The organism is Streptomyces sp. NPDC104307 (assembly GCF_055584045.1).
Genome location: NZ_JBVJMU010000014.1, coordinates 57,672 through 113,557 on the forward strand (window position 1 = coordinate 57,672; position 55,886 = coordinate 113,557).

At 70.5% G+C, this 55,886-nt stretch carries 53 protein-coding genes and 1 riboswitch (2 of these 54 cut by a window edge); of the genes, 31 read left to right on the forward strand and 22 right to left on the reverse strand.

The window, feature by feature from the left end; all coding sequences use genetic code 11:
* Positions 1–1,182, reverse strand: the 5' portion of a protein-coding gene (locus tag ACZ601_RS28625) for an ABC transporter family substrate-binding protein (RefSeq protein WP_469543279.1). The gene continues 507 nt to the left of window position 1, outside the view; 1,182 of the gene's 1,689 nt are visible here — the first part of the coding sequence; its start codon is at positions 1,180–1,182; the stop codon falls past the left edge of the window.
* A 237-nt stretch (positions 1,183–1,419) separates the two neighbouring features.
* On the opposite strand from ACZ601_RS28625, the gene ACZ601_RS28630 reads away from it, so the two are divergent.
* The 3 genes from ACZ601_RS28630 to ACZ601_RS28640 are packed head-to-tail and all read left to right on the forward strand — an operon-like array spanning position 1,420 to position 5,448.
* Positions 1,420–2,403 carry an ABC transporter permease gene (locus tag ACZ601_RS28630; protein ID WP_469543282.1) on the forward strand — a complete coding sequence of 328 codons (984 nt, stop codon included), beginning with the start codon at positions 1,420–1,422 and terminating at the stop codon, positions 2,401–2,403.
* Positions 2,404–2,443: 40 nt separating this feature from the next.
* Positions 2,444–3,400: an ABC transporter permease gene (locus ACZ601_RS28635; protein ID WP_440576938.1), complete on the forward strand. Its 957-nt coding sequence runs from the start codon at positions 2,444–2,446 to the stop codon at positions 3,398–3,400.
* Entirely contained in the window at positions 3,397–5,448 is a 2,052-nt protein-coding gene (locus ACZ601_RS28640; protein WP_469543284.1) for an ABC transporter ATP-binding protein, read from the forward strand. Before ACZ601_RS28635 ends, ACZ601_RS28640 begins: the two co-directional genes overlap by 4 nt.
* A 65-nt stretch (positions 5,449–5,513) precedes the next feature.
* On the opposite strand, the gene ACZ601_RS28645 is transcribed toward ACZ601_RS28640, so the two are convergent.
* The 4 genes from ACZ601_RS28645 to ACZ601_RS28660 all read right to left on the reverse strand — a co-directional run bounded on the left by ACZ601_RS28645 (position 5,514) and on the right by ACZ601_RS28660 (position 9,109).
* Positions 5,514–5,837 carry a DMT family transporter gene (locus ACZ601_RS28645; RefSeq protein ID WP_384130565.1) on the reverse strand — a complete coding sequence of 108 codons (324 nt, stop codon included), beginning with the start codon at positions 5,835–5,837 and terminating at the stop codon, positions 5,514–5,516.
* Positions 5,838–5,944: 107 nt separating this feature from the next.
* On the reverse strand, positions 5,945–6,961 hold the full coding sequence (gene rsgA, locus ACZ601_RS28650) for a ribosome small subunit-dependent GTPase A (RefSeq protein WP_440576940.1): 1,017 nt from the start codon (positions 6,959–6,961) through the stop codon (positions 5,945–5,947).
* A 3-nt stretch (positions 6,962–6,964) separates the two neighbouring features.
* On the reverse strand, positions 6,965–8,305 hold the full coding sequence (gene aroA, locus ACZ601_RS28655) for a 3-phosphoshikimate 1-carboxyvinyltransferase (RefSeq protein ID WP_440576941.1): 1,341 nt from the start codon (positions 8,303–8,305) through the stop codon (positions 6,965–6,967).
* Between the two features lie 90 nt (positions 8,306–8,395).
* Positions 8,396–9,109 carry a M50 family metallopeptidase gene (locus ACZ601_RS28660; protein ID WP_440576942.1) on the reverse strand — a complete coding sequence of 238 codons (714 nt, stop codon included), beginning with the start codon at positions 9,107–9,109 and terminating at the stop codon, positions 8,396–8,398.
* Between the two features lie 65 nt (positions 9,110–9,174).
* On the opposite strand from ACZ601_RS28660, the gene ACZ601_RS28665 reads away from it, so the two are divergent.
* From ACZ601_RS28665 to ACZ601_RS28705, 9 genes are all read left to right on the forward strand, one after another.
* The gene (locus ACZ601_RS28665; RefSeq protein ID WP_469543287.1) at positions 9,175–9,990 is read left to right on the forward strand and encodes an SOS response-associated peptidase; all 816 of its coding nucleotides are present in this window, start codon (positions 9,175–9,177) and stop codon (positions 9,988–9,990) included.
* Between the two features lie 111 nt (positions 9,991–10,101).
* Positions 10,102–10,752 carry an alpha/beta hydrolase family protein gene (locus ACZ601_RS28670; protein WP_440576944.1) on the forward strand — a complete coding sequence of 217 codons (651 nt, stop codon included), beginning with the start codon at positions 10,102–10,104 and terminating at the stop codon, positions 10,750–10,752.
* A gap of 273 nt (positions 10,753–11,025) precedes the next feature.
* Positions 11,026–11,682, forward strand: a complete 657-nt coding sequence (locus ACZ601_RS28675) for a sigma-70 family RNA polymerase sigma factor (RefSeq protein ID WP_018105559.1) — start codon at positions 11,026–11,028, stop codon at positions 11,680–11,682.
* On the forward strand, positions 11,679–11,999 hold the full coding sequence (gene rsrA / locus ACZ601_RS28680) for a mycothiol system anti-sigma-R factor (protein ID WP_440576945.1): 321 nt from the start codon (positions 11,679–11,681) through the stop codon (positions 11,997–11,999). The genes ACZ601_RS28675 and rsrA overlap by 4 nt, the downstream gene beginning before the upstream one ends.
* Positions 12,000–12,145: 146 nt before the next feature.
* On the forward strand, positions 12,146–13,558 hold the full coding sequence (locus ACZ601_RS28685; RefSeq protein ID WP_469543292.1) for an HD-GYP domain-containing protein: 1,413 nt from the start codon (positions 12,146–12,148) through the stop codon (positions 13,556–13,558).
* Positions 13,559–13,572: 14 nt separating this feature from the next.
* Complete coding sequence (locus tag ACZ601_RS28690) at positions 13,573–14,790, forward strand: HD-GYP domain-containing protein (protein WP_469543540.1); 1,218 nt, start codon at positions 13,573–13,575, stop codon at positions 14,788–14,790.
* A gap of 90 nt (positions 14,791–14,880) precedes the next feature.
* Entirely contained in the window at positions 14,881–15,873 is a 993-nt protein-coding gene (locus tag ACZ601_RS28695; RefSeq protein ID WP_328695642.1) for a tetratricopeptide repeat protein, read from the forward strand.
* Positions 15,874–15,979: 106 nt separating this feature from the next.
* Positions 15,980–16,627, forward strand: a complete 648-nt coding sequence (gene def, locus ACZ601_RS28700; RefSeq protein WP_469543295.1) for a peptide deformylase — start codon at positions 15,980–15,982, stop codon at positions 16,625–16,627.
* A 162-nt stretch (positions 16,628–16,789) separates the two neighbouring features.
* Positions 16,790–17,521, forward strand: coding sequence for a D-Ala-D-Ala carboxypeptidase family metallohydrolase (locus ACZ601_RS28705; protein WP_440573740.1), 732 nt, complete (start codon positions 16,790–16,792; stop codon positions 17,519–17,521).
* Between the two features lie 76 nt (positions 17,522–17,597).
* Here ACZ601_RS28705 and ACZ601_RS28710 read toward each other — a convergent pair whose 3' ends face one another.
* Positions 17,598–19,514: a family 20 glycosylhydrolase gene (locus ACZ601_RS28710; RefSeq protein ID WP_469543298.1), complete on the reverse strand. Its 1,917-nt coding sequence runs from the start codon at positions 19,512–19,514 to the stop codon at positions 17,598–17,600.
* Between the two features lie 89 nt (positions 19,515–19,603).
* Positions 19,604–20,578, reverse strand: a complete 975-nt coding sequence (locus ACZ601_RS28715) for a helix-turn-helix domain-containing protein (RefSeq protein ID WP_469543300.1) — start codon at positions 20,576–20,578, stop codon at positions 19,604–19,606.
* Positions 20,579–20,659: 81 nt separating this feature from the next.
* Here ACZ601_RS28715 and ACZ601_RS28720 point away from each other — a divergent pair, with 81 nt between their 5' ends.
* Positions 20,660–20,872, forward strand: coding sequence for a hypothetical protein (locus tag ACZ601_RS28720; RefSeq protein WP_469543304.1), 213 nt, complete (start codon positions 20,660–20,662; stop codon positions 20,870–20,872).
* A gap of 5 nt (positions 20,873–20,877) precedes the next feature.
* Here the strand turns inward: ACZ601_RS28720 and ACZ601_RS28725 are convergent, their stop codons facing one another.
* The 6 genes from ACZ601_RS28725 to ACZ601_RS28750 all read right to left on the reverse strand — a co-directional run bounded on the left by ACZ601_RS28725 (position 20,878) and on the right by ACZ601_RS28750 (position 28,150).
* Positions 20,878–21,894, reverse strand: a complete 1,017-nt coding sequence (locus ACZ601_RS28725; protein ID WP_469543306.1) for a ribonucleotide-diphosphate reductase subunit beta — start codon at positions 21,892–21,894, stop codon at positions 20,878–20,880.
* Positions 21,894–24,290 (reverse strand): ribonucleoside-diphosphate reductase subunit alpha, encoded by a 2,397-nt coding sequence (locus tag ACZ601_RS28730; RefSeq protein ID WP_469543309.1) that lies wholly within the window; start codon positions 24,288–24,290, stop codon positions 21,894–21,896. The genes ACZ601_RS28725 and ACZ601_RS28730 overlap by 1 nt, the downstream gene beginning before the upstream one ends.
* A 140-nt stretch (positions 24,291–24,430) precedes the next feature.
* A riboswitch (cobalamin riboswitch) is annotated at positions 24,431–24,553 on the reverse strand.
* Positions 24,554–24,607: 54 nt separating this feature from the next.
* Entirely contained in the window at positions 24,608–25,120 is a 513-nt protein-coding gene (locus ACZ601_RS28735; RefSeq protein WP_469543312.1) for a GNAT family N-acetyltransferase, read from the reverse strand.
* Positions 25,121–25,232: 112 nt separating this feature from the next.
* Positions 25,233–26,861 (reverse strand): monocarboxylate uptake permease MctP, encoded by a 1,629-nt coding sequence (mctP, locus tag ACZ601_RS28740; RefSeq protein WP_469543315.1) that lies wholly within the window; start codon positions 26,859–26,861, stop codon positions 25,233–25,235.
* Positions 26,858–27,133, reverse strand: coding sequence for a DUF3311 domain-containing protein (locus ACZ601_RS28745; RefSeq protein ID WP_440573748.1), 276 nt, complete (start codon positions 27,131–27,133; stop codon positions 26,858–26,860). The genes mctP and ACZ601_RS28745 overlap by 4 nt, the downstream gene beginning before the upstream one ends.
* A 246-nt stretch (positions 27,134–27,379) precedes the next feature.
* Positions 27,380–28,150, reverse strand: coding sequence for a GntR family transcriptional regulator (locus ACZ601_RS28750; RefSeq protein WP_440573768.1), 771 nt, complete (start codon positions 28,148–28,150; stop codon positions 27,380–27,382).
* Positions 28,151–28,431: 281 nt separating this feature from the next.
* Here ACZ601_RS28750 and ACZ601_RS28755 point away from each other — a divergent pair, with 281 nt between their 5' ends.
* The 4 genes from ACZ601_RS28755 (at position 28,432) to ACZ601_RS28770 (ending at position 33,177) form a co-directional block, all read left to right on the forward strand.
* Positions 28,432–29,715, forward strand: coding sequence for an extracellular solute-binding protein (locus ACZ601_RS28755; protein WP_469543318.1), 1,284 nt, complete (start codon positions 28,432–28,434; stop codon positions 29,713–29,715).
* A 98-nt stretch (positions 29,716–29,813) separates the two neighbouring features.
* Positions 29,814–30,806: a carbohydrate ABC transporter permease gene (locus tag ACZ601_RS28760; protein ID WP_469543321.1), complete on the forward strand. Its 993-nt coding sequence runs from the start codon at positions 29,814–29,816 to the stop codon at positions 30,804–30,806.
* A complete protein-coding gene (locus ACZ601_RS28765; RefSeq protein WP_469543324.1) occupies positions 30,803–31,633 on the forward strand; it encodes a carbohydrate ABC transporter permease in 831 nt (276 codons plus the stop codon). Before ACZ601_RS28760 ends, ACZ601_RS28765 begins: the two co-directional genes overlap by 4 nt.
* An 8-nt stretch (positions 31,634–31,641) precedes the next feature.
* Complete coding sequence (locus ACZ601_RS28770; RefSeq protein WP_469543326.1) at positions 31,642–33,177, forward strand: glycoside hydrolase family 3 protein; 1,536 nt, start codon at positions 31,642–31,644, stop codon at positions 33,175–33,177.
* A 199-nt stretch (positions 33,178–33,376) separates the two neighbouring features.
* Here ACZ601_RS28770 and nagB read toward each other — a convergent pair whose 3' ends face one another.
* The gene (nagB, locus tag ACZ601_RS28775) at positions 33,377–34,162 is read right to left on the reverse strand and encodes a glucosamine-6-phosphate deaminase (protein ID WP_327338949.1); all 786 of its coding nucleotides are present in this window, start codon (positions 34,160–34,162) and stop codon (positions 33,377–33,379) included.
* 226 nt (positions 34,163–34,388) lie between these two features.
* Between nagB and ACZ601_RS28780 the strand changes: the two genes are divergently transcribed.
* Both ACZ601_RS28780 and ACZ601_RS28785 read left to right on the forward strand, forming a co-directional pair.
* Positions 34,389–35,459: an SIS domain-containing protein gene (locus ACZ601_RS28780; RefSeq protein ID WP_440573754.1), complete on the forward strand. Its 1,071-nt coding sequence runs from the start codon at positions 34,389–34,391 to the stop codon at positions 35,457–35,459.
* 352 nt (positions 35,460–35,811) lie between these two features.
* Complete coding sequence (locus tag ACZ601_RS28785; RefSeq protein WP_440573769.1) at positions 35,812–37,278, forward strand: sensor histidine kinase; 1,467 nt, start codon at positions 35,812–35,814, stop codon at positions 37,276–37,278.
* Positions 37,279–37,476: 198 nt separating this feature from the next.
* Here ACZ601_RS28785 and ACZ601_RS28790 read toward each other — a convergent pair whose 3' ends face one another.
* The gene (locus ACZ601_RS28790; protein WP_003953983.1) at positions 37,477–37,734 is read right to left on the reverse strand and encodes a WhiB family transcriptional regulator; all 258 of its coding nucleotides are present in this window, start codon (positions 37,732–37,734) and stop codon (positions 37,477–37,479) included.
* Positions 37,735–38,052: 318 nt separating this feature from the next.
* Positions 38,053–39,021 carry a diacylglycerol/lipid kinase family protein gene (locus ACZ601_RS28795; RefSeq protein ID WP_469543331.1) on the reverse strand — a complete coding sequence of 323 codons (969 nt, stop codon included), beginning with the start codon at positions 39,019–39,021 and terminating at the stop codon, positions 38,053–38,055.
* Positions 39,022–39,256: 235 nt separating this feature from the next.
* Between ACZ601_RS28795 and ACZ601_RS28800 the strand changes: the two genes are divergently transcribed.
* Entirely contained in the window at positions 39,257–39,658 is a 402-nt protein-coding gene (locus ACZ601_RS28800) for a hypothetical protein (protein ID WP_469543543.1), read from the forward strand.
* Positions 39,659–39,715: 57 nt separating this feature from the next.
* Here the strand turns inward: ACZ601_RS28800 and ACZ601_RS28805 are convergent, their stop codons facing one another.
* The 3 genes from ACZ601_RS28805 to ACZ601_RS28815 form a co-directional block, all read right to left on the reverse strand.
* Positions 39,716–40,696: an RNA polymerase sigma factor SigF gene (locus ACZ601_RS28805; protein ID WP_469543332.1), complete on the reverse strand. Its 981-nt coding sequence runs from the start codon at positions 40,694–40,696 to the stop codon at positions 39,716–39,718.
* Entirely contained in the window at positions 40,693–41,106 is a 414-nt protein-coding gene (locus ACZ601_RS28810; protein WP_014048265.1) for an ATP-binding protein, read from the reverse strand. The genes ACZ601_RS28805 and ACZ601_RS28810 overlap by 4 nt, the downstream gene beginning before the upstream one ends.
* A gap of 232 nt (positions 41,107–41,338) precedes the next feature.
* Positions 41,339–41,599, reverse strand: a complete 261-nt coding sequence (locus ACZ601_RS28815; protein WP_440573756.1) for a UBP-type zinc finger domain-containing protein — start codon at positions 41,597–41,599, stop codon at positions 41,339–41,341.
* A 35-nt stretch (positions 41,600–41,634) separates the two neighbouring features.
* Between ACZ601_RS28815 and ACZ601_RS28820 the strand changes: the two genes are divergently transcribed.
* Entirely contained in the window at positions 41,635–43,233 is a 1,599-nt protein-coding gene (locus tag ACZ601_RS28820) for a Na+/H+ antiporter (protein WP_440573757.1), read from the forward strand.
* Here the strand turns inward: ACZ601_RS28820 and ACZ601_RS28825 are convergent.
* Entirely contained in the window at positions 43,212–44,168 is a 957-nt protein-coding gene (locus ACZ601_RS28825; RefSeq protein WP_469543337.1) for a 1-aminocyclopropane-1-carboxylate deaminase/D-cysteine desulfhydrase, read from the reverse strand. The genes ACZ601_RS28820 and ACZ601_RS28825 overlap by 22 nt on opposite strands.
* A gap of 87 nt (positions 44,169–44,255) precedes the next feature.
* Complete coding sequence (locus ACZ601_RS28830) at positions 44,256–44,846, reverse strand: N-acetylmuramoyl-L-alanine amidase (protein ID WP_469543339.1); 591 nt, start codon at positions 44,844–44,846, stop codon at positions 44,256–44,258.
* A 327-nt stretch (positions 44,847–45,173) separates the two neighbouring features.
* Between ACZ601_RS28830 and ACZ601_RS28835 the strand changes: the two genes are divergently transcribed.
* The 5 genes from ACZ601_RS28835 to ACZ601_RS28855 all read left to right on the forward strand — a co-directional run bounded on the left by ACZ601_RS28835 (position 45,174) and on the right by ACZ601_RS28855 (position 50,093).
* Complete coding sequence (locus ACZ601_RS28835; protein WP_440573760.1) at positions 45,174–46,580, forward strand: family 2B encapsulin nanocompartment shell protein; 1,407 nt, start codon at positions 45,174–45,176, stop codon at positions 46,578–46,580.
* 153 nt (positions 46,581–46,733) lie between these two features.
* Complete coding sequence (locus ACZ601_RS28840; protein WP_440573761.1) at positions 46,734–47,777, forward strand: family 2 encapsulin nanocompartment cargo protein polyprenyl transferase; 1,044 nt, start codon at positions 46,734–46,736, stop codon at positions 47,775–47,777.
* Positions 47,778–47,921: 144 nt separating this feature from the next.
* Positions 47,922–48,590 carry a DUF6304 family protein gene (locus ACZ601_RS28845; RefSeq protein WP_469543344.1) on the forward strand — a complete coding sequence of 223 codons (669 nt, stop codon included), beginning with the start codon at positions 47,922–47,924 and terminating at the stop codon, positions 48,588–48,590.
* Positions 48,591–48,750: 160 nt separating this feature from the next.
* Positions 48,751–49,734: a DUF1648 domain-containing protein gene (locus ACZ601_RS28850; protein WP_469543347.1), complete on the forward strand. Its 984-nt coding sequence runs from the start codon at positions 48,751–48,753 to the stop codon at positions 49,732–49,734.
* A 2-nt stretch (positions 49,735–49,736) separates the two neighbouring features.
* Positions 49,737–50,093: a GntR family transcriptional regulator gene (locus tag ACZ601_RS28855; protein WP_440573771.1), complete on the forward strand. Its 357-nt coding sequence runs from the start codon at positions 49,737–49,739 to the stop codon at positions 50,091–50,093.
* 135 nt (positions 50,094–50,228) lie between these two features.
* Here ACZ601_RS28855 and snpA read toward each other — a convergent pair whose 3' ends face one another.
* Positions 50,229–50,900 (reverse strand): snapalysin, encoded by a 672-nt coding sequence (gene snpA, locus ACZ601_RS28860; RefSeq protein ID WP_469543349.1) that lies wholly within the window; start codon positions 50,898–50,900, stop codon positions 50,229–50,231.
* A 278-nt stretch (positions 50,901–51,178) separates the two neighbouring features.
* Here snpA and ACZ601_RS28865 point away from each other — a divergent pair, with 278 nt between their 5' ends.
* The 5 genes from ACZ601_RS28865 to ACZ601_RS28885 form a co-directional block, all read left to right on the forward strand.
* Positions 51,179–52,132, forward strand: coding sequence for a LysR family transcriptional regulator (locus tag ACZ601_RS28865; protein ID WP_469543352.1), 954 nt, complete (start codon positions 51,179–51,181; stop codon positions 52,130–52,132).
* 133 nt (positions 52,133–52,265) lie between these two features.
* Positions 52,266–53,279 carry an NAD-dependent epimerase/dehydratase family protein gene (locus ACZ601_RS28870; protein WP_469543355.1) on the forward strand — a complete coding sequence of 338 codons (1,014 nt, stop codon included), beginning with the start codon at positions 52,266–52,268 and terminating at the stop codon, positions 53,277–53,279.
* Positions 53,280–53,452: 173 nt separating this feature from the next.
* The gene (locus tag ACZ601_RS28875) at positions 53,453–54,871 is read left to right on the forward strand and encodes a choice-of-anchor A family protein (protein ID WP_469543357.1); all 1,419 of its coding nucleotides are present in this window, start codon (positions 53,453–53,455) and stop codon (positions 54,869–54,871) included.
* A gap of 30 nt (positions 54,872–54,901) precedes the next feature.
* Positions 54,902–55,258, forward strand: coding sequence for a DUF952 domain-containing protein (locus tag ACZ601_RS28880; protein WP_440575074.1), 357 nt, complete (start codon positions 54,902–54,904; stop codon positions 55,256–55,258).
* Positions 55,255–55,886: the 5' portion of an SDR family oxidoreductase gene (locus ACZ601_RS28885; RefSeq protein ID WP_469543360.1), read on the forward strand. It continues 310 nt past the right edge of the window; 632 of the gene's 942 nt are visible here — the first part of the coding sequence; it begins with the start codon at positions 55,255–55,257; the stop codon falls past the right edge of the window. The genes ACZ601_RS28880 and ACZ601_RS28885 overlap by 4 nt, the downstream gene beginning before the upstream one ends.

A 55,886-nucleotide genomic window follows, 5' to 3' on the forward strand; every position in this document is an offset into this window, starting at 1 on the left:
GCGCGGCTTGCCCTCTCCCTGGTCCTTCCAGCCCGCCGCGTCCAGCAGCTTCTTCGCCTTCTCGGGGTCGTACGTGTCGAACTCGCTGGAGTTGTCCTGGTACCCCTCCTGGTTCGGCATGAAGAAGTGGTTGTTCAGCGGCTTCAGTTCGAAGGAGAGGTCCTTGCTGAAGCTCTCGTTGACGCCGTCGCGGTTGATCGCCGCCTGAATGGCGTGGCGTACCCCTACGTCCTTCAGCGGACCGCGGCCGCCGTTGAGGGTGATGTGCACCTCGTCCCAGCGCGCCCCTCGCCTGATGTCGGTGTCCGGGGCCTTGACCAGGCGCTTGTAGTCCTCGGGGAGCAGCGCGGGTGCCTGGTCGATCTCCTTGTTGAGGTACGCCTCGGTCTCCGCCGCGGAGTCGATGACCCGGTACACGACCGAATCCAGCTTCGGCTTGTCCCCCCACCACTTGGGGTCCGGGACGAGGGTGATGGTCTGCGCGGTCTTGTCGTACGTGCCGACCTTGAAGGAGCTGCCGGTCACCAGGGCCTTCTGCGACCAGCCCTTGTTGAACTTCTCCGGGGTGTCGATGTACGACGCCGGGTACAGCGGGTCGAAGAGGCGCTGCCAGTCGGCGTACGGCGAGGAGAAGGTGATCTTCACGCCATGTGCGCCGGAGCCCTGCTCGACCTTGGAGATCTGCTCGTAGCCCGAGGTGTCGACGGCTTCGAAGGCCTCGTCCGAGCCGTTCAGCGCCTTCCACTGGGCCCGGAAGTCCTTCCAGCTCAGCGGCTTCCCGTCGGACCACTTGGCCTCCGGGTTGAGCTGGTACTCCACCACCTGGGGGCTGGTCGAGGTGACCTTCGCCGAGGCGAGGAAGTTCGGGTTGGAGTGGATCGCGCCCTTGGCGTCGGAGTCGAACAGGTCGGGGAGCACGGCCGTGATGATGTCCTGGGCGTCGCCCTGCTGGCCGTCGACCTGGTTGATGTTGTACTGCGTGATCCACTGGTCGATGCCGAACCGCAGTGACCCGCCCTGCTTCAGGTCGCTCACCGGGTGGACGTTGATGCTCTGCCCGTCGGCCTTGGGCGCCGCCTGCTTCCTGGGCGCCTTTCCGTCTCCGTCGGAGGAGTCGCAGCCACTCACCGCCAGGGTGGCCGACACGGCTGCGGCGATGGCGATCAGGGTGGTTCTGCGCATCGGATTTCATTCCTCCGGTTCGGTGCGGCCCGATCGGGGCCACAGGCTCCGCAGACCGTAGAGCCATCCGCGGGCCCGGCGGGAGGGCAGCCGGGGTGCTTTCATATTTTCTTTGCATGGCCGCAACAATCAACCGGCAAGCTGGTCCCGCACCCCGACCACCTGCATCGATGGAGCCTGCCGCGGTGGCGATCCCCTCGCCCGACTCCTGAACGCCCCAGCAAAGGACCAACACCAGTGGCCGCGTTCCTGGCCAAGCGACTCGCCTACTACGTAGTCCTGTTGCTGGCCGCCGTCTGTCTCTCGTACCTGCTGGCCTCACTGGCGCTCGATCCGCGCGCGTACTACGAGGGGCGGCAACCGCCCCTGTCGCAGGTCTCCGTCGACCACCACCTCACCGCACTCGGGGTCAACGACCACCAGCCGGTGCTCTCCCGCTTCACCACCTGGGCCGGGCAGGTGGCCCACGGGGACCTCGGGCGGACGATCGACGGCACCTCGGTGGGGGAGGAGTTCGGGCGCCGGATCGGGGTCAGCCTGCGGCTGCTGCTGCTCGGCACCGTGTTCGGGACCGTGATCGGCGTGCTCGCGGGCGCCTGGACGGCCATCCGTCAGTACCGGCTCTCCGACCGGCTGACCACCGTGGTCTCGTTCGTCCTCCTGTCGACGCCCGTGTTCCTGCTGGCCGTTCTGCTGAAGATCGGGGCCATCTGGTTCAACCAGCGCACCGGCACCGACGTCATCAAGTTCACCGGCGAGAAGAGCCCCGGAGTGGACTCCGGGTTCTGGACCGTGCTCAAGGACCGGTCGGTGCACCTGCTGCTGCCGACCGTCTCCATCGCACTCGGCACCATCGCGAGCTACAGCCGCTACCAGCGCTCCACCATGCTCGACGTCCTCGGCTCCGACTATCTGCGCACCGCCCAGGCCAAGGGACTCACCCGCAACGCCGCCCTGTTCAAGCACGGCCTGCGCACCGCCCTCATCCCCATGTCGACGTACTTCAGCTACGGATTCCTGGCCCTGTTCACCGGCGCCACCTTCACCGAGACGATCTTCGGCTGGCACGGGATGGGCGAATGGTTCGTCTCGTCCGTCGGCAAGAACGACGTCAACTCCGTCGTCGCCGTCAATGTGTTCGCCGCCGTGATGGTCCTGCTGTCCGGCTTCCTCGCGGATGTTCTGCACGCCGCGCTCGACCCGCGCATCCGGAACGCCTGAACACCCTCCCGAGGAGTACGAACAGAGGAGTACGACCGTCATGACCGCTGTCATAGAGACCGCCGCCGACGCCGCCGCCGGGGGCGTCGAGCCGCCGCGCCCGGCCGGACGGGCCGGCGTGGTGCTGCGCCGTTTCGTACACAACCGAGGGGCGCTCGCCGGAGGCGCCGTACTGCTGCTGCTCTTCGTGCTCGCCTTCGCCGGACCGCTGATCAGCCACTGGGACTACAGCCACATCGACTACACCGCGCTGCGCGAAGGACCGGACGGCCGGCACTGGTGGGGGACCAACCGGATCGGCCAGGACGTCTTCGCCCAGACGGTCCGCGGACTCCAGAAGTCGCTGCTGATCGGCCTGATGGTGGCGTTGTTCTCGACCGTGCTGGCCTCCCTGGCCGGTGCCTGCGCGGGCTACTTCGGCGGCTGGACGGACCGGCTGCTGATGTTCGGCATCGACCTGCTGCTGGTCTTCCCGGCCTTCCTGATCATCGCGATCATCTCGCCCCGGCTGCGAGGCGGTGGCTGGATCGCCTTCGTCGGGCTGCTCGCCGTCTTCGGCTGGATGATCACCGCACGGGTGGTGCGCTCGATGACGCTCTCCCTCAAGGAACGCGAATTCGTCCAGGCGGCCCGGTACATGGGCGTCGGTCCCTTCCGCGTCATCTGGCGGCACATCCTGCCGAACGTCGCCTCCTTCCTCATCATCGACGCGACCATCGCGGTGGGCGGAGCGGTGATGAGCGAGACGGCGCTCTCCTACTTCGGCTTCGGGGTGCAGTCGCCCGATGTGTCGCTCGGCACCCTGATCGCCTCCACGACCGGCGGCGCGGTGACGTACCCGTGGATGTTCTTCTTCCCCGCCGGGCTGCTCATCGTCTTCGTCCTCGCCGTGAATCTGGCCGGCGACGGACTGCGCGACGCGCTCGACCCGACCAGCGGACACGGCGCCACCCCCACCGCGAAGAAGAAGAGCAAGAAAGAGGAGAAGGGCCGATGAGCACGACCGACGTACTGGAAGTGACCGACCTCGCCGTCGACTTCGGCGGTGTGGCGGCCGTGCGCGGTGTCGGCTTCACCCTGCGCCGGGGCGAAGTACTCGGCCTGGTGGGGGAGTCGGGCTCGGGGAAGTCGGCCACCGCGCTGGCCGTGATGGGGCTGCTGCCGTCCGGCGCGGGCGTACGGGGATCCGTCCGGCTCACGGCCGGCGGCGACGGGAGCGGGACGACCGAGCTCATCGGTGCCGACGACCGCGTGCTCTCTTCGGTACGCGGCAACCGCATCGGCATGGTCTTCCAGGACCCGCTCTCCGCCTTCACCCCCGTGTACCGGATCGGCGACCAGATCGCCGAGGCCATCCGCGCCCACCGCGCCGTCTCCCGCGAACGCGCCCGCGCCGAAGCCGTGGACCTGCTGGACCTCGTCGGCATACCCGAACCCCGGACCCGGGCGCAGGCCTTCCCCCACGAGTTCTCCGGCGGCATGCGGCAGCGGGCCATGATCGCGATGGCCATCGCCAACGACCCGGACGTCATCGTCGCCGACGAGCCGACGACCGCCCTCGACGTCACCGTCCAGGCCCAGGTCCTGGACGTCCTGCGCACCGCCCAGCACGAGACCGGCGCCGCGCTGCTGCTGGTCAGCCACGACCTCGGGGTGATCGCCGGGGTGGCCGACCGGGTCGCGGTGATGTACGCAGGGCGCATCGTGGAGACCGCACCGGCGGCGGAGCTCTTCCGGCGCCCCCGGATGCCGTACACCCTCGGGCTGATCGGTGCGGTGCCGAGGATCGACGGCCCGTCCGACGTGCTGGTCCCCATCCCGGGCTCCCCGCCCGCGGCGGGCCGGCTGCCGCGGGGCTGCGCCTTCGCGCCGCGCTGCCCGCTGGCCGAGGACCGCTGCACGGCCGCAGAACCGCCGCTGGCCGCAGGCGCGGGCGGCGCGCACCTCGCCGCCTGCGTACGCGCAGAGGAGATCGCCGGCCGCGAGCTCTCCCCGGCCGAGGTCTTCCCCGTGCCGGCGATCCCGGCCCGCTCCCGGCCGCCCGGCGACCCGGTCCTGCGCGTCACCGGGCTCACCAAGACCTTCCCCGTCCTCAAGGGCACCGCCTTCAAGCGGCGCGTCGGCAGCATCCACGCCGTGGACGGCGTCGACCTCGACATCCGGGCCGGTGAGACGCTCGCCCTGGTCGGTGAATCCGGTTCGGGGAAATCCACCACCCTGTTCGAACTGCTGAACCTCGTGCGCCCGGAGGGAGGCGAGATCGAGCTGTTCGGACGCTCGCTCGACGGACTCTCCAAGCGCGACCGCAGAGCACTGCGCAGCCGTGTCCAGATCGTCTTCCAGGACCCCATGGCCAGCCTCGACCCCCGGATGACGGTCGGGGACATCGTCGCCGAACCCCTGCGCGCCCAGCGCGCAGACCGGGCCACCGTGGCACGGCGGATCCCCGGACTGCTCAGGCAGGTGGGCCTCGAACCGGAGCACGCGGGGCGGTTCCCGCACGAGTTCTCGGGCGGACAGCGCCAGCGCGTCGGGATCGCCCGCGCGCTCTCCGTCGAACCCGAACTCCTGGTGCTGGACGAGCCGGTGTCGGCGCTCGACGTGTCCGTGCAGGCCGGGGTGATCAACCTGCTCCAGCGGCTCAAGGCCGAACTGGGGCTCGCCTATCTCTTCGTCTCGCACGATCTGTCGGTGGTGCGGCACATCGCGGACCGGGTGAGCGTGGTCTACCTCGGCCGTACGGTCGAGTCGGGCACCGCGGCGGAGGTCTTCGGGCAGCCTGCACACCCGTACACCCGTGCCCTGCTGTCGGCCGTGCCGCTGCCCGACCCGGAGCGTGAGCGCCGGCGGACCAGGATCCTGCTGCCGGGCGACCCGCCGAGTCCGGCCCAGCGGCACGAGGGCTGCCGATTCCGCTCGCGCTGCCCGGTCTACGCGGAGCTGGACGGGCAGCAGCGCGGGCGCTGCGAGAGCGAGGTGCCGGTCACAGACCGGACGGGCCACACGGCCGCGTGCCACTTCCCCCGGAAGACCGTGCCGGCCTGAGCCGAGGAGGGGGCAGTGCGAGGGCCCGGAGGGCTGAGGTCAGTGAGAGACCTGGAGAGCTGAGGTCAGTGCGAGGACCCCGAGAGCTGGAGACCGATCACGCCGAGGATCACCAGGGAGATCGAGATCAGCTTGAGCGTGGAGACCACGTCGTCGAGGAAGATCATGCCGTAGATGGCGGTGCCGGCGGCCCCGATGCCGGTCCACACCGCGTAGGCGGGCCCGACGTCGAGCTTCTTCAGCGACATGGTCAGCAGACCGAAGCTGCCGAGCGCGAAGATACAGAACGCGATGGTCGGCCAGAGCCGGGTGAAGCCGTGCGAGAGCTTCAGACAGACGGCGAAGCCCGTCTCCAGAAGTCCCGCGACCACGACCAGCAGCCACGCCATCGTCAGTGTCCCTCCCGCATCGGTGACCGCCTCGGACGCCCTCATCCGCCGGGCGTGATTCGTGATTATGCACTTACCGGTGGCGAGTGATCGCAAACGTGCCCGGATCAGTCGCCTTCGCGTCGCTCCCGGGTGGAGAGCAGCCGGCGCAGTGAGTCCAGCCGGGCCGGATCGGCGTGCCCCGCCGCCACCCAGGCGTCCAGCGCGCATTCCGGTTGCTGGCTGTCGTGGGTACAGCCGCGCGGGCACTCCTCGGTGCCGGGCTGGAGGTCGGGGAAGGCGTTGATGACCCGGGACGGGTCGATGTGGTGCAGTCCGAAGGAGCGGACGCCGGGGGTGTCGATGACCCAGCCCCGGTAGTCCGGCAGCGGGAGCGCCAGCGCGGAGGTGGTGGTGTGGCGGCCGCGCCCGGTGACCGCGTTGACGACCCCGGTGGTACGCCGTCTGTCCTTCGGTACCAGGGCGTTGACCAGCGTCGTCTTTCCGACACCGGAGTGCCCGACGAAGGCCGTCACCCGGTCGTTCAGCTGCTCGCGGACCCGCTCCGCCGCGTCGCCGTTCGCCAGCTCCTCGCGGTTGGTGACGATGAACGGCACGCCCAGCGGGGTGTACGCCTCCAGCAGCTTGTCCGGGGAGGCGAGGTCGGACTTGGTCAGCACCAGGAGGGGCGAGAGCCCGCCGTCGTAGGCGGCGACCAGACAGCGGTCGATCATGCGCGGACGGGGTTCCGGATCGGCCAGCGCGGTGACGATCGCGAGCTGGTCGGCGTTGGCGACCACCACCCGTTCGAAGGGATCGTCGTCGTCAGCCGTCCGGCGCAGTACCGAGCGGCGTTCACCGATCCGGACGATCCGGGCGAGGGTGTCCTTGTCGCCGGACAGGTCACCGACGATGGAGACGGTGTCGCCCACCACGGCGGCCTTGCGGCCCAGCTCACGGGCCTTCATCGCGATGACCGTGCGGCCCTCGACGAGACAGGTGAGGCGGCCTCTGTCGACGGTGAGGACCATGCCGTCCTCGGCGTCCTCGTGCTTGGGACGGGTATGCGTACGGGGCCGGTTTCCCTTGCGATTGGGGCGGACCCGGATGTCGTCCTCGTCGGGGTTCTTGCCGTAGCGGCGCATGTCTCAGGCCCCGAGCATTCCGGTCCACATCTGCGGGAAGTCGGGCAGGGTCTTGGCGGTTGTCGCCACGTTCTCGATCTCCACTCCGGGGACGGCGAGGCCGATGACGGCCCCGGCGGTGGCCATCCGGTGGTCGTCGTACGTATGGAAGGTACCGCCGTGCAGCGGCCTCGGCCGGATGTGGAGGCCGTCAGCGGTCTCGGTGACGTCACCGCCCAGCTCGTTGATCTCCTTGGTGAGCGCGGCGAGCCGGTCCGTCTCGTGCAGCCGCAGATGGGCCACTCCGCTCAGGGTGGAGGGGGAGTCGGCCAGGGCCGCGACCGCCGCGATGCCCGGGGTCAGCTCGCCGACCTCGCCGAGGTCGACGTCGATGCCGTGGATCCGGCCGGAGCCGGTGAAGGTGAGCCCCTGCTCGGTCAGCTCGCAGCTGCCGCCCATCGCGGTGAAGATCTCGCGCAGCGCGTCACCGGGCTGCGTGGTGCGCCGCGGCCAGTCCGGCACGGTGACCCGGCCGCCGGTGACCAGCGCGGCGGCCAGGAACGGCTGGGCGTTGGAGAGGTCCGGCTCGATCGTCAGGTCGCGGCCGAGCAGGGCGGAGGGGGAGACCCGCCAGACGTTCGGCTCGCCGCCCGTCTCCGGCTCGTCGACCTGGGCGCCGACCGCCCGCAGCATGTCGACGGTCATCCGGATGTGCGGCATGGACGGGAGCCGGGCGCCGGTGTGGCGCACCTCCACGCCCTGGTTGAAGCGTGGCGCCGACAGCAGCAGCGCCGAGACGAACTGGGAGGACGAGGACGCGTCGATCGCGACGGGCCCGCCGTCCAGCGCGCCGCCACCGTGCACCGTCATCGGCAGCGAACCGCGGCCGTCGTCGTCGATCCTGGCGCCCAGCACCCGCAGGGCGTCGATCACCCCGGTCAGCGGGCGTTCGTAGGAGCGCGGGTCGCCGTCGAAGCGGACCGGGCCGTCCGCGAGGGCCGCCACCGGGGGCAGGAAGCGCATGACCGTACCGGCGTTGCCGACGTCGACGGTGACCGGGCCGTGCAGACCCGCCGGGATGACCCGCCAGGCCTCGCCGGAGCCGTCCGGGCCGCCCGCGACCGATGAGCTGGAGGACACCGTCTCCTCGATGCCGACGCCCATCGCGCGCAGCGCGTCCGCCATCAGCAGGGTGTCGCGGGAGCGCAGCGGCCGGCGCAGCCAGCCGGGCTCGGAGGACAGCGCGGCCAGCACCAGGGCGCGGTTGGTGACCGACTTCGATCCGGGCACGGTGACGGTCGCGTCGACGGCTCCGCTCGCGTGAGGGGCGGGCCAGAGGGCGGGGTGCACGGAACTTTCGGTCATGGGCTTACTTTAATGGCTCTCCGCAAACCCGGATCTTGATCAAATACGCGGAAACCGGGACGTAACGCGAGGATGGTAAAGGGACCGGGATCACAGGCCCAGCAGCCAGCGCCCGCCGCCGATCAGTGAGCAGAGCGACACGGCGTGGAACAGGAACAGCCACAGCACGGCCGGTACGTCCGTCAGCCGGGACAGCTGGTCCGCGTCCGAGTCCGGCGCACCGCCGTGCCGCCGCTTCGACTGGAGCTCGAATGCCGGACGCACCCCGCCCAGCAGCAGGAACCAGACCGCGCTGTACGCGAACAGCGACTGCCAGTCGGGTGAGGCCAGCCACGACATCAGCAGGAAGAGCGAACCGGTGAAGATCACCGTCAGTGCCCCGTACACATTGCGGATCATCACCAGCATCACCGCGAGCAGCGCCGTGGCCACCCAGAGGAGCAGCGTGATCCGGCCGTTGGCCAGCAGCCAGGCGCCCCCGAGCCCGAGCAGCGGCGGCGCGGTGTAGCCCGCCGCCGCGGTGAGGACCATGCCGATGCCGGTCGGCTTGCCCCGGCTCACCGTCAGCCCGCTGGTGTCCGAGTGCAGCCGGATGCCCGACAGCTGACGCCCGCTGAGCAGCGCGATCAGCCCGTGACCGCCCTCGTGGGCGATGGTGATCGCGTTGCGGGTCAGCCGCCATATGACGTTCGGCACGACAGCGACGAGCGCGGCCGTGGCGGTCACCACGACCAGCCACTGCTCGGGGGCCGGCTGGGTGCCGAAGACGCGGTCCCAGAGATTGCCGAGATCGGTGCTGTCCATGGCGCGGGCGGCTCCTTGCGGTATTGACGTCCGGTCGGGACGACGGTCGTGGCAGTCTGGCACTTATGTGCGGACGGTATGCGGCGAGTCGGCGGCCCGAGGATCTGACCGGGCTTTTCCATGTGGAGAAGTGGGAACCGGCCGAGACACTGGAGCCCGACTACAACGTGGCGCCGACCAAGGAGGTCTACGCCGTACTGGAGCGTCCGGTGAAAGACGCGGATGACCAGCGTCCGGTTCGCCAGCTGCGCGCACTGAAATGGGGGCTCGTCCCCTCCTGGGCCAAATCGCCGGAGGGCGGCGCCCGGATGATCAACGCCCGCGCCGAGACCGTGCACGAGAAGCCGTCCTTCCGCCGCCCCTTCGTCTCGCGCCGCTGCATCCTGCCGGCCGACGGCTATTACGAGTGGGTGACCGGCAGCGAGGAGCGGCAGTTGGAGGAGAAGGGCCGCAAGAAGCGGCCGCGCAAGCAGCCGTACTTCGTGACCCCCGCCGACGGCTCTGTCTTCGCGATGGCCGGGCTCTACGAGTTCTGGCGCGACCGCACCCTGCCGGACGACCATCCGCAGGCCTGGTGGGTGACCTGTTCGGTGATCACCACGGAGGCCGAGACGAGCCCGCTCGCCGTCGCCCCGGCCGAGGGCCCCGCCGCGCTCGCCGACATCCACCCCCGGATGCCGCTGATGCTCACCCCGGACCGCTGGGACGACTGGCTGGACCCCTCCCGCACCGACGTGGAGGAGCTGCGCGGCCTGCTCACACCCCCGCCCGGCGGCCTGATGCGGGCCTATCCGGTGGCCACCGCCGTCAGCAACGTCCGCAACAACGGCCCCGAGCTGAAGGACGAGCTGGCCGCGCCCGAGGTCGGCACGCTCTTCTGAGGCACGCTGTTCCGGGCCTCGCTGTTCTGAGGCGCGCTCTTCCGCGCCTCAGAACAGCGTGCCTACGCGCCGGACCCCGGCCCGCCCGCCACAGGTTGGTTGGATGTGGGTGTGAACGCCACCGAGAAGGACCCCCGCACAGAGACGGTCGAGACCGAGGCCGGGACCGCCCGGATCAGCTGGCTGCCCGCGAGCGAGCCCCGTCTCCTGCTCGCCCTCGGCCACGGGGCCGGCGGCGGCATCGAGGCCCGGGACCTGCGGGCGCTCGCCGCCGTACTGCCCGCCCACGGAGTGAGCGTCGCTCTGGTGGAGCAGCCCTGGCGGGTGGCCGGGAAGAAGCTCGCGCCCGCCCCGAAGACCCTGGACACCGGTTGGCGCGGCCTGTGGCCGGTCCTGGCCGCCGCCGGGCTCCCGGTCGTCGCCGGCGGGCGCAGCGCCGGTGCCCGGGTGGCCTGCCGCACCGCGTCCGGGCTCGGCGCCCGCGCGGTCCTCGCGCTCAGCTTCCCGCTGCACCCCCCGGGCCGCCCGGAGAAGTCCCGCGCGGACGAGCTGCTGGCCTCCGGCCTGCCCACGCTCGTCGTCCAGGGCGGCAACGACCCGTTCGGCAGGCCCGCCGAATTCCCTCCGGGGGAGTACCGGATCACCGAGGTGCCGCACGGGGACCACGGCTTCGCCGTACCTAAGCGCTCCGGGGTGACCGAGGATCAGGCGATGGAGATCCTCACCTCCGCGGTGACCGGCTGGCTGGCCGGAATCGTGTGACGCGACACCCGGGAATGTTGGGCGAGGGGCCGCTGTTGTGCGGGATGTCGGTACACCAACGTCGTATGTGGAGAGGGAGTCCGTCGCATGGGTTCGACCATCTGCCCGCGTCGCACAGACGCCGCTGACCTGGAGTGGACGGTGCTGCATGCGGCCAAGACCACTCCCGAGCGCGCCCTGAGCGGATCGGATCGACAGCCCGCTCCGGACCAAGGTCGACTATTCTCCGATTCGAGCGGGTCCGGTTTCGGCTCCGCCACAGCGTTGGAGGAGGTGGGTCCGGTCACAGGGACCGACACAGGGACCGACGACGGCCGCCCGCAGGAGACGACCGCCGAGCGCAACGCGCGCTTCGAGCGCGATGCCCTCGGTTTCCTCGACCAGATGTACTCGGCCGCGCTGCGCATGACGCGCAACCCCGCGGACGCGGAGGACCTGGTCCAGGAGACGTACGCCAAGGCGTACGGCTCGTTCCACCAGTTCCGTGAGGGGACCAACCTCAAGGCGTGGATGTACCGCATCCTCACCAACACGTTCATCAACTCGTACCGCAAGAAGCAGCGTGAACCCCAGCGCAGTGCCGCCGAGGAGATCGAGGACTGGCAGCTGGCCCGTGCCGAGTCGCACATGTCGACCGGTCTGCGCTCAGCCGAGTCCCAGGCCCTCGACCACCTGCCCGACTCCGACGTGAAGTCCGCGCTGCAGGCGATCCCCGAAGAGTTCCGCATCGCGGTCTATCTTGCCGATGTCGAGGGCTTTGCCTACAAGGAGATCGCGGACATCATGGGGACACCCATCGGTACGGTGATGTCCCGACTGCACCGGGGCCGCCGTCAACTGCGCGGCATGCTGGAGGACTACGCCCGTGACCGCGGGCTCGTGCCGGCGGGCGCCGGTGAGTCGGACGATCGGAAAGGCTCGGGCTCATGAGCTGCGGAGAGCCGCACGAGACGGATTGCTCAGAGGTCCTTGACCACCTCTACGAGTTCCTCGACCGGGAGATGCCGGACAGCGACTGCACCAAGTTCGAGACGCACTTCGGTGAGTGCTCTCCCTGCCTGGAGAAGTACGGGCTCGAACAGGCCGTGAAGAAGCTGGTGAAGCGCTGCTGCGGTCAGGACGACGTACCGACCGACCTGCGCTCCAAGGTGATGGGGCGGATCGACCTGATCCGCTCCGGCCAGGCGGTGCCCGAGCAGGACGTGACGGTCTCCGACAGCGAGCAGACCGCCGCCGCCAAGGACTGACGCATCACCCGAACGTGCTAATCGCGGCCGTCCCCCCTGAGCCGCCGCCCCCAACTCGTTAGCCTGGCGCCTCCATTGGCGATGCCGGGACGCGCTCGCGAACCGGCGAGACCTTCGCGGAAGCGAACGGGGGGCGGGCGGATCGGGTGAGAGCCACACGCGGCGCGGCGCGGGCGTACATCCTGGCGGTCGCGCTCTGCGCCGCACTCTGCGTGCTGCCCGCCCTGCGTCCCGGCGCGGCCACCCCATGGACCACCCTCGCCCTGCTCACCGGGGTCTACCTGCTGTGCGAGCTCCCCGGGCGCTGCCCCTTCTTCGGCGGCTCCGTGCCGATCAGTGCCGGATCGTTCTTCCCGCTGCTCCTCGCGGCCGCCTTCCTGCTGCCGCCGGGAGCCGCGGCACTGGTCGCGATACCCGGCTCGTTCGCCGGCCGGGTGGAGCACCCCCCGGCCGCCGCCCGCCGCGTCTGGCGGGCGGCCCAGCTCGCCCTCACCGTCTGGGCGGCCTCCCAGGTCCACACCCTGCTCGGCGGGCCCGCCGCGCTCGGCGGCTCCGGAGCCGGGCGGCTGCCGGAGCTCCCGTACGCACTGCTGCCCGCCTGCGCCGCCGCCCTCGCCTTCAGCCTGGTGCTGAGCGCGCTGGACGGCTCGATCCTGGCCGCCGCCGAACAGCTGCCCGTCCGCCGCGCCTGGGCCGGGCTGCTGCCCCGCGCGCTCGGCCCGCACCTCGTGCACGGCCTCGCCGGACTGATGATGGCGGTCCTGTGGAACAGCTCGTACGGGCCGCTGGCCGCGCTCTTCGTCCTGCTGCCGATGTACATCTCCTGCTGGGTGTTCGCCCAGTACCACCGCGAGCACGCCGCGCACCGCGCCACGATCCGGGCCCTGGTGCAGGCCGTCGACATCAAGGACACCTACACCCGCGGCCACAGCGAGCGCGTGGGCCGCGCCTCCGTGCTGATCGCCGATGAGCTGGGCATGGCCAGGGACCGGGTCGAAGTGCTCCGGTTCGCCGGCATCCTGCACGACGTCGGCAAGCTCGGCGTGCCGACCCGGGTCCTGCGCAAGGACGGTCCGCTGACGCCGGAGGAGCGCCGGGTGATCGAGCTGCACCCGGAGTACGGGCACGAGATCGTGCGCGGCATCGGCTTCCTCGGCGAGGCGCGGTCGGCGATCCTGCACCACCACGAACGGCTCGACGGCAGCGGATACCCGTACGGGCTCACCGGCCGCGAGATCCCCGAGTTCGCCCGCGTGGTCGCGGTGGCCGACGCCTTCGACGCGATGACCTCCACCCGGTCCTACCGGCCGGGGCGTCCGGTGCCGGCCGCCGTGGAGGAGCTCAAGCGGTGCGCCGGCACCCAGTTCGACCCGCAGATGGTGCGGGCGCTGGCCCGCGGCCTGGAACGGCACGGATGGGTCTCGTCCGCCGTGACGGTGACGGGGGCGGAGGTACCGGGGGCGCGTGGCGAGGGGCGGGACATGGGCTCCGGGGCCGTCCCGGGGCCGGCTCTTCCGCCATCGCCGGACGGGCTCGACATCGGCGCGTCCGAGCGGTGAACGCCACCCCGGCCGTGCGCGCCGCCGCCCTCGCGCTCACCGCCGCCGCGCTCGCCCACACCCTCTGGTACGGGGTCCACGACCCCGGCCACGCCCTCGCCTTCGGCGTGCTCATCGCCATCGGTGAGCTGGCCCGCTGGGGCGCGCTCCCCGGGGAACGGGAGCCCGCGCCACTCGGCGCCGCCGGAGCCCTCGCGTACGCCCTGCTCGGGCGCAGCGGCGGGGAGCCCACCGGGCAGGGCGCCCTCCAGGTGATCGCCGTGCTCGTCGCGGCCCAGCTGGCCGCCTCCGTGCCCCATGTCGCCCGCGGCCGGGGGCCGGGCCCCGACCAGCTGGCCCGCCGCGTCCTGACCGTGGCCTTCGCGGCCGTGTGCTTCCAGCCGCTCTACAACTCCGGCCGGTCCGAGAGCTGGTTCGGCGACGGGCCGTACTACGCGGCCTTCCTGCTCCTGCTGCTCGGCCTCACCGCGCTGTGCGACGCCGTGCTCGGCGCCCTGCTGCTGCGGGCCGGCACCCCTCTCCCGTACGGCCCGCTGCTCCGCGACGAGCTGCGGGCCCTGCTGGGCATCGGCTCCGCGGTCTGCGCGACCGGGGCGGTCATGGCGCTCGGGGTCGCGGCGGCCGGGCTGTGGGCGCTGCCCGTCCTGTGCGTACCGCTGCTGCTCACCCAGCTGTCCTTCCGCCGCTTCGTCGCCGTGCGCACCACCTACCGGCAGACCATCGCCTCGCTCGCCCGTTCCACCGAGATCGCCGGATACACCCCGCACGGCCATGCCCGCAGGGTGGCGGCGCTCTGCACGGCCGTCGGCCGTGAGCTGGGGCTCTCCGGGCCCGAGCTCACGGTCCTGGAGTACGCGGCCCTGATGCACGACATCGGCCAGCTCTCGCTCGTGGACCCGGTCCCGGAGGGCGCCACCGCCACGCTGCCCGCCGCCGAGCAGCGCCGGATCGCCCTGCTCGGCGGGGCCGTGGTCCGCCAGACCGGGGTGGACGCGAGGGTCGCCGTCGTCGTCGAACAGCAGGCGGACCCCTTCCGCGAGCAGCCGCTGTCCGCCAGGATCGTCAGGGCGGTCAACGCGTACGACGACCTGTGCGGGGAAAGCGCGGGTGGGCCGCTCGGCGCGCTGGAACGGCTCAGGCTCGGGACCGCTCACGACTATCAGCCCCAGGTCGTGGAATCGCTCGCCCGGGTTCTGGCCAGGGGCGGTCTGACCCCCGTCCCACCTGGGTAACCCATGGGTAATGAGCGGGCGTCCGGTCGGGCATGGTTGGATGCGAAGAGAGCGGAAAACGAGGGTGTCCAGTCGGGACAGGCGGGAATCGTGAGGATCTTCGGGAAGGTACGGCATCGGCCCTCCGCCTCTTGGCGGCAGGCCACGGACCGCGCGTTCACGCTGATCGGCGACGGCCGGTACGAGGACGCGGGCGCGCTGCTGACGCGTGCGGCGGACCTGGAGCCCTGGCTCTCCGAGTCATGGTTCAACCTGGCGCTGCTGCACAAGTTCCGGCATGACTGGGAGCAGGCGCGGGCCGCCGGGCTGCGGGCCGTCGCGCTGCTCGACAAGGAGTCCGGCGCTCCCGACTGGTGGAACGTCGGGATCGCCGCCACCGCGCTGCAGGACTGGCCGCTGGCGCGCCGGGCCTGGCAGGCGTACGGGCTGCGGGTGCCCGGAGGCGGGCAGCAGACCCCCGCCTCCAACAGCGAGCCGGTCGGCATGGACCTGGGCAGTGCGGCCGTACGGCTGTCGCCGGAGGGTGAGGCCGAGGTCGTGTGGGGCCGCAGGCTGGATCCGGCGCGGATGGAAGTGCTGTCGATCCCGCTGCCGTCCTCCGGGCGGCGCTGGGGCGAGGTGGTGCTGCACGACGGGGTGCCGAACGGCGAGCGGATCACCGCGGCCGGGCCCTCGTACCCCGTGTTCGACGAGATAGAGCTGTGGGCGCCGTCCCCCGTGCCGACCTGGGTGGTGCTCCTCGAAGCCGCCACTGAGGCGGACCGGGACGCCCTGGAGCAGCTGGCCTCCGACGCCGGTTTCGCGGCGGAGGACTGGTCCTCGTCCGTCCGGCTGCTCTGCCGGGCCTGCTCGGAGAGCCGGATGGAGAGCGACGAGGGCGACGGCGAGCACCTCGACCCGCACGACCACAGCGAGCCGGGCCACCCCGGCCCGCTGGGCCACCGCACCGCCGGTGAGCTGTGGGTACCGGAGCGTGAGTGCGGCCTGGCGGCGCCCGCCGGACTGGTGCGCGGACTGCTGGACGGCTGGGTGGCGGACAGCCCGGACAGCCGGGAGTGGCGGGATCTGGAAGAGGTCTGCTGACCCGTACCCGTAGGCTGTACGCGCACCGATTCCGGTGCTCGGGTGCCCGGGTCCTCGCGAGCCGCAGATCCCGGATCTCAGCTTGTGAGGAAGGCGTACGGCGGACATGGCGCAGGAGCAGACGGACGAGCAGATCAGCGTCGACGGCGTCGACAGCGAGGGGTTTCTCGTCGACACGGAGGACTGCGAGGCGCGTGAGGCGGCCTACCGCGAGCGCGGCACCTCGCGCCCGATCACGGTGGTGGGCAATCCGGTCCTGCACAAGGAGTGCAAGGCCGTCACGGAGTTCGACGACAAGCTGGCCACGCTGATCGACGACATGTTCGCCAGCCAGCGGACGGCGGAGGGCGTGGGCCTGGCCGCCAACCAGATCGGCGTCGACCTCAAGGTCTTCGTCTACGACTGCCCGGACGACGACGGGGTGCGGCACACCGGCGTCATCTGCAACCCGGTGCTGGACGAGCTGGCGCCCGAGGAGCGCGTCCTGGACGACGCCAACGAGGGCTGCCTCTCGGTCCCGACGGCGTACGCCTCGCTGGCCCGCCCGGACTACGCGGTGGTGCGCGGACAGGACGCGAAGGGCAACCCGGTCAAGGTGCGGGGCAACGGCTACTTCGCCCGCTGCCTCCAGCACGAGACGGACCACCTGTACGGGTACCTGTACATCGACCGGCTCTCCAAGCGCGACCGCAAGGACGCGCTCCGGCAGATGGAGGAGAACACCCCGCGCTACGAGATCGTGCCGAACAGCTGAACCGGCTGAGCGCACAGATGTGCGGGGCCCTGTCCCGGTTCGCCGGGCGGGGCCCCGCCGCTTCTCCCTCCCGTCAACCTGCCTTCTCTCAGGTGTAGTTGACGCGCGTCGACTCGTCCGACAGTCTCTCTGTCCACACCTTCGTCGTGGTAGGGAGCCCCCATGTTCAGACGTTCCGCGAGACTCCTGCTCGGCCTTGTCATGACCATGGCTTTCGCGCTGGGCGGGGCCGTGGTCACGGCCGGCACGGCCCAGGCCGACGGCTGCTACACCTGGACCCGCACGCTGTCCTCCGGCGCCACCGGCAACGATGTCGTCCAGCTCCAGATCCGGGTGGCCGGATACCCCGGGTACAACTCCGTACTCGCCGTGGACGGCTCCTACGGACCCGCCACCACCGCCGCCGTCAAGCGCTTCCAGGCCGCCTACGGGCTGGCCGCCGACGGCGTCGCGGGCCCCGCCACCCAGGCCAAGCTCTACGCCCTCCAGGACAACGACTGCACGCCCGTCCACTTCACCTACGCCGAACTCAACAAGTGCAACAGCACCTGGGCCGGTGGCGCGGTCGCGGCGGGCACGGCCAAGGCCAACGCGCTGAGCACCATGTGGAAGCTGGAGGCGCTGCGCCACGCGCTCGGTGACCGTCCCATCACCATCAACAGCGGATTCCGCTCCACGTCCTGCAACAGTTCGGTCGGCGGCGCCTCGAACAGCCGCCATCTGTACGGCGACGCGGCCGACCTGGGCGGCATCGCCTTCTGCACCCTGGCCAAGGAGGCCCGCAACCACGGGTTCAACGGAATCCTCGGCCCCGGCTACCCGGACCACAACGACCACGTCCACGTGAACCAGGGGCCGAGCCACTTCTGGTCGGCGCCCAACTGCGGTATCTGACTCCGGCCCGGTCCGCGGAACGGAGCCCCGGCACACGTGTGGGGCCCGCCGTCACGGCGGGCCCCACAGTCGCGCGTCAGGCGGATTTCGCTGTCAGGCGCGTCCCGCCCGTCGTCTGTACCGCCGCGCCGTCCCCGGCCCGCTCCGTCAGCCGGAGCTGCGAGACGGCGTTGCGCAGGACCAGCGCACCGGCCCCGGTGTCCAGCTGCCAGCGCTGGGTGCGCGCGTCCGCCGAGCAGGTCCCGAGCGACAGTTCGGCACCCACCTCCAGCGGTGCGCCCAGGTACTTCTTCCCGCGCACCGCGTCCAGACACATCCCGTTCCCGGCCGAGCGGACGGTGTAGTACCCGTCGGCGGTCGCGGTCAGCGTCCAGCCGTCCGCCGCGCCCTTGGTCAGGGACACCCCGGAGTCCGCGCCCGGCGCGAGCGCCTTCGCACCCGCTGTCAGACGGTAGGTGCCGTCGGCCAGCGGGGCGCGGTCGGTGTTCGCCCAGCCGGGAGCGTGACCGATCCGCCGGGCCAGCGCCTCGAAACCGGCGTACGTGTCACTCGGCTTCGGGCCGCCCCAGGTGGCCTGGGCGATGAAGCGCAGCGGCATGAAGACCTTCGCCTCGACCTCGTTCTCCGTCTCGGCGGCCGCGCTGTCCGGCCAGAGGCTGATCTTCGCACCGGTCAGGTTCGCCGCCGTGGCGGGCAGCGTCTCGCCCTCGAAGCTCAGCGGCGTCCAGTCGCTCTCGTACAGCTTCCGGGTGTCCATCGTGAAGCCGCCGCGCACCAGGTACAGCGAGTACGCGGAGTTCATCACCGGACGTCCCTCGGCCAGCAGCTCCGACGGCTGCTCGATGGAGTCGCCGCCCAGCCAGTGCTCGACCGCGATGTCGCGGTCCAGTGGCACGGTGGCGTTGTGGCCGGTCAGCCCGTCGTTCCAGATCCGCAGCGACCTGCCGCCGGCCTTCACATGCGCGTTGACCTGGTTGATGAAGTCGACGAAGAGATCGTCGGGGGTGGCAGAGGCGCCCCACTTCGCGGTCGCGGCGGTCTGCAGCTGCGGGTAGTCCGGATACGAGGAGCCGATCATGTACTCGTCGGCGCCCATGTGCCAGGTGCGGGTGTCCCACACCTTCAGGGCCTCGTCGACCAGGGAGGTGTAGTACGTCAGCGCCTCGGGCCGCGAGATGTCCAGCCGGGGCGGTGAGGCGACACCGTCCTTGTCCTTGAGCTGGAGCTCCGGGTGGTTCTCCAGGTAGGTGTCCATGTGGCCGGGGGAGTTGATCTCCGGCACCAGCTCGATGTGGTACTTCTTCGCCATCGCGGCCAGGGACCGGATCTGCGGCTTGGTGTAGTAACCCCAGAACGCGGACTCCGGGTCGGTGTCGCTCCTGACCTTCGCCTCGATCCAGAGCTGGTTGAGCTTCTGCGAGGCCATGTCCTTCATCAGCCGCTCGAACCACGGCAGCGACACGTTGATGTAGCAGCCGCAGACCCCGACGCCGCGCTCCCGGTACGCGGGCACATCGGTTGCCGAGCCCCGGGCGGCGCGGCCGTCGTCGTTCAGCAGCTGGAGCACGGTGCGCGAACCGTAGAACACCCCTGTGGAGGTCGCTGCGGTGACCGTGATCCGGTCCCCGACGTCGAGCCGGTAGCCCTCGGCGCCCAGCGCCCCCTTGAGGGACGCGTCCTGGCGCAGCACCACGTCGCCGGACCTGGCCCGGCCCCGTGACACCGGGGCGCCGCCCTTCAGCTCGCCGGCGAACCTCTTCGCGTCGGCGGCGATGCGCTGGTCCCGTACCCCGTCCAGCACGATCCTGGCCCGGTCCGTGAGGGTGAACTCGCCCTTCCCCGGCTGCCACTGCTGCAGCGAGGGCAGCACCTCCGGCGGCGGGGCGGCGGCCGGTCCGTCCACGGCGGCGGCGCTCTGCCAGGGCAGCAGTGTGGCGGCGAGCGCGGCCACCACCGCCCCGATGGTCCTTCGTCTTGCCGTCCGGATGTCCATCGTCAGAGCCTGGCCCGCCACCGGGCCCCGGTCCATGGACAGGTGCGGGAAAGGCTTGGACGAATGATCGGATGTCAACGCGGCCGGGCTCAGGCGACTTCGGTCAGCTCCGACGGCCCGCGGAAGGTCCTGCGGTACGCGTTCGGCGTGGTGCCCAAGGAACGTACGAACTGGTGGCGCAGGGCTGCGGCATTGCCGAAGCCCGCCAGTCCCGCGATCGTGTCCATCGTTTCGTCCGATGTCTCCAGGAGGTGCTGGGCCAGCAGCACCCGCTGGCGCAGCAGCCAGCGGTACGGCGTGGTGCCCGTCTCCTGCTGGAAGCGCCGGGCGAAGGTGCGCGGCGACATGTGCGCCTGGGTGGCGAGCTGCTCGACGGTCATCTCCTCGTTCAGATGCCGCTCCATCCACACCAGGGTCTCACCGACCGTGTCGCAGCGGTCGCGGGGCAGCGGCCGCTGGATGTACTGGGCCTGCCCGCCGTCCCGGTGCGGCGGCACCACCATGCGGCGGGCGATGGTGTTGGCGGCGGCGGGCCCGTACGCCTGGCGGACCAGGTGCAGACAGGCGTCGATGCCCGCGGCCGTGCCCGCAGAGGTGATGACGGAGCCCTCGTCCACGTACAGCACGTCGGGCTCGACGCAGGCGCGCGGGAAGCGGCGGGCCAGCGCGTCGGAGTGGCGCCAGTGCGTGGTGCAGCGGCGGCCGTCCAGCAGTCCGGCCGCGCCCAGCACGAACGCCCCCGAGCAGACGCTCAGCACCCGGGCACCCCGGTCCACGGCCCGGCGCAGCGCCTCCAGGACCTCTTCCGGGTACTCCCGGTCCGTGAAGTGGCTGCCGGCCGGTACGGCGATGAGGTCGGCCTCCTCCAGGCGGTCGAGGCCGTGCGGGGTGCTGATGGTGAACCCCGCGTGCGTCTGGAGCACCGGGCCATCGGCGGAGACCACGGCGAAGTCGTGCACCGGCAGGCCCTCCTCGCTGCGGTCGAGCCCGAACACCTCGCAGAGCACGCCGAGTTCGAAGGGGTGGACCTCGTCGAGCAGCAGGACGGCGACGTTTTTCAGCATGCCCCCAGTGTGGCAGTAATTCGATGCTCCATGACAGTCCTGCCACTGCCGGATCTCGTCCGGACGGACGACAGTAGAGGCATGAACACATTCACGAACGTCCTGGGCATATCCGCAGTTATCACCCTCGTCCTGCTCCCGGCGCTGATCGGGATCGTCCGCGAGCTCCGCATCGACCGCGAGCTCAGGAACGCGGAACGGAGCCGGAGAACCGCACCACCGGAAACGGCGGACGCCGCGCAGCCGGTGAAGGCCGCACGGCGTCCGCAGTTGAGGAGCTGGGCGAGGGTCTGAAGGGCTCAGAACTCGTCGTCGAAGCCGACCGTGCCCTCGACCGCCACCTGGTAGGCCGAGGGGCGGCGCTCGAAGAAGTTCGTCAGCTCCTGCACGCCCTGGAGCTCCATGAAGGAGAACGGGTTCTCGGAGCCGTACACCGCCGGGAAGCCCAGCCGTTCGAGCCGCTGGTCGGCGACGCACTCCAGGTACTCGCGCATGGACTCGGTGTTCATGCCCGGCAGCCCCTCGCCGCACAGGTCGCGGCCGAACTGCAGCTCCGCCTCGACGGCTTCCTTCAGCATGTCGGTGACCTGCTGCTGGAGGGCGTCGTCGAAGAGCTCCGGCTCCTCCTTGCGGACGGTGTCCACGACCTCGAACGCGAAGTTCATGTGCATGGTCTCGTCACGGAAGACCCAGTTGGTGCCCGTGGCGAGGCCGTGCAGCAGACCGCGCGAACGGAACCAGTACACGTAGGCGAACGCGCCGTAGAAGAACAGCCCCTCGATGCACGCCGCGAAGCAGATCAGGTTCAGCAGGAAGCGGCGGCGGTCGGCCTTCGACTCCAGCCGGTCGATCTTCTCGACCGAGTCCATCCACTTGAAGCAGAACTGCGCCTTCTCGCGGATCGACGGAATCTCCTCGACCGCGTCGAAGGCCGCCGCCCGGTCGTCCGGGTCGGGCAGATAGGTGTCCAGCAGCGTCAGATAGAACTGGACGTGCACGGCCTCCTCGAAGAGCTGCCGCGACAGGTACAGCCGCGCCTCCGGGGAGTTGATGTGCTTGTACAGCGTCAGCACGAGGTTGTTGGAGACGATCGAGTCACCGGTCGCGAAGAACGCGACGAGCCGACCGATCATGTGCTGCTCGCCCGGCGACAGCTTGGCGAGGTCGGCGACGTCGGAGTGCAGGTCGACCTCCTCCACCGTCCAGGTGTTCTTGATCGCGTCCCGGTAGCGCTCGTAGAAGTCCGGGTAGCGCATGGGCCGCAGGGTCAGTTCGAAGCCCGGGTCGAGCAGGTTCTTGTGGTCGTTGGTGCTCATTACTGGCAGGCCTCGCAGGACTCGGGGTTTTCGAGGGAGCAGGCGATCGCGTCCGCGTCGGGCGCGGCCGCCTGCTGTACGGGAATGGGGGCGGCGGCCGCGACCTGCCCGGACGCCGCACGGGCGATCCGGGTCGCCGGGCGCGAGCGCAGGTAGTACGTCGTCTTCAGCCCCTGCTTCCAGGCGTACGCGTACATCGAGGAGAGCTTGCCGATCGTCGGCGTCTCCAGGAACAGGTTCAGCGACTGGCTCTGGTCCAGGAACGGCGTACGGGCCGCCGCCATGTCGATCAGTCCGCGCTGCGGGATCTCCCACGCCGTGCGGTACAGCGCCCGCACGTCCTCGGGGATCCAGGCGAAGCCCTGCACGGAGCCGCTGGCCTCACGCAGCGCCTCGCGGGTCCGCGCGTCCCACACGCCGAGCCGCTTCAGCTCGTCCACCAGGTAGGCGTTGACCTGGAGGAACTCACCGCTGAGCGTCTCGCGCTTGAAGAGGTTGGAGACCTGCGGCTCGATGCACTCGTACACGCCCGCGATGGACGCGATCGTTGCGGTCGGCGCGATGGCCAGGAGCAGCGAGTTCCGCATGCCGGTCTTCGCGACCCGGGCGCGCAGCGCGTCCCAGCGCTCCGGCCAGTTCAGCTCGGTGTCGTAGTGGTCGGGGTGCAGCACGCCGCGTGCGGCACGCGTCTCGGACCAGGCGGGGAGGGGGCCCGACCGCTCGGCGAGATCGCAGGACGCCTCGTAGGCCGCGAGCATGATCCGCTCGGAGATCTTCGTGGAGAGCGCGCGGGCCTCTGCGGAGTCGAAGGGCAGCCGCAGCTGGAAGAAGACGTCCTGGAGGCCCATCGCGCCCAGGCCCACCGGCCGCCAGCGGGCGTTGGAGCGCCCGGCCTGCTCGGTCGGGTAGAAGTTGATGTCCACGACCCGGTCCAGGAAGGTCACGGCGGTGCGCACGGTGGCGTCGAGCCGCTCCCAGTCGATCGTGCCGCCGTCGACGAACGCGCCGAGGTTGACCGAACCGAGGTTGCAGACGGCCGTCTCGCCGTCGTCGGTGACCTCAAGGATCTCCGTGCACAGGTTCGAGGAGTGCACGACGCGGCCGGGCTCCGCGGTCTGGTTCGCGGTCCGGTTGGAGGCGTCCTTGAACGTCATCCAGCCCTGGCCGGTCTGGGCGAGGGTCCGCATCATCCGGCCGTACAGCTCACGGGCCGGCATGGTCTTGCGGGCCAGGCCCTTGGCCTCTGCCGCCCGGTAGGCGGCGTCGAACGCGTCGCCCCACAGGTCCACCAGCTCGGGCACATCGGCCGGGGAGAACAGCGACCAGGTGGAGTCCGCGTCGACCCGGCGCATGAACTCGTCCGGGATCCAGTGCGCCAGGTTCAGGTTGTGCGTGCGCCGCTGGTCCTCGCCCGTGTTGTCGCGCAGCTCCAGGAACTCCTCGATGTCCGCGTGCCAGGTCTCCAGGTAGACGGCGGCGGCGCCCTTGCGCCGGCCGCCCTGGTTGACCGCCGCGACGGAGGCGTCGAGCGTCTTCAGGAACGGGACGATGCCGTTGGAGTGCCCGTTGGTGCCCCGGATCAGCGAACCTCGGGCCCTGATGCGGGAGTACGAGAGGCCGATGCCGCCCGCGTGCTTGGAGAGGCGCGCCACCTGGTGGTAGCGGTCGTAGATCGAGTCCAGCTCGTCCAGCGGCGAGTCCAGCAGATAGCAGGAGGACATCTGCGGGTGCCGGGTACCGGAGTTGAAGAGGGTGGGGGAGGAGGGCAGGTAGTCCAGCCGGCTCATCAGCCGGTACAGGGCCGCGACCTCGTCCAGCGCGTGCTCCGAGTTGTCCTCCGCGAGCCCGGCGGCCACCCGCAGCATGAAGTGCTGGGGGGTCTCGACGACCTGGCGGGTGATCGGGTGGCGCAGCAGGTAGCGGCTGTGCAGGGTGCGCAGTCCGAAGTAGCCGAAGCGGTCGTCGGCGCCGTCGGTGAGCGCCTGTCCCACCAGGGCGTCCAGGGCGGCCGCGTGCAGCGTCACGAACTCGGCGGTGCGGTCCGCGATCAGGCCCTCGCGGTGTCCGACGGCGACCGAGGCGGAGAAGGACGTCGAGCCCTGCCCGGCCGCCTCGTCCGCGATGGAGCGGGTGAGCAGCCGGGCGGCGAGCCGGGAGTAGGCGGGGTCCTCGGAGATCAGGCCGGCGGCCGCCTCTGTGGCCAGCGAGCGCAGCTCGGCCTCGTCCGACCGGGCGTTGCGGCCGCGCAGCGCGGCGGCGGCGACGCGTCCGGGGTCGGTGTCGGGCAGATCCGCGGTGAGGGCGGTGAGGGTCCGCAGCAGTGCGGTGCCCGGTCCGTCGCTCGTGGTTCCCGTTGATTCGGCCGCTGAAACCGGATCGGCTGGCGCGATGGTCACGTGGTGCTCTCCCTCGCTCGGCTCTGGGCCGACGGGGGAGCGGGGGCAGCCGGGCGGAGCGGGGCCCGTTCGGGCAGCACTCCGTGCGGCGTCCACCGGCCCATCCACGAGGCCCGGACGTCTGGGCGTCCGGTTCGGTCGAGCCGGACGCGCTGTCGGCAGGTCCTCGGACTCGGGGTGCGCAAAAGCACACCGATCACACCGTTGCGGGACAGTTCCGGATTCGCACCGGATTTCCCTGCGGCGACAGCGAGCACGAGCATACATGTGGGGGCCGCCCGATGAGGCAGCCCCCACATGTTGTGTCGCGTGGCCGATCAGGAGACCGCCGGGAACTCCAGTCGGTACGTCAGCAGCGAGAGCCCCTCGATCGGATACCAGTCCCTTTCCGGGGTCCGGACGAAGCCGAGGCGCCCGTAGATCCTATGGGCCCCGCGCATGGCCGGCTGCGTCGAGAGGACGATTCCGGTGACCCCCGCGGTGGCCCGTGCGCGGTCGATGCAGGCCCGGACGAGCGCCTCGCCCGCCCCGGCCCCGCGGGCCTCCCGGGAGACCGCGAGCATCCGGAACTCGGCCTCGTCCGGCGTCGCGATATCGGCCCAGCGGTTGCCCGGCGGCGCGTAGGTGACCCCGCCGAGGACGCGGCCCCGGGCGTCCGTCGCGACGAGCACCTCGGCCTCCTCGGCCCGCCGGGGGACGTCGCGCAGCTGTACCAGGTACGGGTCGTCGGCGCCGTAGTCCAGCAGCCCGTCCCCGAGATAGGCCTCGGCGGTGATCTCGCCTAGGGCGGCGTACTCGGCGGGCTCGATCGGCCTGATGGTTATGTCCATGCACGGAAGTCTGCCGCACCTCCGGGCGGCGACGGCACGGGGTTTTCGCCGGACGTGCGAACGGGCCGCCGCACCCCACGTGCTGGGGGTGCGGCGGCCCGTGGCGCCGTGGTCAGTGACCGCCGGGCGCACCGGCCGTGGCCGGCGGGAGCTCCGTCTTCACGCCCGGGTCGCCCGCGTCCGCGGTGTAGTCGCCGGGAGAGGTCTCGTCGAGTCCGGCAGGCGCCTTCAGGGCGTTCAGGACGAAGGTGAGGACGACGGTCACCACGATGTTCAGTACGAACGCCGTCAGGCCGATGTAGCCGATCTCACCGATGCCCGGGATCTCCTTGGAAGACCCGCCGAAGTGCGCCTGGGTGGGACTGGCGACCCCGTAGGCGGCGGCCGTCCCGTAGACCATGCCGACCGCCCAGCCAGCGAGCAGCGCCCAGCGGTGGAACCAGCGGGTGAACAGTCCGCCGACCAGGGCGGGCATCGTCTGGAGGATCCAGATGCCGCCGAGCAGCTGGAAGTTGATCGCGACCGTCTTGTCCATGGTGAGGACGAAGGCGAGCGCGCCGACCTTCACCAGCAGCGAGACCAGCTTGGAGACCTTGGTCTCCTGCTCGGGCGTCGCGTCGGGCTTCAGGAAGTCCTTGTAGATGTTCCGGGTGAAGAGGTTCGCCGCCGCGATCGACATGATCGCCGCGGGGACCAGGGCGCCGATGCCGATGGCGGCGAACGCCACGCCCGCGAACCAGTCGGGGAACATGTCCTCGAACAGCTGCGGGATCGCCAGCTGGCCGTTGTCCACCTTGACCCCGGCGGCGATCGCCATGAAGCCGAGCAGCGCGAGCAGGCCCAGCATCAGCGAGTACAGCGGCAGGATCGTGGTGTTGCGGCGGATCACGTTGCGGCTGCGGCTGGAGAGCGTCGCCGTGATCGAGTGCGGGTACATGAAGAGCGCCAGCGCCGAGCCCAACGCCAGTGTGGCGTAACCCCACTGGCCGTCCACGCCGGGCGCGAGCGCACCGGTCGGCTTACCGCCCGGCGGGCCGTTGAACTTCTCCTGCGCGGCGGCGAAGATGTCGTGGAAGCCGCCGAGCTTGATCGGGATGTAGATGATCGCCACGGCGATGACCAGGTAGATCAGCCCGTCCTTGACGAACGCGATCAGCGCGGGCGCGCGCAGCCCCGAGGAGTACGTGTACGCGGCGAGCACCGCGAACGCGATCAGCAGCGGCAGGTCCTTGACGAACCAGTTGGTGTCCTCGCCGCCGCCGACGCCCATCACGTCCAGCACCGCCTGGATGCCGACGAGCTGGAGCGCGATGTACGGCATGGTGGCGAGGATGCCGGTGACCGCGACGGCCAGCGACAGCCCCTTGGAGCCGAACCGGCCGCGGACGAAGTCCGAGGTGGTGACGTAGCCGTGCTTGTGCGAGACCGACCACAGGCGCGGCAGGAAGGTGAAGATCAGCGGGTACACCAGGATGGTGTAGGGCACCGCGAAGAAGCCGGCCGCGCCGGCCGCGTAGATCGCCGCGGGCACGGCGACGAAGGTGTACGCGGTGTAGAGGTCGCCGCCGAGCAGGAACCAGGTGACCCAGGTACCGAAGGACCGTCCTCCCAGGCCCCATTCGTCGAGGCTGGCCTCGTTCTCCGCCTTGCGCCAGCGGGCGGCCATGAAGCCGACGACCGTGACGGCCAGGAAGAAGAAGATGAAGACACCGAGCGCGATGCCGTTCACGCCGTCCTTCATGCGGACGCACCCCCCTTGCGCGCGCGCTGGTCACGCTGCCACAGCTTGTACGCGATCATCGTGAGTGCGGTCGAGATGAGCACCCAGAGCATCTGGTACCAGTAGAAGAACGGGATGCCGATGAAGGTCGGGTCGATCTTGGCGTACGAACCCACCCAGAGCATCGCCACGAACGGCGCGATGAGGCAGAGCGCGATGACCACCCGCACGGGTGTGACCGTGGGTGGTGCCGCTCCTGGTTCCGCTGGCTTTCCTACTGGTTCTTCCGGCATGGCGGCGACTCCGTCCCCTCGCTGATCACCGATGTAATGCGCAGGAAATCTAGGCGAGGGTCCCGCCCAGCGTCACCCCCTGTCCGCATTGCGGTCCGGCAACGGTCTTCCGTCCGGTGGCCGGTGGCTGCGGCGGTCCTCGGTGTCGGGGAAGTGGTGCAGACCAATGACGGTACGAAGTCCCTGCCCGGAGCACGGAAAAGCCCTCGTGGAATCGCTTCCACGAGGGCTTCAGGAGTGCTGAGCTCAGTCCAGCGGGCGCTTGAGGCGGGCCACGAACTTGTAGCGGTCGCCCCGGTAGACCGAACGGACCCACTCGACCGGCTCGCCCTGCTCGTCCAGCGAGTGCCGGGACAGCATCAGCATCGGCAGGCCCACGTCCGTACCGAGCAGTCCGGCCTCGCTCGGGGTGGCGAGCGAGGTCTCGATGGTCTCCTCCGCCTCGGCCAGCCGGACGTCGTACACCTCGGCCAGGGCCGTGTAGAGCGAGGTGTACTTCACCAGCGAACGCCGCAGCGCCGGGAAGCGTTTGGCCGAAAGGTGGGTGGTCTCGATCGCCATCGGCTCACCGCTCGCCAGTCGCAGCCGCTCGATCCGCAGCACGCGGCCGCCGGCGGTGATGTCGAGGAGCCCGGCGAGTGTGTCGTCGGCCGTGACGTAGCCGATGTCCAGCAGCTGGGACGTCGGTTCCAGTCCCTGGGCGCGCATGTCCTCGGTGTACGAGGTGAGTTGCAGGGCCTGCGAGACCTTCGGTTTGGCCACGAAGGTGCCCTTGCCCTGGATGCGCTCCAGCCGGCCCTCGACGACCAGTTCCTGGAGCGCCTGGCGCACGGTGGTGCGCGAGGTGTCGAACTCGGCGGCCAGGGTCCGTTCCGGCGGCACGGGGGTGCCGGGCGGCATCGTGTCCGTCATGTCGAGGAGATGTCGCTTCAGCCGGTAGTACTTCGGAACGCGCGCGGTGCGCGTGCCCGCGCTCGCCCCCGTATCGTTCTCCGAACTGCCCCCGTCGACGCCCATGGTCCGCCTTCCCGACTGCTGCGCTGCTGCCGTCACCGGCTCCTCCGTCTGTCGCGGCTCACATGGTGGCACGGTCCGGTCACGGCTCGTCGCCCTCCCTCAGATGTCGGTCCTATAACGGACGCGAGTGCACTTCTTATACACCCTTGACACCCCTAAAGGTCTAGGCCAAGCTCCCGGTACTGGTCTAAACCATTAAAGACCAGGTTCCAGCCCCAGTAGTACTCGTCGACGCTATTTGTGCGGTGGGCGGGGGTTGCAGCATCCCTGAGGAGGGTGGCGTGAAGCGCAAGCTCATCGCGGCGATCGGCGTCGCGGGCATGGTGTTCGGCATGGCGGCCTGTGGTTCTGACGACGACAGCGGCGACGGCAAGAAGGCCGGTGCCGAAGGATACGCGGGCCAGACCCTGACGGTCTGGACGATGTCCGGCTCGAACCCGCCCGGTTGGACCAAGACGGTCACCGACGAGTTCGAGAAGAAGACCAAGGCCAAGCTGAAGATCGAAGTCCAGGAATGGAACGGTATTCAGCAGAAGGTCACCACGGCCCTCTCCGAGTCCAACCCGCCCGACGTGCTGGAGATCGGCAACACCCAGACCCCCGCGTACGCCAAGACCGGCGGCCTCGCCGAGCTCGCGGACGTCAAGAAGGAGATCGGCGGCGACTGGCCCGACTCGATCAACGCCCCCTCCGTCTTCGAGGGCAAGCAGTACGCCCTGCCGTGGTACTTCGGCAACCGCGTCGTCATGTACAACAAGAAGGTCTTCAAGGACGCCGGTATCACCGAGACGCCGAAGACCCGCGCGGACCTCTTCAAGGCCTTCGACGCCATCAAGAAGAAGGGTGACGCCGAGCCGATCTACCTGCCCGGCCAGAACTGGTACTTCTTCGACGGTCTGCTCGTCGGTCAGGGCGTCGAGCCGGTCAAGAAGGAAGGCGACAAGTACGTCTCCAACCTGGCCGACCCGAAGGTCGCCGCGGCCATGGACGTGTACAAGAAGTACCAGTCCTACTCCAAGGCCCCCAAGGACAAGGACGAGGCCACCCCGCAGCAGGCCGAGGTCTTCGCCAAGGGCAAGACCGGCGCCATCATCGCGATGGGCTACGAGGCCGGCACGGCCATCAAGGCCAACCCGAAGCTGGAGAAGGACATCGGCTTCTTCACCATCCCCGGTGAGACCGCGGACAAGCCCGAGGGCGTCTTCCTCGGCGGCTCCAACTTCGCCGTCGCCGCGGGCAGCAAGAAGCAGGACCTCGCCAAGGAGTTCCTGAAGATCGCCCTCAGCGAGGCGAACGACGGCGCTCTCGTCAAGGAGGCCGGCTGGACCCCGAAGTCCGAGGCCATGCAGAAGTTCGCCGTGGGCCAGCCCGCCGCCGAGGCCGCCGGTCCCGCCGCGGCCAAGTCCGGTGGCACGACGCCGCTGATCCCGGAATGGGCGCCGGTCGAGAACCCGCCGAACCCGATCAAGTCCTACATGACGCTGGTCCTGCAGGGTAAGTCGTCCGCCGACGCCGCCAAGAAGGTCGAGGGCGAGCTCAACAAGCGCCTGAGCCAGCAGCAGTAGTCGCAGCAGCGCGACACACTCCGGGGCGGCGGGCATCCACCCGCCGTCCCGGCTGTACGCACCGTTCCTGTAGGGCTCTGTTGGAAGTGATGACGAGCATGGCAGTAGAGACCAATCCGTCGGACGTGGCCAAGACAGCCACCGGCCGGGGGCACGGCGGGCAGCCACCCGCCGCACCGGGCGGGAAACCCAGGCGGAAGGTGGGCGCGGGGGCCGCGGCCTATCTGCTGCTCGTGCCCGCGCTCGCCGTGACGGCGCTCCTCCTCGGCTATCCCCTGGTGAAGAACGGCATGCTGTCGTTCCAGAACCTCAACATGGGGCAGATGATCCGGCACGCCACCGAATGGAACGGGTTCAAGAACTACAAGGAGATCCTCGGTGGTGAGGACTTCTGGCGCGTCACCGTCCGCACCGTCGTCTTCACCGGCGTCAACGTCGCGCTGATCATGCTGTTCGGCACGCTGATCGGACTGCTGCTCGCCCGCCTCGGCAAGCGGATGCGGCTCACCCTGATGCTGGGCCTCGTGCTCGCCTGGGCGATGCCCGTCGTCGCGGCGTCCACCGTCTACCAGTGGCTCTTCGCCTCACGGTTCGGCGTCGTGAACTACGTGCTCGACAAAATCGGCTTCCACTCCATGGCCGACTACAACTGGACCGGCTCGCAGTTCTCCACCTTCTTCGTGGTCGGGCTGCTGATCGTCTGGCAGTCGATCCCCTTCGTGGCGATCAACCTCTACGCCGCCACCACGACGATCCCCAAGGAACTCTACGAAGCCGCCTCGCTCGACGGGGCCGGCAACTGGAAGAGCTTCACCCAGGTGACGTTCCCCTTCATGCGGCCCTTCCTCTACGCCACGACCTTCCTTGAGGTCATCTGGGTGTTCAAGGCGTTCCCGCAGCTCTTCACGATCAACGAGGGCGGCCCCAACCGCCTCACCGAGACGCTGCCGATCTACGCCTTCGTCGAAGGGGTCGGAAACCAGCACTACGGCATGGGCGCCGCGATCTCGCTGCTCACCATCCTGATCATGCTGGGGCTGACCTCGTACTACCTCCGCATCATTCTCAAGCAAGAGGAGGACGAGCTGTGAAGCGCTCACTGCTCGGCCGCATCTGGCCCAACGCAACGGCGATCGTCCTCTTCGCCGCCTTCGTCTTCCCCGTCTACTGGATGTTCAGCACGGCGTTCAAGCCGACCGGTGACATCATCACCGAGACGCCGGTCTGGTTCCCGACCGACGTCACGTTCGAGCACTTCAAGACGGCGTACAACGCGCCCGACTTCCTCACGCTGGTCAGGAACTCGCTGACCGTCACGCTGCTCGCGGTCGTGTTCTCGCTGATCATCGCGCTCTTCGCGTCCTTCGCCCTGGCGCGGATGCGGTTCAAGGGCCGCAAGAGCATGATCCTCGTCTTCATGATCGCGCAGATGGCCCCGTGGGAAGTCATGGTCATCGCGATCTACATGCTGGTCCGCGACGCGGACATGCTCAACAGCCTGGTCCCGCTGACCCTCTTCTACATGGTCATGGTGCTGCCCTTCACCATCCTGACGCTGCGCGGCTACGTCGCCGCCGTGCCCAAGGAGCTGGAGGAGTCCGCCATGGTCGACGGGTGCAGCCGCCCGCAGGCGTTCGTCAAGGTGATCCTGCCGCTGCTCGCCCCCGGCCTCATGGCGACCTCGCTCTTCGGCTTCGTCACGGCCTGGAACGAATTCCCGCTCGTCCTCATCCTCAACAAGGAACCCGGGTCCAAGACGCTGCCGCTGTGGCTCTCCCAGTTCCAGAGCCAGTTCGGCGACGACTGGGGCGCCACCATGGCGGCCGCCTCGATCTTCGCGGTCCCGATCCTGATCCTCTTCGTCTTCCTGCAACGCAAGGCCGTCAGCGGTCTCACCGACGGCGCAGTGAAGGGATAACGCACCCCATGACCACCCTCGTATCCACCACGGACACCGTCACCCGCGACGCACTCGCCGTCCTGCAGCCGGGGTTCACCGGCACCACGGCACCGGACTGGCTGCTGCGCCGGATCGGTGAAGGCCTCTCCTCCGTCGGGCTGTTCGGCCGCAACGTCGAGACGCCCGGACAGCTCGCCGCGCTCACCGCCCAGCTCCGCGCCGAACGCGACGACGTGCTCGTCGCGATCGACGAGGAGGGCGGCGACGTCACCAGGCTGGAGGTGCGGCACGGCTCCTCCTTCCCCGGCAACCTGGCGCTCGGCTCCGTCGACGACACCGCGCTGACCCGCGCCGTCGCGCAGGAGCTCGGCCGCCGGCTCGCGGAGTGCGGCGTCAACCTCAACTGGGCGCCGTCCGCGGACGTCAACTCCAACCCCGGCAACCCGGTCATCGGCGTACGGTCCTTCGGCGCGGACCCGCAGCTGGTCGCCCGGCACACCGCCGCGTACATCGAGGGCCTCCAGGCCGCCGGAGTCGCCGCCTGCACCAAGCACTTCCCGGGGCACGGCGACACCGCGGTCGACTCGCACCACGCGCTGCCGCGCATCGACGTGGACCTGGAGACCCTGCACGCCCGTGAACTGGTGCCCTTCCGGGCGGCCATCGCGGCGGGTTCCAAATCGGTGATGAGCGCGCATATCCTGCTTCCCGCGCTCGACCCGCACCGCCCGGCCACGCTCAGCCCGCAGATCCTCACCGGTCTGCTGCGCGAGGAGCTGGGCTACGACGGACTGATCGTCACGGACGCCGTGGAGATGCAGGCCATCGCCTCGACGTACGGGATCGAGCGCGGCTCGGTCCTCGCGATCGCGGCGGGCGCCGACGCGCTCTGTGTCGGCGGCGGTCTCGAAGACGACAGCACGGTGCTCCGGCTGCGCGACGCGCTGGTCGCGGCGGTCCGTGCCGGTGAACTGCCCGAGGAGCGGCTCGCCGACGCCGCCGCCCGGGTGCGGTCCCTCGCGTCTTGGACGCGGGCGGCCAGGGGGGCTGTCCCGGAGCCGGGCGCGGCAGTGCAGGAGGGGACCGCGCCCGGCACCGGGGACAGCACGGGCATCAGCTCCGACATCGGCCTGGTCGCGGCCCGCCGCGCGGTCGTGGTGACCGGCCCGGCCGAACCGCTCACCGGCCCGGCGTACGTCGCCGCGCTCACCCCGGTCGCGAACATCGCGGTGGGGGACGAGACCCCCTGGGGCGTCGCCGCCGAACTGGCCCGGCTGGTGCCGGGCACCGGTACGGACACCTACGGCAGCGAGCACGAGAACCTCGCCGCCGATGTGCTGCGGGCCGCGGGGGACCGGCGCGTCGTCGCGGTCGTCCGCGACGCGCACCGTCACCCGTGGATGACGGAGGCCCTGGACTCGCTGCTGGCGGCGCGTGCGGACACGATCGTGGTCGAGATGGGCGTCCCCCAGGCCGAACCCCGGGGCGCCTTCCACATCGCCACCCACGGAGCCGCCAGGGTCTGCGGCCGGGCAGCAGCAGAGGCCATCACCGCCGCCTGACCCACCCTGCCTCAATCGCCGGGGCGGCCGCCTCAAGCCCGTCCGGCGTTTGAGGACGAGGCCTGAGCACGGGGGCGCCCGCGCAACTCAAGCCCGTCCGGCGATTGAGGACAAGGCGTCCACCACGACGCACCCGCACAGACGCGAGAGGGGCCGGACACCACGCAGGTGTCCGGCCCCTCTCGCGTACCGCAGAAGACTAAATACCCTGCCACAGCGGCTTCGCCGCATACGTGGCGCGGAAGTAGTCCGCCAGCTTCAGCTTCGACGCCGCCGCCTCGTCGACCACTATCGTCGCGTGCGGGTGCATCTGGAGCGCCGACGCGGGCACCACGGAGGCCACCGGCCCCTCGACCGTCGCCGCCACGGCGTCGGCCTTGCCCTCGCCCGTCGCGAGCAGGATCGGGTGGCGGGACTCCAGGATCGTGCCGATCCCCTGGGTGATCACGTGGTGCGGCACCTGCGTGATGTCGTTGTCGAAGAAGCGCGCGTTGTCGACCCGGGTCTGTTCGGTCAGCGTCTTGATCCGGGTACGGGAGGCGAGCGAGGAGCACGGCTCGTTGAAGCCGATGTGCCCGTCGGTGCCGATGCCCAGCAGCTGGAGGTCCACCCCGCCGGCCTCCGCGAGCGCCCTGTCGTACGCCTCACAGGCGGCCTGGACGTCCTCCGCGGAGCCGTCGGGGCCCATGAACGAGGACTCGGAGAGGCCGAGCGGCTCGACGACCTCGCGCAGGACGACCGAGCGGTACGACTCCGGGTGGCCCGCCGGCAGCCCGACGTACTCGTCGAGCTGGCAGATGCGGGCGCGCGAGGCGTCCACGGCACCCGAGCGGACCTTGTCCGCCAGTGCCTGGTAGATGGGCAGCGGGGTCGAGCCGGTGGCAACGCCGAGAAGGGCGTCGGGCTTACGGCTCAGCAGGGTGCCGATGGCCCCCGCGATCAGTTCGCCGCCTGCCTTGGCGTCCGGGACGATGACAACTTCCACGCGGGGCCTGCCGATCTGGAGTGAATCATGTGGTATAGACCAATCAAAGTCCTAATCTAGCAGACCCCGCCCACCCGGACGAAGCCCCGGGCACCCGCCGGACGAACGGCGGACGACGCGTCCGCAATCCCGCCGGGTGCCGTCCGCTGGCGGCCCCTCGGTACCCCGTGTTCGACTTGGACAGGCCCCGTCCGAGGCATCGGTCCAGCACCGGGAGGCACCAGACATGTCCGCCACGTACCCGGCAGTCGAGGGCGAGCTGCCCGGCCGGATCATGTCCGGCGAGATGGCCGAGCAGCCCGCGATGCTCCGCCGCATCCTCGACGACGGAGCCCCCGCCATCCGCGCGGTGGCGGCCGAGATCGCCGCGCGCAAGCCGCGCTTCGTCCTGCTCACCGCCCGAGGCACGTCGGACAACGCGGCGCTCTACGCCAAGTACCTGATCGAGATCACGCTCGGACTGCCCTGCGGTCTGGCCTCGATGTCCACCACCACCGCGTACGGCGCGAAGCCGGATCTCAAGGATGTCCTGGTCATCACCGTCAGCCAGTCCGGCGGCTCGCCCGACCTGGTCGCGTCCACCAGGGCCGCGCGGGAGGCCGGTGCGGTGACGCTGGCCGTGACCAACAATCCGGACTCGCCGCTCGCCGCGGTCTCCGAATACCACATCGACATCCTGGCGGGCCCGGAGAAGGCGCTGCCGGCCACCAAGACGTACACCGCCTCGCTGCTGTCGCTGTACCTGTTCGTGGAGGGGCTGCGGGGCGGCGACGGGAAGGCGGCCGCGATCCTGCCGGAGCTGGCCGAGGCGGTCCTGGCCCGCAAGGACGAGGTCAAGGCCCTGGCGTCGCGCTACCGCTTTGCCGAGCGCATGGTCATCACCTCGCGCGGCTACGGCTACCCCACGGCCAAGGAAGCCGCCCTGAAGCTGATGGAGACGAGCTACATCCCCGCTCTCTCCTACTCCGGCGCCGATCTGCTGCACGGCCCGCTCGCCATGGTCGACAACATCTCCCCGGTGATCGCCGTGGTCACCGACGGCCGGGGCGGCGAGGCCCTCCAGCCGGTGCTCGACCGGCTGCGCGGGCGGGGCGCCGACCTCTTCGTGGTCGGTCCCAAGGCCCAGGTGCAAGCGGCGTCCGCGGGGTTCGTGCTGCCGACCGCCGGGGTCGCGGAGGAGGTCCAGCCGATCCTGGAGATTCTGCCGCTCCAGATGCTGGCATACGAGGTGACGATCGCCCGGGGCCAGGATCCGGACGCCCCGCGCGCACTGGCGAAGGTCACGGAAACGCGCTGAGAGCCGTCCCCGGAAACACCCGCGGGCCACGGCGCCGGGCCGGGACCCTCAGCCCGACCAGCACCGCAGCCCGGAGTAAGACCGCCCGGAGGCGGTCAGTCGGGCCGACGGTGTGCGGTGCCCCCGGCCCGGGAGAGGTACCGGCGCAGTCAGGGCAGAGAGCGCGGGCACCTCGTTCCGCTCTCCTGTGCGGGGAGAGCGGAGGTTCTGTCTTCTGCATTGTGGACTAGACCATTCCTGCCTGTCCATCCATGGGAGACGGTAATTTCCGGCCCTTCTCCTGCACGCGGGGCCGGGCCGTCCGGTTCGGTACCTGCGCGCATCCACAGGTACGCTCGCACGCGTGCCCTCCATGAACGACCTCGTCCGCCAGCACACCGCCCTGAGTGACACCGACCTTGAGTGGCTCCATCTGCTGGTCTCGGAGTGGCAACTGCTCTCCGACCTCTCCTTCGCCGACCTGGTGCTCTGGGTCCCCACCCGCGACGGCACCCGCTATGTGTCCGTCGCCCAGATGCGGCCCAACACCGGCCCCACCTCCTACCAGGACGACATGGTCGGCCACCTGGTGCCGCGCGGCCGCCGCCCGCTGCTGGACGCGGCGCTGGACGAGGGCCGGATCGTGCGCGAGGGCGATCCGGAGTGGCGCGAGGAGGTTCCGGTACGGGTCGAGTCGATCCCCGTACGCCGGGAGGGCCGCGTCCTTGGGGTGATCGCCCGCAACACCAACCTCCTCACCGTCCGCACCCCGTCCCGGCTGGAGCTCACCTATCTCCAGTCCGCCTCCGACCTGGCCCAGATGATCGCCGCCGGGTCCTTCCCGTTCCCCGGCCAGCAGGTCGACATGGACGCCTCGCCGCGGGTCGGCGACGGGCTGGTCCGGCTCGACGCCGACGGCGTCGTCCAGTACGCCAGCCCCAACGGCCTCTCCGCCTACCACCGCCTCGGCCTCGCCTCCGACCTGGTGGGACAGCACCTCGGCGGGATCACCGCCGAACTCGCGCCCTCCCGGGGCCCGGTGGACGAAGCCCTGGTCAAACTGGCCAGCGGTTACGCGCCCCGTGAGTTCGAGGTCGAGTGCACGGGCGGGGTGATCCAGCTCCGGGCGATCCCGCTCAAGCCCAAGGGGGTCCGGATCGGCTCCCTGGTCCTGCTCCGCGACGTCACGGAACTGCGCCGTCGCGAGCGCGAGTTGATCACCAAGGACGCCACCATCCGGGAGATCCATCACCGGGTGAAGAACAACCTCCAGACCGTGGCTGCCCTGTTGCGGTTGCAGTCCCGCCGGATGGACTCGGAGCAGGGCCGCGAGGCGCTCAACGAGGCGGTACGGCGCGTCGGTTCGATCGCCATCGTGCATGAGACGCTGTCCCAGAATCTGGACGAGCGGGTGGAGTTCGACGAGATCGCGGACCGGGTCATCGCCATGGTCGCGGAGATCTCGCCGGGCAAGGTGACCTGCCGCCGGACGGGACGCTTCGGCATCCTGGACGCGGAAGTGGCGACCCCGCTGGCGATGGTCCTCACCGAAGTGCTGCAGAACGCCCTGGAACACGCCTTCGGCGTCGCCGAGTCGGGCACGGTCGAGGTCTCCGCGGTCCGGGGCGGTTCGCCCACGGAGGCGCGGCTGCTGATCACCGTCCAGGACGACGGCTGCGGCCTGCCCGAGGGATTCGACCCGCAGCGCACCGGCAATCTGGGGCTCCAGATCGTGCGGACGCTGGTGGAGGGCGAGTTGAGCGGGACGTTCGGCATGGTGCCGGCGCCCGAACGCGGCACCCAGGTCATCCTCGACATCCCGGTCCGCGCCGACAAGTAGTCGTCAAGCAGCCGACAAGCGGCAGCCGCCACTCAGAACGTACGGCACAGCAGAGAGCCCGGACCGTTGGTGAACGGTCCGGGCTCTCTGGTCAAGCATGCGCTTCGGGGGTACTGCGCGCTGCGACTCGGGGGAGGGCGGGGTGATGCGTACGCTCTGTACGCGCCGCCTGGCTCAGGTTCGTAGCGGTGGCGTCGGTCAGGCGCTGGCGTTGCGCGCCCGGTTGCGAGCGGCGCGGCGCTTCATTGCGCGGCGCTCGTCCTCGCTGAGGCCACCCCAGACGCCCGAGTCCTGGCCGGACTCAAGCGCCCACTGCAGGCACTGCTCCATGACGGGGCAGCGACGGCAGACGGCCTTGGCTTCCTCGATCTGCAGCAGCGCAGGACCGGTGTTGCCGATGGGGAAGAACAGCTCCGGGTCTTCCTCACGACAAACGGCGTTGTGACGCCAGTCCATGGCTGCTACCTCTCCTTGGTATACGTACTGTGGCTTGTGAATGTGAACGCTTTCACGAATCCCCCCACAGGTGTCGGGCCGACGCCCAGATGAACTGGTTGTGGTCCTGTGAAGTGAGGAGGGGTTCTGGCTCTCAGTGGAGGCCGTTGTTGCGGGCCGTCCCGATCGCCATGTAGAGATTCGCAAACCTCGGCGGCGGATACAACCCCTACAGGAAAGTTTTTTTTGATTCCTCGGTGTCGGCTAGGTCACAGCCGTACTTCTAGAGGGTGGAAGCCAGTCCAAACGTTCGAGTTAAAGGACTTTGGTCCCTTCCACTCACACAATCACACGCAGTGCACGGCGTACGCCTGTGAACGTCACACTTGTGCGCACCCCCAGGTGGTCACCGTCCATCTGGAAGGGCAGTGGAGCCTTTGAATGCAAGGTGAAGTCTGTGAGGTCATGCAGTGAAACCGCGTGCTTACCGCGCGGCCCCTTCTCGGGGCTCGAAGTGAGCAGCTGGGTCGCGTAGCGGGTGACCGCAGCCGTCGAGAGCCGTTGCAGGCCGAGGACGTCCAGGGCGGTGTCGAACGAGGCCTTCGGGGAGGCGTACATCGGGCGATTCCCCAGGTAGGTCCAGGGTGCCGTATTGCAGATTATGGAGAGTGCGAGCTCGGTGACCGGTTCCTGTCCGGGCACTTCGAGCGTGATCAATCCCTGCCGCCGGTGGGGTTCCTCAAGGAATTGGCGCAGTACCTGGCGGACGTACAGGGCATGGGTGGAACGCTTTCCCTGTTCCCGCCGCTGTTCGACCCGGCCGATGACGCCCGCGTCGAATCCGAGGCCGGCGCAGAAGGTGAACCAGCGGTCCGGCACGGATTCGTCCTCCGTGCCCGGGGTGCCGGCCGCCAGGCCGAGTCCGACGGTCCGTTCCGTGCGGTTGGCCAGCGCGTCCAGGATGGCGCCGGTCGCCTCCACCGCGTCGTTGGGCAGCCCGAGGGCGCGCGCGAAGACATTGGTGGAGCCGCCGGGCACGACGGCGAGTTTCGGCAGGTTGTCGAGATCGGGGCCGTTGTGCAGCAGGCCGTTCACGACCTCGTTGACCGTGCCGTCGCCGCCGAGCGCCACCACGAGATCGATGTCGTCGCTGTCGGCGGCGCGGCGTCCCAGGTCGCGGGCGTGCCCGCGGTACTCGGTGGTCACGGCCTCCAGCTTCATCTCGCTGGCCAGCGCGTGGATGAGCACATCACGGGTGCGGGCACTGGTGGTGGTGGCAGCTGGATTGACCACAAGAAGTGCGCGCATGTCCGCCAGAGTACCTACCGCGGCGTATCGGCCTGAAGTCCTGCCCGATGACCTTCACGCAGGGTGACGGCTCGGGCGCGGTGGGCCGATCGCGGCTGCCTCGTTCCGGTGGATTCACGACCCCGGCTTCGCGTTCGCGGCTCCGGAGTGCCAACCTGCATGGGTGAGTACTCAGGAGAACGCGCCCTCGCCGATGCCTCTGGTCGAACCGCCGAAGCCGGCCAGGATCACGCTCGTGGCCGGACTCAACGCCCTGGAGGGCGCGGCCCTCGTCATCGGCGGAATCTACATGCTGGTCATGGGGCTGCTCGGCCGCCCCGAGAGCCCGCAGCAGGCCGAAATGGGCGGTCTGACGCTGATCGCGCTCGGGCTGATCCCGCTGTTCGCCGCCCGTGGGCTGCTGCTGCGGCGCAGCTGGAGCCGGGGGCCCGCCCTCATCACCCAGATCATCGCGCTGCCGGTGGCGTGGACGCTGCTGCGCTCCCAGGGCGTGCTGATCCCGGCCGGGATCGTCCTGGCGGCGGTGTCGCTGACGGCGCTGTACCAGCTGGCCAGGCCGACGACGATCGGCGCCCTGGGGATCCGCCGGCCGGGTGCGGCGCCCGAGCCGGAGCCCGACACGGACACCGCCGGCTGACCCGTACGTGTGAACCGGGGCGCGGCCGGCCGGTGTCCCGGGGCCGCGCCCGTACGGCTACTCCTCGACGAGCAGCCGCTCGCGCAGCTGTGCCAGCGTGCGGGCCAGCAGCCGTGAGACGTGCATCTGTGAGATGCCGACCTCCTGCGCGATCTGTGACTGGGTCATGTTGCCGAAGAACCGGAGCAGTAGAATCCGCTTCTCTCGTGGCGGCAGGTCCTCCAGCAGCGGCTTGAGCGACTCCCGGTACTCGACGCCCTCCAGCGCCTCGTCCTCGGAGCCGAGCGTGTCCGCGACCGCGGGGGACTCGTCGTCCGTGTCCGGCACATCCAGGGAGAGCGTGCTGTAGGCATTGGCTGATTCCAGCCCCTCCAGCACCTCTTCCTCGGAGATGCCGAGCCGCTCCGCCAGCTCGTGCACCGTGGGCGAACGGCCATGCTGCTGGGACAGCTCCGCGGTCGCCGTGGTCAGCGACAGCCGCAGCTCCTGGAGGCGGCGCGGCACCCGCACCGCCCAGCCCTTGTCGCGGAAATGGCGCTTGATCTCACCGACGACCGTGGGCGTGGCGTACGTCGAGAACTCGACACCCCGCTCCGGATCGAACCGGTCCACCGACTTGATCAGGCCGATCGTGGCGACCTGGGTCAGATCGTCCAGCGGCTCGCCCCGGTTGCGGAACCGCCGGGCCAGGTGCTCCACGAGCGGCAGATGCATCCGGACCAGCCGGTTGCGCAGTTCGGCCTTCTCGGGCGAGCCCTCGGGGAGCTTGCCCAGCTCGATGAACAACGCCCGCGCCCCGCTGCGGTCGTGTGGATCGTGGTGCCTGTGCTCGCTCATCTGGCCTGCCCGCTCCGCCTGCGACTGCTCCACCGCGACCGTACGGCCGGCGGGCCCGTCCGCCCCGTCCACCGCACGGGGCAGGGCCGCCTCATCCACCGGATGAGTCAGGGCCTGCTGGTCCGGGATGCCTGCCGCGTGCACCACCCCTGGTCGGATCGTCTCGTCCCGCACCGGACCGTCCCCGTTCCCGTTGCTCACGCCGGCCCGGGTCCCGCGCCGCGCTGTTTGTACAGGCTGATGCTGACCGTCCGGTCGTCGGCGACCGTGGAGTCGACCTTCCCCGCCAGTGCCGAGAGCACCGTCCAGGCGAAGGTGTCACGCTCCGGGGCCCGCCCGTCTGTCGTGGGGGCCGATACCGTCACCTCAAGTGAGTCGTCGATGAGACGGAAGACGCAGCTGAGGACGGAGCCGGGCACGGCCTGCTGAAGCAGGATCGCGCAGGCCTCGTCGACCGCGATGCGAAGATCCTCGATCTCGTCGAGAGTGAAGTCCAAGCGCGCTGCGAGGCCGGCCGTGGCCGTACGCAGCACCGACAGGTAGGCACCCGCAGCGGGCAGCCGGACCTCTACGAAGTCCTGATTCCCGGGCTCGCCTGCGATCTGGGACACCCTCACCTCCAAGGTGGCACAAACTCATTCGAGGATCCGGGAAGGGTGCCCCGGAGCCATGTGGTACGTCTTCGGTTCTTGGTCCGGCGACGCTATCGCGATCCATGATGCCGTGTCGCCAAGACCCCGTCCCATGACTGTCACTCATGGTAAGCCCATGGGTACACACAGTGGCTAGAGGTCTGCGGCGGTCAATTACGAACAACAGGCGCCGGTTTGACGTACCCAGACGTCAGACGATCGAACCGTGCTCGAAGCACCAACGCCAGCTTTCGCCGGGTTCGAAGCTCCGCATCACCGGATGACCGGTCTCCTCGAAGTGCGTCGTGGCGTGCCGCAGCGGTGACGAATCACAGCAGCCGACATGGCCGCAGACCAGGCAGAGCCGCAGCTGCACGGGGTGGGTGCCTGCTGCCCGGCATTCGAGACAGGCATCGCTGAGGGGTGCGGGCTCGGGGCGCGGCAGATCTGATACGTGCGGGCACTCACTCATGATTGCCAGGTTACGACGGATGCGAGGACCGTGAGATGGACGCGTTGCCACTGGTGGCACTGGTCGCGGCGAGCGCGGCGGTGGCGGGGCTGGCCCGCCGTACCCCGGTGCCGGCTCCGCTGCTGCTGGTGGCCATGGGGCTGATCGGGAGCTACGTGCCCGGGGTGCCGACGTACACCCTGAACGCGCACATCGTGCTGCCGCTCCTGCTGCCACCGCTGCTCTACACCGCCGCCGTCGACAGCTCCTACCTCGACCTGCGGGCCAACCTCCGCCCCGTCGCGCTGCTCTCCGTCGGCTACGTGCTGTTCGCGACCGTCGCGGTCGGCTGGCTCGCCTACCGGCTGGTGCCCGATCTGCCGCTCACCGCCGCACTGGTGCTGGGCGCCGTGATCGCCCCGCCGGACGCGGTGACGGCCGCGGCGATCGCCCGCCGGGTCGGCCTGCCCGCCCGGGTCACGACGATCCTCCAGGGCGAGTCCCTGGTGAACGACGCCACCGCGATCACCGCGTACAAGGTGGCCCTCGCGGCGGCCGTCGGCGAGGGGATGAGCTGGGGCGCCGGGATCGGGGAGTTCTTCCTCGCGTCGGTCGGCGGCGTGGCGATCGGCCTGGTGCTCATGGTGCCGCTGCACTGGCTCCGCACCCACCTCAAGGAGCCCCTGCTCCAGAACACCCTGTCGCTCCTGATCCCCTTCGTGGCGTACGCGGCGGCCGAGCGCGTGCACGCCTCCGGAGTGCTCGCGGTGGTCGTCGTCGCGCTCTACCTGGGCCACCGGTCCTGGCAGGTCGACTTCGCCACCCGGCTCCAGGAGGCGGCCGTCTGGAAGATGGTCGCCTTCATCCTGGAGTCCGCCGTCTTCGCCCTGATCGGCCTCCAGCTGCCCTTCGTACTGAAGGGGCTCGGTACGTACGCCGTCGCGGACGCCCTCTGGTACGCGGTGGCGGTGTTCCTGGCCGTCGTCGTGGTCCGGTTCATCTGGGTCTATCCGGCGACCTATCTGCCCCGGTGGCTGTCGAAACGCATCAGGGAACGGGAAACCGGGACCGACTGGACCGCGCCGCTCATCGTCGGATGGGCCGGGATGCGCGGTGTCGTCTCGCTGGCCATCGCGTTCTCCATCCCGATGGCCACGGCCGACGGCGCGGACTTCCCGGCCCGCAACCTGGTGCTCTTCCTGACGTTCACCACGGTCATCGGCACCCTGGTCATCCAGGGGCTCACCCTGCCGCTCCTGGTGCGCGTCCTGAGGCTCCCGGGGCGCGACCGGCAGGCCGAGACCCTCGCGGAGGCGCAGGCGCAGAGCGAGGCGTCCACGGCTGCGGAAGCCCGGCTGGAGAAGCTGCTCGCCGACGAGCGCAACCGGCTTCCGCAACCGCTCACCGACCGGCTCCGCACCGTTCTGGAGCGGCGCCGCAACGCCGTGTGGGAGCGGCTGGGCGCGCCGAACCCGGTGACGGGGGAGTCGGCGGACGACACCTACCGGCGCCTCGCCGGCGAGATGATCGAGGCCGAGCGCGAGGTCTTCGTGCGGCTGCGGGACGAGCGCGGCATCGACGACGAGATGATGCGCACCCTGCTCAGGCGCCTCGACCTGGAGGAGGCGGCGGCCTACCGGGAGGAGTCGGACTGAGGGCCGCCGGGCGGTTCCGCCGGGTCCGGGCGTCCGGTGATCACGGCGGCGACCGAGCTTCCGGCGGGGAACGCGCCCTCCCCGGCCAGCGTCGTGAGCGCGTAGAGGAGTTTGGCCACATAGAGCCGCTCGACCGGCAGTCCGTGCCGGTCCTCGAAGTCGTCCGCGAAGGCGTGCAGCGCGTCAGTGGTACGGGCGTAGCCGCCGAAGTGGAACCGCTCGTCCAGGGACCAGTCGCCGGCCGGTCCGCCGAACGCCTCCCGCTGGAGGCCGCGTACCGCGTCGCCCAGGAAGCCGCCGCGCAGCACGGGGACGCCGAGCGCGCGCTGCCCCGGCGCGAGTCCGGCGGCGAGTCCGGCCAGGGTGCCGCCGGTGCCGCAGGCCACCGCCGCCACGTCGGCCAGTCCGCGCAGCTCGTGACCGAGCTCTGTGCAGCCCTGTGCGGCCAGGGCGTTGCTGCCGCCCTCCGGGATGACCTCGCACTCGCCGTGGGCGCTCAGCAGCCCGGCCAGGACCTCTGGATCGGCCTTCGCGCGGTAGGTCGCGCGGTCCACGAAGTGCAGCCGCATCCCGTCGGCGGCGCACCGCGCCAGCGAGGGGTTGAGCGGCCGGTGGGCCAGCTCGTCACCGCGGACGACGCCGACGGTACGGAAGCCGAGCAGCCGTCCCGCGGCGGCCGTGGCCCGCAGGTGGTTGGAGTACGCCCCGCCGAACGTCAGCACGGGACGCCCGGCGGCGGCGAGCAGGTTGGGGGCGAGCTTGCGCCACTTGTTGCCCGGCAGATCCGGGTGGATCAGGTCGTCGCGCTTGAGCAGCAGTCGTACGCCGTACCGGCCGAAGCGGTCGTCCTCGGCCGGCCGCAGGGGTGACGGAAGCGCCGGCCGTAGCCGGGAGAGGCCGGGCGGTCCGGGTGGGCCGGGCGGTGTGGCGGGCATGCCCCCATTGTGGACGTGCCCGCTCCGGGGCGTGCCCGTTCCGGGACGTGCCCCGGGGCGCGGACGGACCGGGTTGGCTGTGGGCGGCTACTTCATGCGGTCATGGATCCGGGCCCGCATGTCGTCCATGGTGAAGCCGCGCGGGTCGACCTTGCCCGGCTGCCACTCCAGGTGCCCGATGACCGACTTGGACGTCCAGCCGTGATGGCGGCAGATCGCGGCCGCGGCCTTCTCGATGGCTTCGAGCTGGACGTCGGGCCAGGGGTCCTTCCCGTCACCGAGGTTCTCGCACTCGAAGCCGTAGAAGTGCCGGTTCCCGTCGGTGTTGGCCTCGTTGTCCGGCGGCAGGCTCTTCTCCGCGATGACGGCGCGCAGTACGTCGTCGTCACCGAGGCCGGCGTGGTTGGCCCTGCCGTAGCCGACCAGGTGGACGCGGCCGTCCTTGGCGATGACTCCGTGGCACAGCGGCCCCGGCAGGTCGCTGTGGCCCTCGCGGCAGAGCTGGACGGTGGCGGCGGTGCCCTTGGTGACGGTGTGGTGGATCATCACGCCGTTGACCGGGCCCCAGTCGCCCTGCTGGTTGCGGTTGTGAGTTCGCCAGTCGCCTACCTGCACGACGGTGAGCCCCTCGTCCTTCAGGGTGGCGAGGAAGGTGCTCGCGGACATGGGTGAGGACATGGCCGACTCCTTTGCGCGTGGGGGAGATATGCCCGTAGAGCGCTTGTACCCGGCAATCAGGGCCCCGAGCCGGTCATGGGCTGTTGAAGAGGCTCTGTTCGGGCGGTGTGCGAGCCGATCCGGTCAATTCCGTGCACACCGGCCGCGGTTCACTCCCTGCGAGCCACAGGTCGGCATCCCAGATGCAAGTGAACCGCTCCACGGACATCGCGCAGCGTTGTGCCCAGCCCAAAGCCCGATTAGTCACACTCTTTTGTGTAATGGCGCGCCGAGTCACGTGCTGAAAGGCTTCTGCAGCAGGTCAGCCGATGATGGAGAGGACGTCAGATGTCCGTTGGTGAAGAGGTTCAGAACGCGCAGGTGCCGCCGCAGCAGAGTCTTGGCACGGCAGCCGCGCGGAACCTCGCGACGACCACCAAGTCCGCCCCGCAGATGCAGGAGATCACCTCGCGGTGGCTGCTGAAGACGCTTCCGTGGGTTCAGGTGCAGGGCGGCACATACCGGGTGAACCGCAGGCTGAGCTACTCGGTCGGCGACGGCCGGGTGACCTTCGTGCAGACCGGTGACCGGGTGGCGGTCATCCCCGCCGAACTCGGTGAACTCCCGGCCCTGCGGGACTTCGGGGACGAGGAGGCGCTGGCAGAGCTGGCCCGGAGGTGCGAGCAGCGTGATGTTCCCGCCGGACAGCTCCTGGCCACGGCCGGTGACGCGGCGGACCGGGTCTTCCTGCTGGCGCACGGCAAGGTCGAGAAGATCGGCACCGGCCCCTACGGGGACGAGACGGTGCTCGGGGTGCATGCCGACGGGGCGTACTTCGGTGACCACTCCCTCATCGAGGGCGACGCCCTCTGGGAGTACACGGCCCGCGCCGTCACGAATTGCACCGTACTGACGCTGCAGCGCGCCGATGTGCTCAACCTCGCGGAGCGGTCCGAACCGCTGCGCGAGCATCTCGCCGGGCTGCTGGCCATTCCGCAGCAGCGCACCAACAACTACGGCGAGGCGGCGATCGACCTGTCCGCGGGACATGTCGGCGAGGCAGTCGTCCCGCACACGTACGTCGACTACGACGCTGCGCCCCGCGAGTACGAACTGAGCGTCGCGCAGACCGTGCTGAAGGTCCACAGCCGGGTCGCCGACCTGTACAACCAGCCGATGAACCAGACCGAGCAGCAGTTGCGGCTCACGGTCGAGGCGCTGCGCGAGCGCCAGGAGCACGAGCTGATCAACAACCGCGAGTTCGGCCTGCTCAACAACTGCGACTACGGCCAGCGGCTCCAGCCCCACGACGGCGTGCCCAGCCCGGACGACATGGACGAACTGCTCTCGCGCCGCCGCGGATCGAAGCTCTTCCTGGCCCACCCCCGGGCCATCGCCGCCTTCGGCCGGGAGTGCAGCAAGCGCGGCCTGGTCCCGGAGAGCGTGGACGTCGGCGGTCACCGCATCGCGTCCTGGCGCGGGGTTCCGATCTTCCCGTCCAACAAGATCCCGGTCAGCGACGCCCGCACCACCTCGATCATCTGCATGAGGACCGGTGAGGCCGAGCAGGGCGTCGTCGGACTCCAGCAGACGGGCATCCCCGACGAGATCGAGCCCAGCCTGTCGGTCCGCTTCATGGGGATCGACGAGCAGGCGATCATCTCCTACCTCGTGACGGCCTACTACTCGGCGGCCGTACTCGTACCGGACGCCCTCGGTGTCCTGGAGAACGTCGAGGTAAGCCGCTGGCGTTAGGCCGTGCCGGGGGAGCGGGTTCCGCCGCCACGGGCGGGACCCGCTCCCCCGGCACGCGCAGCTGTCCGCAGTAGCCACAGAAACCACCCACGTCCCGGCCCGGAGCGACAGCGTCCGGGCCGGGACGGCAACGACCGGGGTGACCGATTGACCATGACCCGTACCGACGCCGCGACCGAGGGCAACGAGGCCGCGGCTCTTCTGGAGTACACCCGATCCCTCGTCGACCCCCACCTGCGGGCGGCGGTCGCCTCGCTGCCCGGATCCATCCGGCGCGTCGCCATGTACCACTTCGGCTGGCAGCACGCCGACGGAAGCCCGGCCGACGGCGGTGCGGGCAAGGCGATCAGACCGGCGCTCGTGCTGGCCGCCACCCGGGCGCTCGGAGGTGACCCCAGGGACGCCGTGCGGGCGGCCGTCGCCGTGGAGCTGGCGCACAACTTCACCCTGCTGCACGACGACGTCATCGACGAGGACCGGACCCGCCGTCACCGCGCCACCGCCTGGACGGTGTTCGGTATCCCGGACGCAGTCATCGCGGGCGACGCGATGCTGGCCCTCGCCCAGCGGCTGCTGGCCGAGGACGCCCGAGCGGTGTCACCGCGCGCCTCGGCCCGACTCTCGACCTGTGTCATCGAACTGTGCGCCGGCCAGCAGGCCGACTGCGCCTTCGAGGAACGGGGCCCGGAGGAGGTCACGCTCGACGAGTGCCTCACCATGGCCACGGCCAAAACAGGTGCCCTGCTCGGCTGCGCCTGCGCGCTGGGCGCGCTCTACGCGGGTGCCGACGAGCGTGCCGTCGGCGCCATGGACGGTTTCGGCCGTGAGGCCGGGCTGGCCTTCCAGCTCATCGACGACCTCATCGGTATCTGGGGCGACCCGGCCCAGACGGGGAAGCCGGTCGGGGCGGATCTCACCGCCCACAAGAAGTCGCTGCCCGTGGTCGCCGCGCTCACCTCCGGCACCCCGGCAGCCGCGGAGCTGGCCGCGCTCTACCGGGGTCCGATGAACACGGTCGGCGAGGTGAGCCGTGCGTCCGATGCCGTCGACCGGGCGGGCGGGCGCGACTGGGCCCAGATCTGCGCCGCGGACCGGATGGCGCGGGCCGTGCACCACCTGTCCCGCGCGGTGCCCGACCTGTCCGCGGCGGGCGACCTCCTGGCCCTGGCGGAGTTCGTCACCCGCCGGACCCACTGAGCGAAGGAGCAGGGGAAGCGGGGGAGGGGAGGCGCGAAGGAGCGTGACGCGACAGGGCGGTGATCGGCCGAGGTCATGGGCCTCGCGCGGGGAAGTGGAGGGCGGCAGGGGGAGTGTCAGAGGCACGGGCTACAGTCCGTGCCCATGACAGATGAGTCGTGGGCAGGGTGGTACCGGGACCGGCAGGGATCCGATGCCGTCATCCTCACCACCGACGGACAGCAACTCCGCCTCCGTATCCGGGGAGTCGACTTCGAGGGGAAGAGCTTCGACGGGCTCCGCCCCGCGGCGAGCACGCCGGACCAGGGAGAGGCGTTCGCCCTGGCGGACGGGGTGCTCAACGACTGCGTCCTGGAATGGGACCTGCCGTTCCCGGTCGTCGCGGACGGGGTGCCCGAACAGGCCCGGCTCAGCTGCCTGCTGTCGCTGCGCCGGCCGGATCCGTACCTCTACCTGGAGCTGCAGTTCGGCGGGGCGGGATTCAGGTCGCACCGGGCCGAGAGCGACTTCGGCTCCGCGCTCGCCACCATCCAGCGGGTTCTTCCGCCCGGGGTCCGGCTCCAGACCTGTATAGCCTGCGCCTTCTCGGACTACTTCCCCTCGCCCGGCCGAGGTCTCTCCGGCGGCCTCGCCTGCTTCCGGGGGGCCAAGGAGGCCTACCGGGGGGCGGACGGGGAGGGCGATGTCCTCGATCTCTGGGACCGGCGCAGCGGATTCGTCCAGGAGACCTATAGCTGCCCGGAGTTCGAGCCCAGGCCGACGGCCGGTGCGGGTACCGGACATCGCGGAGCGTTCCCCCTAGAACTGGCCTGACCGACCGCCCCGGTCTCACCCGTACCGGATCGTCACCGAGCCCGCCTGACAGCGCGTCACCGTCAGGCGGGCTCCGCTCTGCCCCTGCCCACTGGCTCGTTGCCCCGCGTCATTGCCGCGCCTCTATTGTTCTACTAGCATGCAAATAATGGAGGTTTCGATGAACCGTAGAAATGTCGGCCGTGTGGTCCTTGCCGCGCTGCCGTTCGTACTCGCCCTCGCCGCCGACCTCATCCTGTTCGCGACCTGGCGCGACCGGCTCCCCGCCCAGGTAGCCAGCCACTTCGTGGGCAACGGCCGAGCGGACGACCATGCGAGCCGGGGTTCGTACATCGCGATCGTCGTCGTGCTGTTCGCCGGGATCGGCGCCCTGTGGGTCCTGATGGCGGTCGCGGGGAAGTTCACCGGCCGCTCGTACGGGAGGCTCGTCGCGAGTGGCTTTGCCGCCGCCGGAGGCCTCGGCTACCTGATGGCGGCCGTCCTGTCCATCAACGTGGATGCCGCCCAGGACGCGGAGGGCCGGGCGCAGGATGTCTCGTTCCCGATGTGGCACCTGGCCGTGGGTGTGGGAGTCGCCGCGCTCGCCTTCGGGCTCGGGCTGCTGCTTGCCGCGCTCCTTCCCCGGGAAGACGCCCCGGCCGGCCGCCGTCCGGTCGTCGTCGGTGAACGGATCGAGCTGGCCGACGGGGAGATCGCGGGGTGGGCGCGCAATGTTGGGGCCTGGTGGCTGCCGTTGGTCCCGCTCCTCGTGCTCGGAGGCGGGATCGTCCTGCTGTTCACAGCCGACTGGATCGCGGCGATTCCGGCCTTGGTCATCGGCGTGCTCCTCGCGGTCTTCGCCCGCCCGTACGTAACGGTGGACCGGCGCGGCCTCACGGTCTCCGGGGTGCTGCCGTGGCCACGGATAAGAATCCCGCTCGACCGGATCGAGGCGGCGGGCAGTCGTAAGATCAATCCTCTGGCCGAATACGGCGGCTGGGGCTACCGGATCCGGCCCGGCCGCACCGGAGTCATGATCCGTTCCGGTGAGGGCATCGTGGCGGACCTGGCCGGTGGCCGGCAGTTCGCGGTGACCGTCGAGGACTCCGGGACCGCCGCAGCACTGCTCAACACCCTGGTCGATCAGCGTCGAACGGAAAAATGACCATGCTTTTCCGGGTCGATCCCACCTCCACCGTGCCGCTCGGCGACCAGATCGCCGCCTGCGTGCGCCGTGCCGTCGCCGACGGGACGGTCGGCCCGGGAGAGAGGCTGCCCGCCGCCCGGGTCCTCGCCGAGTCACTGGGCGTCAATGTGCACACGGCGCTGCGCGGCTACCAGCGGCTGCGTGAGGAAGGGCTGATCGAACTGCGCCGGGGCCGCGGCGCGATGATCGCCGCGGGCGTCTCGCCGCACCGGGCCATGCTGCTGGACCGGGTACGCGAGATGGTCGGTGGCGCACGTGAGCTCGGGATGACGGAGGACGAACTGCTGGCCCTCGTCCGCGCCGAACTGAACCGGTGACGGCGCCGAGCGAACGAGCGAACGAGCGGACGGGTAGACGGGTGAACGCGCGAAGGGCTGACGGCTCCGGCCATTGCGCACGCGCGAGGGGCCACCCCCGTCCTGCGAGGTGGCCCCTGTCCGTCCGTGCTGTGGTCAGGAACCGCTGCGGGCGAGCGCGGCCGCGAAGCCGTTCTGCCAGAGGTAGTTCACCTGGTTGCGCTCATTGGCGTCCGGATACGGGTTGGTGCAGGACGGGCCGGGGCCGCCGCCCGACATCAGCTCGCTGCACGGACCCGAGTAGTCGTCCGGCAGGCCGAGCACGTGCCCGGTCTCGTGGGTCGTGACGCGGGTCGAGTCGTACTGCTGGTTCTGCGCGTAGTCGAGGAAGATGTAGCCGTTGCCGTGTCCGTCGGTGCTGGCGTACGAGCCGCTCGGGTCGTTGCCCTCGTAGTAGGTGAAGTCCGCGTTGGACCCCTCCTGCAACTGGACGTTGGAGACCGAGCTGTTCCAGATGGACGCGCTGTTGGCTATCTGGGTGCGGAAGCTGGGGGCGTTGGCGGTGCTGTAGACGATGGTGACCGACTGGACGCCCGGGTGGGCGGCCCGCTTCTCGGCGACGGACTTCACGACCGCGTCGAAGAACGCCTTGTTGGCGGCGGCGCTCTCGTGCGATCCGGAGTGGGAGGTGTACGCGACGTGGGGGGCCGTCGCGGAAGAGGCAGGTACGGGGGCGGCAGAGGCGAGCGCGGGTGCGGTTCCCAGCGCGGCGGCGAGGCCGAAGCCGAGGCCGACGACGGCCGACATGACGGTCCTGGGGTGTCTCATGGGGGGTCTCCTACCAGTTACCTGTCCGAGGAACCCGTCCGATGATCGGACTCGGACGGGGGCGGTACGGAGAGAGTGTGGGCGAATCCGGGCCCCGGCGGATGATGCCAACCGGCGATAGCGCCGCCCTATCACCCGGCCGTAGCTCCAAGGCGAGGACGCGATGAACCGAGCGGACACAAACGGTGTCCGGCGTTCCACCTACCGCTGAATTACAGGAGTTTGATGGGATTGGGACGTCTGGTGCGGCATGGCGCCGCCGCCCTACTCTCGGCGTTATGGAGCTTGAGGTGAGGCACCTCAGGGCGCTGTGCGCCATCGCCGACACCGGCAGCCTGCACCGGGCGGCCCGCAGGCTGGGCGTGAGCCAGCCCTCGCTCACCACCCAGCTGCGCCGGATCGAGAACTCCCTCGGCGCCGAGCTGTTCAGCCGCGAACGCACCGGCTGCCGCCCGACCCTGCTCGGCCACGCCGTCCTGAGCCGGGCCCGTCCGCTCGTGGACGGCATGCGGGCACTGGTCACCGACGCCAAGGCGGAGGCGGACGCGGCCCGGTCCGGCGGCCCCCGGCTGCGGATCGGCTGCACCGCCAGCCGGGTCATCGGCGGCTGGCTGCGCAGGCTGCGCATCCGGCTGCCCGGAACGGACATCACGCTGCGGGTCGACGTGTCCGCCCACGCGCTGCTGCGCGCGGTCGAGGCGGGCCGGCTCGACGTCGCCTTCGTGCACGAGGTGGAGGGGTGCCCGCTGTACGTGCCGGACGGCCTGGTGCAGCGGGTGCTCCTGGACCGCGAACCGCAGTTCATCTCGATGGCCCGCGACCACCCGGCCGCCGCCCTGCCCGTCGTCGACCTGACCGACCTGGCGGCCGACCGGTGGATGGTCGATCCCACGGTGGACGGCGAATGGGACGGCCTGCGCCGGGTGTTCGGCGCGGCCGGTGTCGCGCCGACCGTGCTGCACGGCGACTACCTCACCGCCGCCTCCCTCGTCGTCCTCGGCGAGGCGGTCGCCCCCTGCCAGCCGACCTCCGGCCCGCGCGAGGACATGGCCATCCGCCCGCTGCGCGACGACCCCCTCGCGGTCCGGCTGCTGCTGGTCTCCCGGCCGGGCGCCGACACGGCGACGGTGTACGCGGAGCTGGAGGCCGCCTACCGGGAGGCGGCCCGGCAGGTCGACGGCTACCACCAGTGGCTCCTGCGCAACCGGAGCCCGCTCGCCCACTCCTCCTGAGCGCGTCCCGGAACGGGCCGGGCCGGGCGTGCGCCGGAACGCCCCGCGCCCCGGCCGACCGCTGTAAGCGTGCCCGATTCAGCCCAGAGCGAGTCCGGTTCCGGTCCGGGGCGCGGGGATGCAGAGTCGTGGCATGAGGCTTCTGATGCTGGGTGGTACCGAATTCGTCGGCCGGGCGGTCACCGAGGACGCGCTCGCACGCGGCTGGGAGGTCACCGTCTTCCACCGGGGCCACCACGAGCCGCCGCCCGGCACGGCCGAACTGCTCGGTGACCGCACCGCGGAGGACGGCCTGGCCGCGCTCGAAGCCGTCGGCGCGCCGGGGGACGGCTCCTACACCTGGGACCTGGTCGTCGACACCTGGAGCGGTGCCCCCTCGGCCGTACGGGGCGCGGCCCGGCTGCTCGCGGACCGGGCCGCGCGGTACGCGTACGTCTCCAGCCGGTCCGTCTACGCCTACCCGGCCCCGGCGGGTCTGCCGGAGGACGGTCCGGTGGTGGAAGGTGCCTCACCGGACGCCGGTGGTGACGTCTCGTACGCCCTGGCCAAACGCGGTGGCGAACTGGCCGCGCTGGACGCCTTCGGTGAACGGGCGCTGCTCGTCCGCGCGGGGCTGATCATCGGCCCCTGGGAGAACATCGGCAGGCTGCCCTGGTGGCTGACGCGGATCGCCAGGGGCGGGCCCGTACTGGCCCCGGGGACACCCGGACTGCCCCTCCAGTACATCGACGCCCGCGACCTCGCCGGGTGGCTGCTGGACGCCGCCGGGAGCGGACTGCACGGACCGTACAACCTGGTCAGCCGCCCCGGGCACACCACGATGGGGGAGCTGCTCGACGCCTGTGTGCGGGTCACCGGTTCCGGTGCGGAGCTGCGCTGGACCGACACGGAGACGATCCTCGCGGCGGGTGTCGAGCCCTGGTCGGACCTGCCGGTCTGGCTGCCGCCGGGGGAGCTGTACGACAGCGTGCACCAGGGCGATGTCAGCCGGGCGTACGCCACCGGGCTGCGCTGCCGGCCGGTCGGGGAGACGGTCGAGGACACCTGGAGGTGGCTGTGCGAACTGGGCGGCAGCGCGCCACAGCGTCCCGACCGCCCCACGGTCGGCCTCGATCCGCAGACCGAGGCGAAGCTGCTGAGGGGCTGACGCACTGGCTGACGGGCTGACAGGGGGCCGCCGTCCGGGGACGACCGGGCCGGGCGGTCGGCGGAAGCGGGCGCCCGACCGGCGTGGCATGGCTGATAAGCACTCAATAAAGCTGCATATTGCGCTGTATGGGAACAAAAGCGCCTAGAAGCGGTAAAACTCATCGCGTAGCGGTGACGGTGGCGGCAGCGGCGGCCATGGTGGGGGCCATCGCGCCCACCGCCGCCGCTGATCCGCTGCCCGGCGGACTCGGACCGTGCCTGGGGGACGACTGCCCCACCGACTGGAAAGAGCCGAACAGCGACCCCGTGGTCAACCACGACAGCAACATCAACATCTACGTGGGTGGCGACTACCTGGTACGGGAGGCGGCGGCCGAGGCCGAAGGGAAGATCGTCACCCTCGGCGCGTTCGACATGAACAAGAGGGCCGGGGTCTCGGCGATCTACAACGTGGGCGTCGTGGGAGGCGGCTCACGGGTGCCGCCGCCCAACGGCAGCGACTACCTGACGGTCGGCGGGAACATCACGATCGCGAGCGGCCAGCGGCTGCTCGCGGAGGAGATGGCGAACACCGGCCGTGTCCGCTACGCCCAGACGCTGACCGGCACCGTCGAACCGGCCACCGCGCCGATCAGCGACCCGGACGCGATCGTCCCCTACGCGGACCTGCGCGGTCAGCTCACCGAGGCCAGCCACTGCTACGCGTACGACGACAACGCCGACCACCGACGTCCGGTGACCGGAACCACCGTGAACAACGGTTCCGAGACCGTGTTCACCGGTGACGGCACCTCGCCGCTCCAGGTGTTCGCGCTGGACGCCGATGTCGCCTCCGGCACGGGAGGCGACCAGGGCATCGTCTTCAGCGGTGTCCCGGACGGCGCCACCGTCCTGGTCAACGTGTACGGAACGACCCGCAACATCAGTACGTACATGGGGGCGCTGCCGCAGTCCGGCCTCCGCGAGAACCTGCTGTGGAACTTCCCCGACGCCACGGAGATCGGGCTGGGGGGAAGCGGCCAGTTCCAGGGCAGCGTGCTGATCGGCCAGCAGTCGAGCCAGACGGAGTTGAGCGTCAGCGGCACCAACGGCCGTTTCTACAGCGCGGGTTCGCTCACGCACACCTCGGCGGGCGAGTCGGGCGGCCAGGAGCTGCACGCCTATCCGTTCGACGGCGACCTGCCGGACTGTGACGTGGAGCCGTCGCCCACGCCGACTCCGACCCCGACCCCGACCCCGACGCCGACGGACTCACCGACCCCGACGCCGACGGACTCACCGACCCCGACCCCGACGCCGACGGACTCGCCCACCCCGACCCCGACGCCCACGGGCTCCCCAACCCCCACCCCCACGGACACCCCCGGCCCCACCCCGACGGGCACGCCGGGACCGTCGCCGTCGGAGTCGACCCCCGGCCCCAAGCCCGTCCCGACCCACTCCTGGCCCCACCGGCCGCACCCGGGCGGAGAACTCCCGCACACGGGTTCGCGCGGCGGTGAATGGGTGATCGGCGGGATCGCGGCGGCTCTGCTGGTCGCGGGATCGGCGGCCACCGTGATGGCCCGCAGGACGCGCCGACGCGGCTGAGACCCCACTGGTTTGGCCTAGTTTTGGACCATGGCCGAACTTCTGCACCTCACTGAAGGCCCGCTGTGGGAGGCGGCCCGCGGGATCGGGACGTACGAGATGTCCACCCGCGGCCGCACCCTGCAGGAAGAGGGCTTCATCCACTGCTCACTCCGCCACCAGCTCCCCGGTGTGGCCGAGATGCTGTACGGCGCCGGGAGCCGGGCCGGAACCGGTGACCAGGATCTGGTGGTTCTGGTCATCGACACCGAACGGCTCCCCGCGCCCGTGCGGTACGAGTCGGTCACGCCCGGCGGCGAGGAATTCCCGCACATCTACGGACCGGTTCCGGTCGACGCGGTCGTGGAGGTGCGTCCCTGGCAGCGCAAGGAAGGCGACCCGGCATGACCACCTCATCGCACGAAGACAGGCGCGGCCCCGACGATTCCACGGGCGGCCCCCTCACCGCGGTCACCGGCGCGAGCGGTGCGCTCGGCGGCCGGGTCGCGAAGCGGCTGGTCCGGGCGGGTGTTCCCGTCCGGCTGCTGGGCCGCGACCCGTCCCGGCTGCCCCAACTGCCCGGCGCCGACACCGCGCCGGCCGCGCCCTACGGCGACGGGGAGGCGATGCGCCGCGCGCTGGCCGGGGCGCACACCCTGTTCCTCGTATCGGCGCACGAGAGCCCGGACCGGGTGCGCGAGCACATCGGCGCCGTGGACGCCGCGACGGCGGCGGGCGTCGAACGGATCGTGTACGTGTCGTTCCTCGGCGCCTCGCCGGACGCGACGTTCACCTTCGCCCGGGACCACTGGGAGACCGAGGCGCACATCCGGGTCTCCGGCGTCCGCCACACCTTCCTGCGCGACAGCTGGTACCTCGCGGGCCTCCCGGCGATGACCGGTGCCGACGGCGTGCTGCGCGGTCCGGGCGGTGAGGGCCGGGTGGCCGCGGTGGCCCACGAGGACCTCGCCGACGCCGCGACCGCCGTACTGCTGCCCGGCGGCGGCCCCACCGGGGACACCGCGCACGACGGGGC

Excerpts from the sequence above, each read along its gene's own strand:
- ACZ601_RS28635 (WP_440576938.1), top strand. The coding sequence starts at position 2,444 with ATGACCGCTGTCATAGAGACCGCCGCCGACGCCGCCGCCGGGGGCGTC.
- ACZ601_RS28640 (WP_469543284.1), top strand. The coding sequence starts at position 3,397 with ATGAGCACGACCGACGTACTGGAAGTGACCGACCTCGCCGTCGACTTC.
- ACZ601_RS28645 (WP_384130565.1), bottom strand. The coding sequence starts at position 5,837 with ATGGCGTGGCTGCTGGTCGTGGTCGCGGGACTTCTGGAGACGGGCTTC.
- rsgA (WP_440576940.1), bottom strand. The coding sequence starts at position 6,961 with ATGCGCCGCTACGGCAAGAACCCCGACGAGGACGACATCCGGGTCCGC.
- aroA (WP_440576941.1), bottom strand. The coding sequence starts at position 8,305 with ATGACCGAAAGTTCCGTGCACCCCGCCCTCTGGCCCGCCCCTCACGCG.
- ACZ601_RS28660 (WP_440576942.1), bottom strand. The coding sequence starts at position 9,109 with ATGGACAGCACCGATCTCGGCAATCTCTGGGACCGCGTCTTCGGCACC.
- ACZ601_RS28665 (WP_469543287.1), top strand. The coding sequence starts at position 9,175 with ATGTGCGGACGGTATGCGGCGAGTCGGCGGCCCGAGGATCTGACCGGG.
- rsrA (WP_440576945.1), top strand. The coding sequence starts at position 11,679 with ATGAGCTGCGGAGAGCCGCACGAGACGGATTGCTCAGAGGTCCTTGAC.
- def (WP_469543295.1), top strand. The coding sequence starts at position 15,980 with ATGGCGCAGGAGCAGACGGACGAGCAGATCAGCGTCGACGGCGTCGAC.
- ACZ601_RS28705 (WP_440573740.1), top strand. The coding sequence starts at position 16,790 with ATGTTCAGACGTTCCGCGAGACTCCTGCTCGGCCTTGTCATGACCATG.
- ACZ601_RS28710 (WP_469543298.1), bottom strand. The coding sequence starts at position 19,514 with ATGGACATCCGGACGGCAAGACGAAGGACCATCGGGGCGGTGGTGGCC.
- ACZ601_RS28715 (WP_469543300.1), bottom strand. The coding sequence starts at position 20,578 with ATGCTGAAAAACGTCGCCGTCCTGCTGCTCGACGAGGTCCACCCCTTC.
- ACZ601_RS28720 (WP_469543304.1), top strand. The coding sequence starts at position 20,660 with ATGAACACATTCACGAACGTCCTGGGCATATCCGCAGTTATCACCCTC.
- ACZ601_RS28725 (WP_469543306.1), bottom strand. The coding sequence starts at position 21,894 with ATGAGCACCAACGACCACAAGAACCTGCTCGACCCGGGCTTCGAACTG.
- ACZ601_RS28735 (WP_469543312.1), bottom strand. The coding sequence starts at position 25,120 with ATGGACATAACCATCAGGCCGATCGAGCCCGCCGAGTACGCCGCCCTA.
- mctP (WP_469543315.1), bottom strand. The coding sequence starts at position 26,861 with ATGAAGGACGGCGTGAACGGCATCGCGCTCGGTGTCTTCATCTTCTTC.
- ACZ601_RS28745 (WP_440573748.1), bottom strand. The coding sequence starts at position 27,133 with ATGCCGGAAGAACCAGTAGGAAAGCCAGCGGAACCAGGAGCGGCACCA.
- ACZ601_RS28750 (WP_440573768.1), bottom strand. The coding sequence starts at position 28,150 with ATGGGCGTCGACGGGGGCAGTTCGGAGAACGATACGGGGGCGAGCGCG.
- ACZ601_RS28760 (WP_469543321.1), top strand. The coding sequence starts at position 29,814 with ATGGCAGTAGAGACCAATCCGTCGGACGTGGCCAAGACAGCCACCGGC.
- ACZ601_RS28770 (WP_469543326.1), top strand. The coding sequence starts at position 31,642 with ATGACCACCCTCGTATCCACCACGGACACCGTCACCCGCGACGCACTC.
- ACZ601_RS28780 (WP_440573754.1), top strand. The coding sequence starts at position 34,389 with ATGTCCGCCACGTACCCGGCAGTCGAGGGCGAGCTGCCCGGCCGGATC.
- ACZ601_RS28785 (WP_440573769.1), top strand. The coding sequence starts at position 35,812 with ATGAACGACCTCGTCCGCCAGCACACCGCCCTGAGTGACACCGACCTT.
- ACZ601_RS28790 (WP_003953983.1), bottom strand. The coding sequence starts at position 37,734 with ATGGACTGGCGTCACAACGCCGTTTGTCGTGAGGAAGACCCGGAGCTG.
- ACZ601_RS28795 (WP_469543331.1), bottom strand. The coding sequence starts at position 39,021 with ATGCGCGCACTTCTTGTGGTCAATCCAGCTGCCACCACCACCAGTGCC.
- ACZ601_RS28815 (WP_440573756.1), bottom strand. The coding sequence starts at position 41,599 with ATGAGTGAGTGCCCGCACGTATCAGATCTGCCGCGCCCCGAGCCCGCA.
- ACZ601_RS28820 (WP_440573757.1), top strand. The coding sequence starts at position 41,635 with ATGGACGCGTTGCCACTGGTGGCACTGGTCGCGGCGAGCGCGGCGGTG.
- ACZ601_RS28825 (WP_469543337.1), bottom strand. The coding sequence starts at position 44,168 with ATGCCCGCCACACCGCCCGGCCCACCCGGACCGCCCGGCCTCTCCCGG.
- ACZ601_RS28830 (WP_469543339.1), bottom strand. The coding sequence starts at position 44,846 with ATGTCCTCACCCATGTCCGCGAGCACCTTCCTCGCCACCCTGAAGGAC.
- ACZ601_RS28835 (WP_440573760.1), top strand. The coding sequence starts at position 45,174 with ATGTCCGTTGGTGAAGAGGTTCAGAACGCGCAGGTGCCGCCGCAGCAG.
- ACZ601_RS28840 (WP_440573761.1), top strand. The coding sequence starts at position 46,734 with ATGACCCGTACCGACGCCGCGACCGAGGGCAACGAGGCCGCGGCTCTT.
- ACZ601_RS28845 (WP_469543344.1), top strand. The coding sequence starts at position 47,922 with ATGACAGATGAGTCGTGGGCAGGGTGGTACCGGGACCGGCAGGGATCC.
- ACZ601_RS28850 (WP_469543347.1), top strand. The coding sequence starts at position 48,751 with ATGAACCGTAGAAATGTCGGCCGTGTGGTCCTTGCCGCGCTGCCGTTC.
- ACZ601_RS28855 (WP_440573771.1), top strand. The coding sequence starts at position 49,737 with ATGCTTTTCCGGGTCGATCCCACCTCCACCGTGCCGCTCGGCGACCAG.
- snpA (WP_469543349.1), bottom strand. The coding sequence starts at position 50,900 with ATGAGACACCCCAGGACCGTCATGTCGGCCGTCGTCGGCCTCGGCTTC.
- ACZ601_RS28865 (WP_469543352.1), top strand. The coding sequence starts at position 51,179 with ATGGAGCTTGAGGTGAGGCACCTCAGGGCGCTGTGCGCCATCGCCGAC.
- ACZ601_RS28870 (WP_469543355.1), top strand. The coding sequence starts at position 52,266 with ATGAGGCTTCTGATGCTGGGTGGTACCGAATTCGTCGGCCGGGCGGTC.
- ACZ601_RS28880 (WP_440575074.1), top strand. The coding sequence starts at position 54,902 with ATGGCCGAACTTCTGCACCTCACTGAAGGCCCGCTGTGGGAGGCGGCC.